This window comes from Micromonospora sp. NPDC051300 (assembly GCF_044455315.1).
Lineage (GTDB): Bacteria > Actinomycetota > Actinomycetes > Mycobacteriales > Micromonosporaceae > Micromonospora > Micromonospora robiginosa.
Window position 1 is genome coordinate 56446 of the sequence record NZ_JBITEP010000001.1, and the last position, 54212, is coordinate 110657.

The window sequence follows — 54212 nt, forward strand, 5'->3', positions numbered from 1 at the left end:
CCCTTTCTGCCCTCGAACGCGGCGCAGGTTTTAACGTTGCCGAAACCGTGACCTCCGCCGGACCGCCCGGGTCTGGCACGATCGGGGCGTGTTTCCCTCCACCTCGCGCGACGGCGGTCGTGACCCGTGGGCCGACGGCCCGTCCACCGGGCCGTCCGGCCCCGCCCCTGGCTACCCGCCCGCCCCGCGCACCGGGCCGGCCGAGGAGGAGCGGCGGGAGCGCAAGGGCCCCCGCCGGCTCCGCAAGGGCGGCCCCGGCCGGCGCTCCGACGACGCCTCCGAGGAGGCGCCCGACGAGGAGGCCCCGCCGGTGGAGTTCCGCCGGCCGCTGGCGTTGACCGTGGCCGGCTTCGCCGCGCTGCTCGCCACCGGCCTGGTGCTCGGGGCGCAGACGGCGGGCCCGGGGCACCGACTGCCGTTCGCCGTCGTCATCTTCGGTGTCCAGATGCTCTACGTGCTCGCCTGGACGATGGCCATGCGGCCGCCCGCGCTGCTCGTCGTCGCGCTGGTCAGCGCCGGCACCGCGGCGATCGCGGACATCGCCGCCGTGCAGTCGGACATCGCCGGCCTGGCCCCGCTCGGCTACGCCGCGCTCGCCGGCCTCGTGCTCGGCGTGCTCGGGCAGCTCGTCCGCCGGGTGGACCGGGTCCGGGTCACCGACTCGCTGGGCGGCACCCTGCTCATCGTGGTGGGGGTGGTCGCGTTCGCCTCGCTGATCGTGCTCAGCCGGATCCCCAAAGGCACCCAGGCGATCACCGTCTGCCTCACCGCCGCCGGGGTGGCCCTGCTGGTGGCGCGGCTGACCGACGCGGTGGCGCCGTGGCCCCGGCTCGCCCCGCAGGTGCCCCGCGGCGCGGCCGGTGTGGTGGTGGGCGCCATGCTCGGCACGCTGACCAGCGCCGTGCTCGGCAGCTATCTGGTCGGCTTCACCCCGACCAGCGCCGCGCTGGTCGGCGTGGTCACCGCGGCCACCGCCGTGCTGGCCGACCTCGCCGTCGGCTACGCCGAGGCGGGCCGGCTGATGGCCGGCGAGCCGCCGACCATGTGGGTGGCCCGGCACATGCAGGGACCGCTGGGCGGCTTCGCGCTCGCCGCGCCCGCCGCGTACGCCATGTGCGTGCTCTTCCTCTGAGCGCCCGATTGGAGAAGTCTCGCCCCGGGTAAGTACGGTGGCGCCGCGAGACGCGGTGTCGGTGGCGAGGACTGGAGGCGGCGTGGCAGAGGCGTACCCGGCGGAGGGCCGGCCCCGTCGCCGGGGTCGGAAGGTGCTGATCGGTTTCGTCGTCCTGCTGCTGGTGCTGGCCGGGCTGCTCGTCGTCGCCGACCGGGTGGCGGCCGGGGTCGCCGAGCGGGCCATCGCCGACCAGGTTCGGCAGGAGCTGGCGAAGCAGGACGCGCAGTCCGCCGCGCCCAAGGTCGAGGTGGGTGGCTTTCCGTTCCTCAACCAGGTGCTGGCCGGGAAGTACGAGCACATCTCGATCCAGTTGACCGACGTGAAGGGCAACGTGCAGGGCGGCGCGGTCGACGTGCCGAAGCTGGACGTGGATGCCCGCAACGTGACCGCCTCGCTGGACACGCTCCGCTCCGGCCGGGGCGACGTGGTGGCCCAGACCGTCGACGGGCGGGGCACCGTCACCTACGACAGCCTGGCCGAGCTGATCAAGCGGCCCGGCCTCAAGCTCGGCGAGCGCGACGGCAAGCTGACGGTCACCGCCCCGGCCGACATCCTCGGCATCAAGCTGACCGTGAACGGCACCGCCGACGTGACCGTGGCCGGCGGCAAGGTGGCGCTGCGCTTCAACGACCTCACCGCCGAGGGCCTGCCGAACGTGGCGCTGGCGCGCACGTTGCTGTCCAACTACGCCAAGAGCATCTCGATCGACGTGCCGCTGCCGGAGCTGCCGTTCCAGCTCAACCTGCGCAAGGTGGAGCCGCGTCCGGAGGGCCTGGTGGTCACCGCGGACGCCAAGGACGTCCCCATCAATTCCGCCGGCTGAAAGCCGGCCTGCCGGATCAACTCCGCCGGCTGATCTCGCATCTCGCATGCTGGTCGGGCCGGTGCCCACATGCCGGTCCGGCTGGTAGTGTCCCACCCCATGGGGACCCACCTCACCAAACGGCGCGCGGTCGACCTGTGCCGCGTGGCCACCTGCCTGTGTCGCCCCGTCATCTGACGGCGGGGCTGTCTCCGGCCGCCTGAGCGGCCACGGCACCAAGGGTCCAACCCCCCTCAACGCCCGGCAGCGGCGCCGTCGCACGTACCCGTGATCCGTTCCTAGCTCTGGGTCCCGCGCGTGGTGCGACAGCCACCGACTTCGATCTCCGCGCGCAGGCTCACCACCCATCCTCACCAGGGAGTGATCTGATGAGTCGCGACACCGCACTCGTCTCGGCCGAGTGGGCCGAGAAGAACCTCGACGCCCCGGGCGTCGTCTTCGTCGAGGTCGACGAGGACACCTCGGCCTACGACACCGGCCACCTGGCCGGCGCGATCAAGCTCGACTGGAAGACCGACCTCCAGGACCAGGTCCGGCGGGACTTCGTCAACCAGGAGCAGTTCGCCGCGCTGCTCTCCGAGCGGGGCATCGCCAACGACGACACCGTCGTCCTCTACGGCGGCAACAACAACTGGTTCGCCGCGTACGCGTACTGGTACTTCAAGCTCTACGGCCACCGCGACGTGAAGCTGCTCGACGGCGGCCGCAAGAAGTGGGAGCTGGACGCCCGCCCGCTGGTGAAGGACGCGGTGACCCGCCCGGCCACGCAGTACGTCGCGCAGGCGCCGGACACCTCGATCCGCGCGTTCCGCGACGAGGTGGTCGACGCCATCGGCACCAAGAACCTGGTCGACGTGCGCAGCCCCGACGAGTACGCCGGCCGGCTGCTCGCCCCCGCCCACCTGCCGCAGGAGCAGGCGCAGCGGGCCGGGCACGTGCCGACCGCGATCAGCGTGCCGTGGTCCAAGGCGGCCAACGAGGACGGCACGTTCAAGTCCGACGACGAGCTGCGCAAGATCTACGCCGCCGCCGGGCTGGACGACGACAAGGAGACCATCGCCTACTGCCGGATCGGCGAGCGCTCCTCGCACACCTGGTTCGTGCTCCAGGAGCTGCTCGGGCACCGCAACGTGAAGAACTACGACGGATCCTGGACCGAGTACGGCTCGCTGGTCGGTGTGCCGGTGGCGCTCGGCGACGAGCCCGGGGAGGCGTGACCATGACCGCTCCGACCGCTTCGACCGCTGCCGGCTGCGCCGCGCCGGACCAGTCCGCCCCGCTCCCGGCCAGCCTGGACCTGGAGAACGAGACAGTCATCACCGGCCAGGTGCTCGCCGAGTCCGGCGAGGCCGTGCCCGGCGCGTACGTCCGGCTGCTCGACTCGACGGGCGAGTTCACCGCCGAGGTGGTGACGTCCCCGACCGGTCAGTTCCGGTTCTTCGCCGCGCCGGGCTCGTGGACCCTGCGGGCGCTCTCCCGCCACGGCAACGGCGACACCACGGTCGCCGCCGCCCGCGGCATCAACGAGGTCACCGTCACCGTGAAGGTGTAAGGAAGGGCCCCTTGTTAACGCTCTCGGCATAGGCGGGGCCCCCGCTTAACAACGTGCATCGGCTCGGGCCGGTCATCCCAGTCCACGGGTGGCCGGCCCGAGCCGTTGCCGGCTCAGAACGTGCAGCCGTACGCAGCGGGCCCGCGCGCCGGGTCGTGCCGGGCGGGTCGCCGGAGCGTGACACCATGGCCCGGTGAGCGCCGTCCCGCCGGGGTACGCCCCGCCGTCCCGTCCCGACCAGCAGCCGACCGGCAGCCGCCGGCAGCGCTGGCTGGTGGTCGCCACGGTGGTGTGGGCCGTGCTGCTCGCCGGGCTGACCTGGTGGTCGGTCCGCAACGACCCGCCCACCGTCAAGGAGCAGCGCTCGCTGGACCAGGCCGGTCCGGTGGTGGACCGGGCGATCGGCGAGCTGAGCGCCGCGATCGGGACGGCCGGGGTGCCGGCGCTGCTGCCCGACCGGTTGACGCGGGACTGCCGGGTGACCCCGCTGGAACGGGGCGCGGACCTGGAACGCGGCATCGAGGTGGCGACCGCCGGCGACGACGCCCGCGCCGCGCTGCGCCAGGTGGCCGACCGGCTGCCGGCCCGGTGGCGGGCGGGCGTCTCGACGTACGACGGGGAGCCGCTGCTGCGCGCGGACGCCGGCGACTTCGTGGCGGTCGAGGGCCGGCCCGGCGGGCCGGGGCGGGTGCTGTTGACCGCCGCCACCGGCTGCCGCCCGGTCGGTGCGGGTTACCGGCCGCCGGCCGCCGACGCCGCCGGGGAGTCCGCCGCGCTGGCCCGCGTGTTGGGCCGCTGGGGTGGCGCGACCGGGTCGGTGCAGGTGCTGACCGCGCCCTGCCCCGGTGGCGGGACCACCCGGACCGCCCGGGCCGAGGCGGCCGCGCCGGCTGACCAGCGGCTGGCCCCCGCGTTCGGCGCGGGCGCCGCGCCGGTGGTGGACTCCCTCGACAGGTACGCCCGGGAGGGCGACCCGGCGGTGCTGGCGGAGCGGGCCGGCGAGCGGGTCCGGGTGGCCGTCACCACGTCCTGTCCGGCCTGAGCCGGCGCGGGCCTCAGGGCCGGCGGCCCTCGTCGGCCGTGCGGCTGCGGCCCAGCGCGTCCACCCGACCCCACCGGCCCGGGATGTCGAGCAGCTCCACCCGACCCATCCCGGGCGGCACCGCCGGGTCGATGATCAGGTGCTCGCCCTGCGGCTCCAGCCCCAGCATCACCCGCAGCAGAAGCAGTGGCGTGCCGGCGGACCAGGCCTGCGGGCTGCACGCGGTCGGATACTCCACCGGATAGTCGGTGAGGCCGCGCTCGTAGCCGGCGAACGCCTCCGGGAGCCGCCCGTCGAAGTAGCGGGACGCGCTGAGCATCGCGTCGCAGATCCGGCCGGCCTCCTCCCGGAAGCCGTACCTCCACAGGCCCCAGGCGATGATCGAGTTGTCGAACGGCCACACCGTGCCGACGTGGTAGCCGATCGGGTTGTAGCGGCCCTGGTCGTCGGCGAGCGTCCGGACCCCCCAGCCGGAGAAGAGGCGCGGTCCGAGCAGGTGCGCGGCGACCGCCGGGGCGCGGGACTCGTCGACGATGCCGCTCCACAGCAGGTGGCCGATGTTGGAGGCGAGCGCGTCCACGTGCCGCCCCTGCGGGTCCAGGGCCAGCGCGTAGTACTCCCGCTCGGGAATCCAGAAGTCGCGGTTGAACCGCTCCTTCAGCGCCGCGGCCTCGCGTTCCAGCCGGTCCGCGTACGCCGGGTCGCCCCACAGCTCGCGGGCCATCCGGGCGCCGCGGCGCTTGGCGTCGTACGCGTACCCCTGTAGCTCGCAGGTGGCCCGGGGGAACGGCGGCAGCCGGCCGTCGGAGTAGGAGATGCCGTCGGGGGAGTCCTTCCAGCACTGGTTCGGCAGCCCGCTCTCCGGGTTGCGGGTCATGTACCAGACGTAGCCGGTGCCGAGCAGGTCCCCGTACGTGTCGAGCCAGGCCAGCGCCGCCCGGGTCTCCTGTTCGAGCTGGCGGACCAGCGTCGTGTCCCCGGTCCACCGCTCGTACTCGTCGAGCAGGATCACGAAGAGCGCGGTGGTGTCGGCCGCGCCGTAGTAGGGCGAGTGCGGTTGTTCCTCGAAGCCGGCGGTCTCGCCGTACCGCAGCTCGTGCAGGATCTTGCCGGGTTCCTCGTCCCGGAAGTCGTCGATCCGGCCGCCCTGCAACCCGGCGAGCATGAGGATGGTCGGCTGGATCATCTCGGGCAGGAACGGCAGGATCTGGAGCGAGGTGAAGATGCTGTCCCGGCCGAACAACGTCATGAACCAGGGCAGGCCGGCGGCGACCAGCCGGACGCCGAGCGTGATCGACTCGTACCGGAGGGCGGCCAGGTCGTTGAGGCTGCGCCGGTAGGCCCCGGCGAGCGGCTCGCAGTCGCAGCCCAGCTTGGGCGCGTGCTCGACGAGCGCGGTCTGCTCGGCCTCGATGGCCGCCACCGAGCGGTGCCCACCGAGCGGCAGGGTGGCGCGGATGTCCTCGCCCCGCGCCCCGTAGATCACGGTGGCGACGTGCAGCCGGGTGGTCCACTCGCCGTGCGCCGGGATGCGGATCCGGAACGTCATCCCGTTCTGGTCGACCTCGGCCGGGGCGGTGCTGCTGATCCGCGCCTCTCGGTGGAAGCCCTGCCGGCGGTAGGTGAGCCGGAGGCTGTTCTCCGCCACGGTCGGCGTGGTGCGACCCTTCTTCTCCCGCTTGTGCTTGATCTCGAAGAGGTCGGCGAAGTCGGAGCCGATGTCGAGCCGGAGGCGGAACTCTTTCTCCTGCTCGGCGTGGTTGAGCAGGGTCAGTTCCTCGTCGAAGCTGCCGCCGATCGAGCGGCTGCGGATCACCGAGACCTCCGCGTCCAGGTAGTGCGTCGGTTCGCCGGGGACCATGAAGAACCGGGTCTTGTAGGACAGCGCGTCGTCGATGGAGAGGGCGTGCAGCAGTTGCCCGTCGAGGGAGAGGACCCAGGTGGAGAGGAACCGGGTGTCGAAGGAGAACAGCCCGGTGGGGAAGTCGTACGACGGTTCGATGTTGCCACGCCGGTCGCTGACCAGGAAGGTGTTGCCGTCGAGGATGCTCACCCGTTCCTTCACGCCGACCGCCGGACGTGCTCGCGGGCGGTCTCTCGCGGGTCACGGGCCCCGGGCGGGTCGGGCAGGAAGCGGCGGAGTGCCAGGAACAGCACCACGTGCCCGCCGAACGTGGCCTCGTTGCGCAGCACCACCGCCAGCGCGGCCTCGCGGCCGGTGACCAGTGCCTCGAAGAGTTGGGTGCCGACGGTCAGGATGGCATCCGCCGCACCCTCCTCCTGCCGGCTCACCCGGGCCGACCCGGGCGCCAGCGTCACGTACCAGTGTTCGGTGTGGTTGCCGTCGGCGAGGTCGATCCGGAGGGTGCCGCCGACCGGGCTGCGCAACAGGGCGGGCGCGCGCGCCGGCAACGACGCGAAGAACCGTTCGATCGCCTCACTCACATCCGAATGGTAGGCGGGGTCCCGGCATATCGGGTCAGGATCGGCGCACCGGGCAGAATGGACAACCCGGTGGGTGGTTCAGTAGACCAGGGCCTGCGCGCCCTCGGCCATCGCCTCCTCGACGAAGACCGCCGCCCCGGCGATCCGGACACCCGGAAGCACGTCGTCCGGGCCGATGTCCCGTCGAACCGCGCACTGGGTGCAGGCGGTCACCCGCCCGGTGGTCAGGATCACGTGCAGCAACTCGCCCAGCGGCGCCGAGTGCGGCAGCTCGAACGACTCCGCCCGGCCGGGCAGCGCGAACCAGGTGGACTCGCCGGTCAGCCAGAGCGACACGTCCACCCCGGCGGCGGCCGCGGTGGCGGCGACGGTGAACGCCTGGGCGCATCGTTCCGGGGCGTCCGCCCCGGCGGTGGCCTTGACGACGAGAGTGCGCGTCATGCCGCCCAGCATAGGATGGCCCGGATGGTTACCGAGATCGGGTTCGTCAGCCTGCTGGTCGCCGGCCTGGGCGCGCTCGCCGGTGGCCTGGTCTACGTCGCCGTGCGAATCGCAAGAGGTAAATGGTGAGTGAGAACCCGCTCCAGCCGCCGTGGCTGAACGCGCCCCCGGTCGAGGAGTACCCGTACGAGGAGAGTCACGACCTGCGCGTCGGCCCGAAGCTGCACCCCAGCCTGGACGGGCTGCTGCCGTACATCGGGGTGTGGCGGGGCCGGGGCCGGGGCGGCTTCCCGACGATCGACGACTTCGACTTCGCGCAGGAGATCCGGATCAGCCACGACGGCCGGCCGTTCCTGCACTACGAGTCGCGGGCCTGGATCCTGGACGAGCAGAGCCGCCCGGTCCGCCCGGCCGGCCGCGAGATCGGCTGGTGGCGCCCGGTGCTGGACGGCGAGCGGGTCACCGACGAGATCGAGGCGCTGATGAGCGTGCCGACCGGCGTGATGGAGCTGCACATCGGCAAGCGCAAGGGCACCCAGATCGAGTTCTCCACCGACGCGGTCGTCCGCACCGCCACGGCCAAGGAGGTCACCGCCGGCGCCCGGCTGTTCGGCATCGTCGAGGGCGCCCTGCTCTACGCGCAGGAGATGGCCGCCATGGGCCACCCGCTCAGCCCGCACCTCTCCGCCCGCCTCGTCCGGGTGGCCGGCTGACCGGAGCGGTGCGACGGCCGAACTATGATCGGAGGGTGTCCGAATCCTCCCTCGCGGAACTGCTCCGCTCGCGCGGGCTGCGGCTGACGGCGCAGCGGCAACTCGTCCTGCGGGCCGTCCTGGAGCTGGGGCACGCCACCCCGGAACAGGTGCACACGGCGGTCCGTGAGGTCGCGGCCGGGGTCAACATCACCACCATCTACCGCACGCTGGAACTGCTGGAACGGCTCGGCCTGGTCACCCACACCCACCTCTCGCACGGCTCGCCGACCTACCACGCGGCCGGTGAGCACCAGCACGTGCACCTGGTGTGCCGGGAGTGCGGGGCGATCGACGAGATCTCCCCGGAGATGCTCCGGCCGCTCGCCGACCAGTTGGCCGGGCAGCGCGGCTTCCAGGTCGACATCGGGCACGTGGCGCTCTTCGGGGTCTGCGGCCGGTGCGCACAGGACGGGGAAACCACATGATCGACATCGCCGGCGCGGTGACCACCGACGCCATCGACGAGCAGACCCGGGACCAGCCCGAGCCGGCCCACCGGGCGGCCGGGGTGGCCCCGGTGGCCGCGCACTACGGCGACCCGATGCGCGAACAGCGCGTCCTGGCCACCGGCGTGGGCCTGGTCGACAGGTCGCACCGGGGCGTGGTCGCGGTGCCCGGCGAGGAGCGGATCGGCTGGCTGCACACGCTGACCAGCCAGCACCTGGCCGCGCTGGCCCCGTGGCAGGGCACCGAGCTGTTGGTGCTCTCGCCGAACGGGCACGTGGAGCAGCACGCGCTCGTCGCCGAGGACGGCGAGACCACCTGGCTGGACACCGAGCCGGGGATGACCGCCGGCCTCCTGTCGTACCTGGAGAAGATGCGGTTCTTCAGCAAGGTCGACCCGCGCGACGCCACCGCCGGGCACGCGCTGCTGTCGCTGGTCGGGCCGGAGGCCGCCGGCGCGGTCGCCACGCTGGGCGTCGGCGAGCTGGCCGCGCCCGAACTGCTCGGGGTGCCGGGCCCCAAGTTCCGCACCGGCGAGCTGCCCGCGCGGCCCTCCGTGGTGTACGACGTCGCGCCGCTGCCGTCCGGGGGCTGGGCCCGGCGGGTGGCGCTCGGCGTCGACCTGCTGGTGCCCCGTCCCGCGATGGCCGAGGTGGTGGCGCGGCTGCGCGACGCGGGCGTGCCGGTGGCCGGGCTGTGGGCGTACGAGGCGATGCGGGTGGCCGCCCGCCGGGCCCGGGTCGGGGTGGACACCGACCACCGGACCATCCCCGCCGAGGTGGACCTGATCGCCCCGGCCGTGCACCTGGACAAGGGCTGCTACCGGGGGCAGGAGACGGTGGCCCGGGTGCACAACCTGGGCCGGCCGCCGCGCAAGCTGGCGCTGCTGCACCTGGACGGCATCGCCAGCGACCAGCCGCCGGCCGCCGGTACGCCGGTGACGGTGGACGGCCGGACGATCGGGTTCGTCGGCACCGCCGTGCACCACTACGAGCTGGGCCAGATCGCGCTCGCCGTGCTGAAGCGCAACACCCCCGACGACGCCCGCCTGATGGTGGGCGACAGCGCCGCCGCCGTCGACAGTTAAGGAAGGGCCCCTTCTTAACGCCTCCGGCAGAGGAAGGGCCCCCGCTTGGCACCCCTCACGCGGGAAGACTTGCGGTCGGGGAGCGGTCTAGGATCCGGGGCATGACGACAGGGACGTTGATCACGGTTGCCCCCACCGGCGCGGAGTCGGCCAAGGCGGAGGTGCCGGCGCTGCCGGTGACGCTCGACGAGCTGCTGCTGACCGCCAAGGAGTGCGAGGCGCTCGGCGCCGCCGTGATCCACGTCCACATCCGCGACGACGAGGCGCGGCCCACGCTCGACCAGGGGCGGCTGCGGGACACCGTGACGGCGCTGCGGGAGAGCACCGACCTGATCGTCCAGCTCTCCTCCGGCGGCGCGGTGACCGACCCGGAGGCGCACCGGCTCGCCGTGCTCGACGCCGCGCCGGACATGGCCTCCTGCACCATGGGCACGGTCAACTTCGGCGACGACGTGTTCCTCAACCGGTGGGAGTTCATCGTCGACCTGCACACCCGGATGCAAGAGCGCGGCGTCGTCCCCGAGTACGAGATCTTCGAGCTGGGCCACCTCACCGCGTTGCAGCGGCTGCTCGGCAAGTACGGCCTGCCGCACGGCGGGCACGTCCACGTCGACTTCGTGATGGGCGTGCCGGGCGGCATGCCGGGCACCACCGCCACCCTGGTGGCCGCCCAGCAGATGCTGCGCGACCTGCCGGAGGGCACCACGTTCTCGGCCACCGGCATCGGCCGCAGCACCATCCCGGTGATGCTGGCCTCGCTCTCCACCGGTGGCCACCTGCGGGTCGGCATGGAGGACACGGTCACCTACGCCAAGGGCCGCCGGGTGGAGTCCAACATGCAGCTCGTCGCGCGGGCGGTCGGCTTCGCCCAGCTCGCCCAGCGTCCGCCGCTGACCACCGCCCAGGCCCGCACGCTGCTCGGCGTGTAAGCGGCACACGAGCGCCCGCCCCTGTACGGCCGGGGCCGACGTCGCAGGTCACCCCGCTGCGGGCCGGCCGCGTCCCGTCGGTACCGTCCATCTTGTGGGAAAGACGTACGAGGGCGGCGTGCCGCTCGCCGAGGTGGTCCGGTCCGGGTTCGTGGAGGGCGTCCACCGTGGTTCCGTGGTGGTGCTCGACGCCGCCGGCTCGCCGGTCTCCGGGGCCGGTGACGTCGCCTCGCCGATCTTTCCCCGCTCGTCGAACAAGCCGATGCAGGCGATCGGCATGCTCCGGGCCGGGCTGCCGCTGACCGACCCGGCCGACGTGGCGCTCGTCGCCGCGAGCCACGCCGGCGAGGAGTTCCACGTCGAGCGGGTCGGCGCGTTGCTGCGGGACGCCGGGCTGGGCGAGGACGCGTTGCACTGCCCGCCGGACCTGCCGTTCGGCGAGGCCGCCCGGGAGGCGGTGCTGCGGGCCGGCGGGGGACCGTCGCGGGTGCTGATGAACTGCTCGGGCAAGCACGCCGGCATGCTGCGCACCTGTCTGGCCGCCGGCTGGTCGCTTGACGGTTACTGGCGGCCGGAGCATCCCCTCCAGCAGCGGCTGACCGCCACCGTGGAGGAGTTCGCCGGTGAGCGGGCGGCAGCGATCGGTGTGGACGGCTGCGGCGCGCCGGTGCACGCCCTCTCGCTGACCGGGTTGGCGCGCGCCTTCCTCCGGTTGGTCAGCGCCGAGCCGGGGACCGCGGAGCGGACCGTGGCGGACGCGATGCGGGCGTACCCGGAGATGGTCGGCGGCACCCAGGCCGACGACACCCGGCTGATGCGCGGCGTACCCGGGCTGCTGGCCAAGATCGGCGCGGAGGGTGTGATGGCGGCGGCGGTCCCGGGCGTCGGCGCGGTCGCCCTGAAGATCGACGACGGCGCGGCCCGCGCGCGGATGCCGGTGCTGACCTCGGCCCTGGCCCGCCTGGACGTCCGTGCCCCCATCCTCACCGAGTACGCCGAACTGCCTCTCCTGGGCGGCGGCCTCCCCGTGGGAGCCCTCCGCCCCCTCTGGTGACACCCCCCGCCGATCTTGCGTTTCCGGCCCTCGATTTCGCCCGCCGTGTCCGGTTCGCCGGGGCAGTAACTGCAAGATCGCCGGGTTGGGGCGGGGACGTCAGGGGAGGAAGTCGAGGAGGGCGGCGTTGGTCGGGGTCGGGCGCTCCAGGGGGAGCAGGTGGGCGGCGTCGGGGATGTCGGGGAGGCGTCGGCCCTGCGGGGCCTCGGCGGCGATGCGATCGGCCAGGCGGCGGATGTCGGGGAGGTCGTCGGCACCGGCGGCGGCGAGCACCGGCATGCGCAGCTCGGGCAGCCGGTCGACGGCCGGTGGGTCCAACTCGCCCACCTCGATCGCGCTGAGCGCCTGCTCGGCGGCGAGCGCCCGGCGGTCCATCTCCTCGGTGAACCGGACCAGTTCCGGGTCGACGTCCGCCGGCTGCCGGTTCGGGCCGACCACCCAGAACCGCACCTCGCCGGCGGCCGTGGCCGCGAAGTCCTCCGGATCCACGTCGCCGACCAGGTCCTCCCAGAGCTGCTCGGTCTCCTCGGACCACTCGTGGCCGGAGACCGGCGCGCCGAACAGCGCCAGCGCGCTGACCCGCTCCGGGTGGGCCAGCGCGGTGTCCACCGCGACCCGTCCGCCGAACGAGCAGCCGACAAGCGCGGCCCGCTCGACGCCGAGCGCGTCCAGCAGGCCGATCACGTCGTCGTGGTGGGCGAACGGGGTGGTCGGCAGCTCCGATTCGCCGTAACCGCGCAGGTCCGGGATGATCACCCGGTGCCGCTCGGCGAGCGCCGGCACCTGGGCGCGCCACATCCGCCGGTCCGCGATGCCGGCGTGCAGCAGCACCACGACGTTGCCGGCGCCGGCCTCGTCGTACGCGAGGCGGGCGCCGTTGATCTCGATCTTGGTCACGGATGGGACGGTACGGACCGGATTTCCGGCCCGCAACCGGCTTGTCGTGACGTCGCTAACTCTGGCTAGCACTTTGCTTGCAGCAGCTAGCAGGCCGCGTTACGGTGGAGTCATGGCCACCAGCAAGGACCTTCCCGATGTCGGCGGGTTCATTCGCGACCTGCGGCGCAACGCGAAGATCTCGCTGCGTCAGCTCGCCGAGCAGGCGGGCGTCAGCAATCCCTACCTGAGCCAGATCGAGCGCGGGTTGCGCAAGCCGAGCGCCGAGGTGCTCCAGCAACTCGCCAGCGCGCTTCGTGTCTCCACCCCGGCCATGTACCTGCGGGCCGGGCTGCTCGACGACAAGGAGGGCCAGGGCGTGCTCGCGGCCATCGCGGTCGACAGCGAGCTGACCATGGCCCAGAAGCAGTCGCTCACCCAGATCTACGAGACGTTCCGCCGCGAGAACGCGCGCCTCGCCGAGGCGACCGGCGCCACCGCCCCGGCGGAGCAGACCGAGCCGGCCCTGGCGGAGCCCACCGGCCCGACCGCAGCGCCCGAGGCCCCGGCCACCGTCGCGCCGGCCGCGACCGGCCCCGTGACGCCCGACGGCACCCCGACCGAGGCGGTCCTCGAATCGGTCGCCGTCACCGAGGCGGGCACCGCGCCCGCACCGACCACCGCCGCCGAAGAACGCACGACCGCCCGCCGGGCGGCCCGGAAGGCCGCCGGTGCGGCCGAGGAGGAACAGTCATGACCCAGCCGAAGACCAACCGCATCCCCGCCCCCCTCTACGCCGCCGCCGGCGCCGGCGAACTGGCCCTGGAGCAGCTCCGCAAGCTGCCCACCGTGGTCAGCGGCCTCAGCACCCGGGTCGTCACCGACCTCGGCGGCAAGGCCGTCGGCACCGGCTACGAGCTGCGCCAGAAGGCCACCGACACGCTGCGGACGACCGACCTCGACCAGCTCCGCCAGGCGGCCAACCTGGACAAGCTCCGCGAGACCGCCACCCGCAACGCCGCCGCCGTGGTGTCCGGCGCCTACGCCGCGCAGGAGCGCGCCCTGGCCGCGTACGCCGAGCTGGTCGCCCGCGGTGAGCGGGTCGTCGGCGCCGGCGTGCTGGAGGCCGCCGACACGGTGAACGCCGACATCGAGGCGACCGAGGAGACCACCCCGGTGGCCGCCCCGAAGACGGTGGCCGCGAAGACCGAGGCGCCCAGCCCGGCCGAGGTGGCCGAGGCGGTGGCCGCCAAGCCGGCCGCCGTGAAGCGGACCCGGGCCACCAAGGCGACCGCCGCCCGGGCCACCGCCGACACGCCGTCGGCGAAGCTGCCGAAGACCACGAAGCGGACCCGCCCGGCCGCCGAGTGACCCGACGCTCCACCGAGACCCCGGACACCGTCCTGTCGGACGTTTCCGGGGTCTCGGCATAAGCTTGCCGACATGGCCTACGCCGCGCCGATCTTCGCGTTCGAAGTCAAAGCCGTGATTCAGCTGATCCTGCTCGTCTTCGCCCTGGTCATCCAGGGTGTGGCACTGGTGCACGCGATCACCCAGCGCGGCGACGGCTTCGCCGCGATCGGCACGCTGCCCAAGGGTGGCTGGGTTGCCATCTTGGCGGTCTGCATGCTGCTGACCCTGCTCGGCTTCGGCCCGATCAGCCTGTTCGGACTGGTCGGCATCGCCGCCGGCCTCATCTACCTGCTCGACGTGCGGCCCGGCCTGCGGGACCTGCACGACGGTCGAGGGTCCTGGTGAGAGGTTTCCGCTGGCCCCCGCCGCCGGACGGCGGTCCCCGCACCTGGGGGCCCGGTCCCGGCGGGCCACGGACCGGCCGGCCGGCGCTGCCCGAGCCGGAGACCGAACTGGTCGCCACCCCGCACGGCGTGAGCCTGGAACGCCTGGTCACCGGCGTCGGTGACCCGGTCACCGTGTTCGCGCACGGGCTCGGCAACGGCATCGCCACCACCCGCCCGTTCGGCAGCGGCGTCACCGGCCGGCGCATCTTCTTCCAGTTCCGCGGGCACGGCCGGTCCGACTCCCCGACCGGGCCGTGGACCTACCTGGACCTCGCCCGGGACCTGCGCGCGGTAGCCGACCTGGGCGGCGCCACCCGCGCGTTCGGCGCCAGCCTCGGCGCGGGCGCGCTGTGCCGGCTTCTCGCCGAGAGCCCGGAACGCTTCGAGAAACTCGTCTTCTTCCTGCCCGCCGTGCTGGACACGCCGCGCGGCGAGGTGGCCCACGCCCGCCTCACCGGCCTGCTCGACGCGGTGGCCGACGGCGACGCGCACGCGCTCGCCGAGGCGGTGTCGCTGGAACTGCCGCCGTCGGTCCGCAACACCCCGGCCGGCTGGGCCTACCTGCGGCAACGGCTCGACCAACTGCTGCGCGACGGGCTCGCGCCCGGCCTGGCCGGGCTGCCCGAGCAGGCCGCGCTGGACGACGCCGCCGCGCTCGCCGCGGTCACCGCGCCGGCCCTGGTGATCGCCTGCGCCGACGACGACCTGCATCCGGTCGCCGTCGCCGAGCAGCTCGCGGCCGCGCTGCCGGCGGCCACCCTGCACGTGTACGACAGGCCCGGCGTCCTCTGGACCGAACGCGCCGACCTGCGGGGGCGCATCTCGACGTTCCTGAACGGGTAACGTCGCCCGACATGGGCGTCACACACCACGGCCGTACGCACCGCCTCGACCTCGCCGACCCCACGCTGCGTGAGTGGACGTGCCGGGTGCTGGCGGCCGATCCCGAGCAGGGCATCGTGCTGGACCGGTCCGCGTTCTACCCGGGCGGCGGCGGGCAGCCGCCGGATCACGGCGTGCTGCTCTGGCAGGGCGTACAGACCCGGATCGCGGGCACCCGCAAGGCCGACGACCTCTGGTTGATCCCGGTAGACGGCGATCCGCTGCCGCCGGTCGGCACCGAGGTGACAGGCGCGGTGGAGGACGCCCGCCGGACCATGCTGATGCGCACCCACTCCGGGCTGCACGTGCTCTGCGGCGTGGTGTTCCGGGACTTCGGCGCGCTGGTCACCGGCGGCAACATGGAACCGGGCGAGGCCCGGATGGACTTCAACCTCCCCGAGGTGCCGCCCGACTTCAAGGCCCGCATCGAGGAGCTGGTCAACGCCGAGGTGGCCGCCGACCGATCGGTCGCCGTCCGGGTGCTGCCGCGCGCCGAGGCGCTGGCCCTGCCGGACATCATCCGCACCCAGTCCAACCTGATCCCGCCGACCGAGCAGGAGGTGCGGATCGTCGACATCGTCGGGCTGGACGTGCAGGCCGACGGCGGCACCCACGTCGCGTCCACCGCCCAGATCGGCAAGGTCCAGGTGGTCAAGGTGGAGAGCAAGGGGCGGGCCAACCGCCGGGTCCGGGTCCGGCTCGCGGACTGAGTCAACGCGGCAGATGCGCCGCCCGGACGTCGAGCAGCCACCGTTCCACCGTCGCCTCGTCCGGGCGCTCCGGCAGCGGCGAGCGGGTCCGGTCGAACTCCGCCTCGGCGTCCGCCACCAGCGCCTGCGCCTCGTCCAGCGCGCCGGCGGCCACCCGCTCGCCGAACGCGCGGAACCACTCCGGGTCGGCCAGCCGGATCTCCAGCACCCCTGTCGCGTGGAGCACCCGGCCCTGGTGCAGCAGCCGGGCCAGGTGCCGGGCGTGCTTCGCCGAGCGCCGCCGGCCGCCGGTGTCCGCCGGGGCGGCGGCGAGCCTGCGGAACTGCTGCGACGCGTACCCGAGGTAGGCGTCGCGGACCCGGGGCGCGCTGAGGAACGCCGACCGGATGTCGATCAGCCGCTCGCCGAACGCGGTGCGTGTCTCGTAGCAGTCGTCCGGCAGCCACATCAGCTCGGTGGCGGTCGGGTTGCCGCTCAGCGCCAGGAGCGCGTACTTCCGCGCCTCGTGCAGCGTGACGTCGGGGTCGGTGGTGACCACCGACTCCCGGGGCGGGCGCAGGCCGTGGAACGCGACGGTCGGCGCGGCGAAGACGCCGAGCCGGTCGGTGTCCGAGCCGGGGCCGGCCAGCCCGTACGCGACCGAGCCGACGACGCCGGAGAGCAGCAGGTGCATGCCGTCATGATCGCGGATCCGACTCGGTCAGGAAACCGGACTTCGGTTGTCAGGTATCGGTGACACGGTGGAGGCATGAACTCACCACTCACCGGAAAGGTCGCGCTGGTCGCGGGCGCGACCCGCGGCGCCGGCCGGCAGATCGCCGTCCAGCTCGGCGCCGCCGGCGCCACCGTCTACGCCACCGGCCGGACCACCCGGGACCGCCGCTCCGAGATGGACCGGCCGGAGACCATCGAGGAGACCGCCGACCTGGTCACCGCCGCCGGCGGCACCGGCGTCGCGGTCGCCGTCGACCACCTCGACCCCGAGCAGGTACGCAAACTCGTCGCACGGATCGACGCCGAGCAGGGCCGCCTCGACGTGCTGGTCAACGACATCTGGGGCGCCGACCCGCTGATCACCTGGGAGAAGCCGGTCTGGGAGCAGCCGCTCGACGCAGGCTTCCGGACGCTGCGGCTGGCCGTCGACACCCACATCATCACCAGCCACTTCGCGCTGCCGCTGCTGATCCGCCGGCCGGGCGGGCTGGTCGTCGAGGTCGGCGACGGCACGAAGGCGTACAACGACGCCACCTACCGGCTGTCCGTCTTCTACGACCTGGCGAAGGTCTCGGTGAACCGGCTCGGCTTCACCCAGGCGCACGAGCTGGCCCCGCACGGCGGCACCGCCGTCGCGCTCACCCCCGGCTGGCTGCGCTCCGAGGCGATGCTGGAGCACTTCGGCGTCACCGAGGCGAACTGGCGCGACGGCGCGAGGACCGACCCGCACTTCGTCATGTCGGAGACGCCGGCGTTCGTCGGGCGGGCAGTGGCCGCGCTTGCCGCCGACCCGGACCGGCACCGCTGGAACGGGCAGTCCCTGGACAGCGGCGGGCTGGCCCAGGAGTACGGCTTCACCGACCTCGACGGCACCCGGCCGCACTGGGCCCGCTACCACGACGAGGTGGTGGCGCCGGGCAAGCCGGCCGACGACAGCGGCTACCGCTGACCGGTGTCGTCGGCGTAGAGCGCCGCCGCGCGGCGGGCCGCCTCGGCGAACCGCGCCCGCAGCTCCGGCGGTTCCAGCACCTCCACCTCGGGGCCGAGCGCCAGCAGTTGGGCGTACGCCACGTCGACCGACTCGACGGGCAGCCGGAGCACCAGCCGGCCCTGCCCGTCGGGCCGGCCGGCGGCGGCGACCGCCTCGGAGTAGACGAACGCCGCGTCCACCGCGTACCGCAGCAGCCGCAGGCCGACCGGGCCGAGCCGCACGGTGACCCGCTCCCGCAGCAGCTCCCGCAGGAAAGCGCCGGCCTGCTCCCGCCAGTACGCCCCGAGGTCGAAGCGCTCGTCCCGGTCGAAGCCCGCCGCGCCGTCCTCGACGCCGACCACCCGGTCCACCCGGTACGTCCGCCACGCCTCGCCGACCCGGCCGACGATATACCAGACCCCGTTCTTCAGCACCAGGCCGTACGGCGCGACGGTGCGCATCACCTCCCGGTCGCCGCGCCGGTAGCGCAGCTCCACCATCCGGTCCCGCCACACCGCCCGGGCCAGCTCGGTGAGCAGGGGCGGCGGCGCGGACTCCCGGAACCAGCCGGGCACGTCCAGGTGGAACCGCTGGCCGGTACGCGCCGGCGCGTCCCGCAGGCTGGGCGGCAGCGCGGCAAGCACCTTCAGCTCGGCGGCGGCCACCGCGTCGGCAAGTCCCATGGCGCCGGCCGGCCCCGGCAACCCGGCCAGGAACAGCGCCTCCGCCTCGTCGCGGCTCAACCCGGTCAGTCGGGTCCGGTAGCCGCCGAGCAGCCGGTATCCGCCGGCCCGGCCCCGGTCGGCGTAGACCGGCACCCCGGCGGCGGAGAGCGCCAGCACGTCCCGGTAGACGGTGCGCTCGGAGACCTCCAGCTCGCGGGCCAGCTCGGCCGCCGTCATCGTCTCCCGGGACTGGAGCAGCAGCACCAACGAGATCAGCCGAGACGCACGCACCCCCCCATTGTGGTGTAAGGAAGGGCCCCCTCTTAATGCATAAGGATTGCAGGGGGCCCCTCCTAACGACGGGCCGGCGTGCGCGGGCCCACTAGGCTGTGCCGTCGTGAACGCCTCCCGTACCGTCGCGCCCGTGGCCGGCGCGGTCAGCCGCTTCCTCGGCGGCGCCGGCCTGCTGCTGCGCGGCTTCGGCATGTACGTCCGCAGCCCCAAACTGATGCTGCTCGGCGTCGTGCCGGCGCTGATCTCCGGCGTGCTCTACCTGGCGCTCTTCGCCACGCTCATCTACTTCGTGGACGACCTGGCCACCTGGCTGACCCCGTTCGCCGACGACTGGTCGTCGACCCCGCGCGGGCTGCTGCGGGTCGCCGCCGGGCTGGCCGTCGTCGGGGTGGCCGCGCTGGTCGGGGTGCTCACCTTCACCGCGGTCACGCTTGCTGTCGGCGACCCGTTCTACGAGGCCATCTCCGAGCGGGTGGAGGACCGTCTCGGCGGCACCCCGGGCATGGTGGAGGTGCCGTTCTGGGCCTCGATGCGGCGCAGCATCGCCGACTCGTTGCGCCTGGTGGCCGTCTCCGCGCTGGTCGGCGTACCCCTCTTCGCGGCCGGTTTCATCCCGCTGGTCGGCCAGACGGTGGTGCCGGTGGTCGGTGCCCTGGTGGGTGGCTGGTTCCTCGCCCTGGAGCTGGTCGGCGCGCCGTTCCAGCGGCGCGGGATGCGGCTGCCGGACCGGCGGTCGCGGCTGCGCGCCGACCGGCCGACCGCGCTCGGCTTCGGGGTGGCGGTCTTCCTGTGCTTCCTGATCCCGCTCGGCGCGGTGCTGGTCATGCCGGCCGCCGTCGCCGGGGCCGCCCTGCTGGCCCGCCGGTCGCTGGGCCAGCACGTCGAGGAGCGTTGAGATGGACACCGTGCTGATCGAGGGCGACATCACCGCCCAGCAGGTCGACGCGATCGTCAACGCGGCGAACTCGTCGTTGCTCGGCGGCGGGGGAGTGGACGGCGCGATCCACCGGCGCGGCGGGCCGGCGATCCTGGCGGAGTGCCGGGCGCTGCGCGCCTCCCGCTACGGGCGTGGCCTGCCGACCGGGCAGGCGGTCGCCACGACGGCGGGCGACCTGCCGGCGCGCTGGGTGGTGCACACCGTCGGGCCGGTCTTCTCGCCGCGCGAGGACCGGTCCGCGCTGCTGCGCGACTGCTACGTGAACAGCCTCCGGGTCGCCGACGAGCTAGGCGCTCTCCGGGTCGCGTTTCCGCTGATCTCGGCGGGGATCTACGGCTGGCCGGTCGAGGACGCGGTGGCGCAGGCGTTGGCCGTGCTGCACGCGGCCACGCCGACGCACGTGGTCGAAGCCCGGCTGGTGCTGTTCGGCGCCGACACGTACGCGACGGCGGTGCGGGTCGCCGCCGGCCGGCTCAGCTGAGCGTGCGTCGGCACGACCACTGGCTGTCCACCGGGCGGTAGCCGAGGGCCTCGTTGATCGCCAGCATCGGCGCGTTCGCCTCGTCGTTCGAGGTGTACGCGGTGCGTACCCCGCGCGCCGCCGCGACGTGCAGGGCGGCCTGCTTGGTCAGCCGGCCCAGTCCCCGCCCCCGGTGGGCGGACAGCGTGCCGGTGAAGTCCGACCACATCCGGTCGCCGTCCCGCTTGACCAGGCTCAGCGCGACCAGCTCGCCGTCCACCTCGGCGACCGTGCTGGCGTCCCGGTCCAGCCCCAGGTTCTCCCAGCACTCGTGGAGCCAGAGGTCGTAGTCGAGCGCGTCGGTCGGCACGTCACCGGGCTCGTCCCGGGCCGACTCGGAGTCCACCCGGTGGACCCGACGCGGGTCGAGCCCGGCGATCGGCAGCAGCCGTACGCCGGCCGGCGGCTCCGGCATCGGCGGGGCCGGGTCCAGGTCGAGCGCCGAGTAGCGCAGTTCCCGGCTGGGCGTGAAGCCGTGGCGCTTCGCGAACGGCAGCGACTCGGTGCGGGCGTGGGTGAGCACCCGCGTCGATCCGAGTGTCCGCAGGTGGTCGAGGGCGTGGTCGAACAGCGCGGTGCCGGCGCCCCGGCCGCGGTGGTCCGGGTGGACGTGCAGGGTGGAGATCTCGCCCACCCCGGGCGTCGAGGTCTGCGTGTTGCGGTACGCCGACGTCCAGCCGACCACCTGCCCGTCCGCCTCGGCGACCCAGGCGGCCCAGTCCTCGCCGGGCGGCGGTTCGGCGATCATCCGGCGGGTCGACTCGACGCCCCGGACCAGGTAGGGAAAGACCACCGCGCGCAGCGCCACCACGGCGGGCGCGTCGTCGGGACGGGCGCGACGGATCAGGGGATCACTCATCCGCGCGACGCTAGCCACCCCGCCCGCGCGCCGCGACCGGTTTGTTAAGCGGGGCCCCCTGTTATGCGGAATGCGTTAACAGGGGGCCCCTCCTTACGCCGAATCGCGGAGGATGAGCTCCGTGGGGAGCATCAGGGCCTGCTCCACCTCCTCGCCGGCGGCGATGCGCAGGAGTTGGCGGGTCATCGCCCGACCCAGCTCCACTATCGGCTGTCGCACCGTGGTCAGCGGCGGCTCGGTGTAGGCGGCCGTCTCGATGTCGTCGAACCCGATCACCGCGACGTCCTCGGGCACCCGCCGCCCGGCCTCGCGCAGCGTCCGCAGGGCCGCGTGCGCCATCAGGTCGGAGGCGGCGAACACCGCGTCCAGCTCCGGGTCGGCGGCGAGCAGCTCGCGCATCGCGGCGGTGCCGGACTCCCGGGTGAAGTCGCCGTACGCGACCAGTTCCGGCAGCCCGGCGGCGGTGAGCGCGGCCCGGTAGCCGATCAGCCGTTCGATGCCGGCGACCATGTCCTGCGGCCCGGCGATGGTGGCGATCCGCCGCCGGCCGGTGGCGATCAGGTGCTCCACCGCCCGGGTGACGCCGCCCTCGTGGTCCACGTCGACGTACGGCACGTCGGCGCCGTCGAGCGGCCGGCCGCTGCACACCACCGGGATGCCGAGCCGGGCGAGCCGGCCGGGCAGCGGGTCCTCGCCGTGCAGCGAGGCGAAGAGCACGCCGTCGACGTGCCGCCCGGTGGTGTACCGCTCGACGCGTTCGTGTCCGGCCGGCGAGCCGGCCAGCATCAGCACGAGCTGCTTGTCCGCCGCCTCCAGTTCCTGGGCGGCCCCGCGGATGATGCCGGGGAACACCTGGTCGTCGGAGAAGACCCGGGTGGCCGCCTCGGGCATGACCAGCGCGACCGAGTCGGTGCGCTGGGTGACCAGGCTGCGGGCGGCGAGGTTCGGGACGTACCCGAGTTCCTCGACCGCCCGGCGGACCGCCTGTTGGATCGACTCGGCGACCGTGGTCGAGCCGTTGACCACCCGGGAGACCGTGGCCCGGGAGACGCCGGCCCGCCGGGCCACCGCCTCCAGGGTCGGCCGCTGTGCCGTCGTCATCCCCGTTACCACCACCTCGTCACAGCCCGTTCCGGGCGATCACCTCCTGGTACCAGCGGGCGCTCTGCTTGGGTGTGCGCCGCTGGGTCAGGTAGTCGACGTGGACGATCCCGAACCGCTTCCGGTATCCCTCGGCCCATTCGAAGTTGTCCAGCAACGACCATACGAGATAGCCGCGCAGGTCGACCCCGCGGGCGATGGCCTCGTGTGCGGCGCGCAGGTGGCCGTCGAGGTAGGCGGTCCGGTCGGCGTCGGCCACCCGGCCGGTGGCGTCCCGGGTGGCGTCCGGGAACGCGCCGCCGTTCTCGGTGATCATCAGCGGCAGGCCGGGGTGGTCGGCGGCCACCCGCTCCAGCAGCCGGGTCAGCCCGGCCGGCTCGATCGACCAGCCCATGTCGGTGACCGGGTCGGTCGCCGGCACGAACTCGACCACGCCGGCGGTGCCCGGGTAGGCGCTGCCGCCCTCGCCGTCCGCCCGCCCGGCCACGTAGGTGGGCGAGTAGTAGTTCAGGCCGAGCAGGTCCAGCGGCGCGGCGATGATCTTCTCGTCGCCGTCCCGGACGAAGTCCGTCGCCACCATCCGTTCGACGTGCGCCAACACGTCCGCCGGGTAGCCGCCGCCGGTGAGCGGGTCGAGGAAGATCCGGTTGTGCAGGCCGTCGACCAGCCGGACCGCCTCGGCGTCCGCCGCGCTGGCGGCGTCCGCCGGCTGCACGTCGGCCAGGTTGAGCGTGATCCCCAGCGTCCGCGCGCCGGCCGCGCGCAGCGCCCGCGCCGCCAGGCCGTGCCCGAGCAACAGATGGTGTACGGCCCGGAACGCGTCCCCGGCGTCGCGCCGGCCGGGGGCGTGCACCCCGTTGCCGTAGCCGAGGTAGGCCGAGCACCACGGCTCGTTCAGCGTGGTCCAGGTGCCGACCCGGTCGCCGAGGCGGCCGTGTACCGCGACCGCGTAGTCGGCGAACTGCTCGGCGGTCTCCCGGACCGTCCAGCCGCCCCGGTCCTCGAGCGCCTGCGGCAGGTCCCAGTGGTAGAGCGTGACGATCGGGTCGATGCCCCGCTCCAGCAGCGCGTCCGTCAACCGGTCGTAGAAGTCCAGCCCGCGCGGCTCGACCGGGCCGGTGCCGTCCGGCCGGATCCGGGGCCAGGCCACCGAGAACCGGTACGCCCGCAGCCCCAGCTCGGCCATCAGGGCGACGTCCTCGCTGTGCCGGTGGTAGTGGTCGCAGGCGACGTCGCCGCTCTGGCCCTGGAACACCGCCCCCGGCGTACGGCTGAAGGTGTCCCAGATCGACGGGCCGCGGCCGTCCTCGCGGGCGGCGCCCTCGATCTGGTACGCGGCGGTGGCCGCCCCCCAGACGAAGCCCTCGGGGAAACGGAGCTCGCTCATGCCTTCACCGCACCTTCCATGATCCCGCCGATGATCTGGCGGCCGAACACGACGAACACCAGCAGCAGCGGCAGCGTGGCGATGGCCGTGCCGGTGAACACCTGGGACATGTCCTGGTAGTACCCGTCCGACAGGGCCCGCAGCGAGAGCTGCACGGTCGGGTTCTCCGGGTCGTTGAGCACCGCGTACGGCCAGAGGAAGTCGTTCCAGGTGGTCATGAACGTGAGCAGGCCGAGCACGGCGGCGGCCGGGCGCAGCGCGGGCAGCACCACGTTCCAGTAGATCCGGGCGGTGTTGCAGCCGTCCATCCGGGCCGCCTCGATCAGCTCGGTGCTGACCGCCTGGCCGGCGTACTGGCGCATCATGAACACGCCGAAGCCGGTGACGAGCGCCGGCACGATCACGGCGGGCAGCCGGTCGTTCCAGTTGAGCTTGGTCATCAGCAGGTAGAGCGGGATGACGCCGAGCTGGGTGGGGACCATCATGGTGGCGACGATCGCCAGCAGCAGCGCGTTGCGGCCACGGAAGCGCATCTTGGCGAACGCGAACCCGGCCAGGGTGGAGAAGAAGACCACCGACACGGTCACCGTGACGGCCACGATCGTCGAGTTGATCAGGCCGGTGAGGAAGTAGGCGTCGGTGTTGTCGAACAGCCGGGCGATGTTGGCGCCGAGGTTGCCGCCGGGGGTCAGCGGCGGTGGGACCTGCCCCATCGCGTCGCTGGTGCGGCTGGCGACCACGAACATCCAGTAGATCGGGAAGATCGACAGCGCGGCCGAGAGGATCAGCGCCAGGTAGGTGAGCCGGCTGGCCGACCAGAGGCGGGTCATCGGGAGACCTCCTTGCGGGCGCCGCCGCCGAGCCGGCGCAGGAGCAGGACGTTTATCGCCGCGACCACCGCGATCAGCGCGAAGAGCAGCCAGGCGATGGCCGAGCCGTAGCCGAAGTTGTAGTGCGGCGCGAACGCGTTCTCGAACATGTACATGGTCACGGTCTGCGACTCGCGCAGCGGTCCGCCCCGGATCGCGTTGGTGCCCGAGTTGAACATCCGCGGCTCGGTGAAGAGCTGGAGGCCGCCGATGGTGGAGATGATGACCGCGAAGACGATCGTCGGCTTGAGCAGCGGCACGGTGATGGACCAGAACTGCCGGGCCCGGCCGGCGCCGTCGATCGACGCCGACTCGTACAGGTCGCGGGGGATGGCCTGCATGGCGGCCAGGAAGATCAGCGCGTTGTAGCCGGTCCACCGCCAGTCGACCATCGTGGAGATGGCGACCCAGGCGGCGAACCTGTTCGACTTCCAGTCGATCGCGCTCACCCCGACGTGGTCGAGCAGCCAGTTGATCATGCCGAACTCGCGGCCGAACAGCACCGCGAACACGATCGCCACCGCGGCGGTCGAGGTGACGTTCGGGACCAGCACGGCCATCCGCCAGGTGGTGCGGGCGCGGAGCTGGCGGTTGAGCAGGTTGGCCAGCCAGAGCGCGGCCAGGAGCTGCGGGACCGTGGAGATGACGAAGATGCCCAGCGTGTTGACCACGGAGTGCCAGAAGTCCGGGTCGGCGAGCAGTTGGCTGTAGTTGTCGAAGCCGATGAACGGGTGCTCGGCGCCGAGCAGGTCCCAGTCGTGCAGCGAGACCCAGAAGGTGTACGCCAGCGGGTAGGCCCCGAAGACGCCGAAGAGCAGGAAGAACGGGGCGATGTAGAGGTAGGGCGAGTACTTCGTGTCGAACCGGCTGAGCCGGACGCCCCGCAGGGGGCGGGAGTGACGGGGGGCCGGTGCGACAGGCGGGCGGGCGTCGAGCTGGACGGCCATGACCTGAGAACTCCTCTCCGCCGTGCGGGCGGCACCCGTCGCCGGGACCGCCCGCACGCGCTGCTCGGGTTACTTGGCGGCGGCCTTCTCGGCGTTGGAGACGGCATCGGTCCAGCCCTGCTGCGGGGAGCGCTTGCCCAGTTCCACGGTGCGCACGGCGTTCTCCACCTCGGTCCGGACGGCCTGGTTCTTCGGACCCATGTAGACCGGCTTCAGGCTCTTGGCGCCCTCGGCGAAGATCTTGCCGACCGGGGCCTCGGAGAAGTAGGCGTTCTTCGAGTCGACGACCGCCGGGTCGGCAAGCGCCTGCGGGGACGAGGGCAGCGGGCCCTTGAGCTTGAACGCGCCGATCTGGCCCTTGGCGCTGGTCAGGAACTTGGCCAGCTCGATCGCCTCGGCCTGGTGCTTGCCCTGCTTGGGCACGGCGAGGAAGGAGCCACCCCAGTTGCCGCCGTTGCCGGGGATCTGGGCGATGTCCCACTTGCCCTTGGCGCCGGGGCCGGCGTTGCCCTCGATCACACCGGTCATCCAGGCCGGGCAGGCGATGGTGGCGAACTTCGACTGCTTGAACGCGGAGACCCACTCCTCCGACCAGGAGCCGTACTTGCCGGAGAGGCCCGAGTCGATGATGTCCATCGTGGTGTCGTACGCCTGGCGTACCGCCGGGTTGCTGCCCACGACCAGGTTGTTGCTGGTGTCGTAGTAGCTGTAGCCGCTGCTGTTGCCGGCGGTCTGGAGCAGGATGGTGTTGAACGTGTTGGTCGCGGCGTCCAGGAACGAGGCGCCGGTCTTCTTCGCGGTGAACTGCTCGCCGACCTTGACGTAGTCGGTCCAGGTGGGCCAGAGCTTGGACACGGCCTCCCGGTCGGTGGGCAGGCCGGCCTTGGCGAACAGGTCCTTGCGGTAGCACATGGCCATGCCGCCGACGTCGGTGCCGAGGCCGATGAGCTGCTTGCCGTCGGCGGTGAGCCCCTGGTTCCACTTCCAGTCCAGGAAGTTGCCCTTCAGGTCGGCCGCGCCGTGGTCGAGCAGGTTGACGAAGTTCTGCGGGTTGGCCTTGTACTCGACCAGCAGCCCCTCCTCGATGGCGACCACGTCGCCGGCGCCCTTGCCGGCGGCGAGCCACTGGGTGAGCTTCGGCGAGTACTCGTCGAGGTTGCTGCCGGTGCCCCGCTCGACGATCTTCACGTTGGGGTGGCTGGCCATGTACTCCTGGTAGAGATCCGCGTAGCCGAACTGGCCGAAGACGTCGACGGTGAGCGTGACCGGCCCGTCGGCGGCGGCCTCGTCGTCGCCGCCGCCGCAGCCGGTGGTGCCGAGCAGTGCGGTGGCGGCGACCAGGGCCACCGCCGCGAGTCGACGGCGCGTGAAGGTGAGCATGCTGTCCTGACCTCTCGGGGTCGTAACGGGTGGTGGAAGGCGGTTCCGGTACTAAGAGAGCGCTCTCTCGACAGCCTGGTGGGTGGTCGGGGACGCTGTCAAGAGAGCGCTCTCAGAGTGCCCGAAAAAAGCGGAGAGGGGCGATCACCGCCCCTCTCCGCCCGATATCGGGTGCTGTGTCAGCCCACCCGTAGCCCGTCCAGCAGGCGCCGGTCACCGGCCACCCCCAGCGCGTCAAAGCTCATCCGGCCCATCAACGCCAGCAACAGGTCGCTGGCCGTGCCGGTCACCTGCGCCCGGGCCCGGTGGTCGTCGTGGTCCAGGATCGTGGCGGTGTCCAGCAACGCCACCCCCTCGCCGCGCAGCCGCAGATACCACTCCTGGGCCGCGTCGGTCGCGGTCAACTGGACCACCCCGTGCCACGGGCCGGAGTTCACCCGCCGGCCCGCCGGCAGCCAGGTGTCCAACACCTCGCTCACCCCGTCGGCCGCGAGCTTGGACTCGATCGGGTCGCCCGCGCCGATGGCGAGCTGGGCGTCCCAGCGGTGCACGGCGGTCTCGTGCGCCACCCGGCGCGGCCAGAACCCGGCCTTCTTCGGCTGCGGGGCGAAGTTCCACGCCGGGGCCTCCGGGTCCAGGCCCTCCAGCAGCGCGGTGAGGCGCTCGTACTCCTGTGCGTACCACTGGGCCGGGGTCAGACCCGCGGGCGGCTCCGGGTCGTGCCGCTCCGGCCGGGCGGTGACGCCGGCGGTCAGCACGGTGCCCACCCAGACGTAGGTCCGGGTCAGGTGGTGGGCGAGGTCGGTGACCGTCCAGCCGGGACAGGACAGCACCGGTGTCTCGGCGGGCGCCTCGGTCACGGCCGCGGCGAACGCCGGCCCCTCGGTCCGCAACGCGCCGATCCAGAAGTCCTTCGTGTGGTGCAGTCTGCTCATCGCCATCCTCCCGGGGGTGACCGGGCCACCAGTGGGTGCCGCGGCTGGCCCTCAGCCTAGGGTGAAAGGCGTGTCAGACGTCTACGCCGAACCGACGACCGCCACCGGACCGACCGACCCGGGCACCCTGGCGCGCTACACCACCCTACGCCTGGGTGGCCCGGCCGGCCGGCTGGAGATCGCCGAGGACGCCGCCGCGATCGTCCGCCTCGTCCGGGCGGCGGAGGCCCGCGAGGAGGCCGTGCTGGTGCTGGCCGGCGGCAGCAACGTGGTGATCGGCGACCAGGGCTTCCCCGGCACCGTCGTGCTCGTCCGCTCCCGGGGCTTCGTGGTCGTCGACTCCGACGACCACACCGTGACGGTACGGGTGGCCGCCGGCGAGCCGTGGGACGACCTCGTCGCCGCCACCGTCGACCGCGGCTGGGCGGGACTGGAGTGCCTCTCCGGCATCCCCGGCTCGGCCGGCGCGACGCCCATCCAGAACGTCGGCGCGTACGGCCAGGAGGTCGCCGAGACGATCGTCGCGGTCGAGGCGTACGACCGCACCCACCGCGAGGTGGTCCGGATCTCGGCCGCGGACTGCGGGTTCGCCTACCGGGGCAGCATCTTCAAGTACAGCGACCGCTGGGTGGTGCTCTCGGTCGACTTCCGGCTCACCCGCTCGCCGCTCTCCGGCCCGGTCCGCTACGCCGAACTGGCCCGCGCGCTCGGCGTCGAGGTCGGCGACCGGGTGCCGCTGGCCGATGCCCGGGCCACCGTGCGCGGACTGCGCGCCGGCAAGGGCATGGTGCTCGACGCGGCCGACCCGGACACCTGGTCGGTGGGCTCCTTCTTCACCAACCCGGTGCTCGACCGCGAGGCGTACGAGCTGCTCCGGGAGCGCGCCGCCGACCTGGGCGAGCCGCCGCACTGGCCGGGCGCGGGCGACGTGGTGAAGGTCAGCGCCGCCTGGCTGATCGACAAGGCCGGCTTCGGCAAGGGCTACGCCGGCCCGGAGGGCGTGGCCATCTCCACCAAGCACACGCTGGCGCTCACCAACCAGTCCGGCACGGCCAGCACCGCCGCCCTGGTGGCCCTGGCCCGGGAGATCCGCGACGGCGTGCACGCCCGCTTCGGCGTCCCCCTGCACCCCGAGCCGGTCCTGGTCAACTGCACCATCTGATCCCCGGGTGGGGTCAGGTGGGGGAGACGGCGGGCCAGGGGAGGGTCAGGTAGCCGTGCCGCCAGGCGGTCGGGCGGTCCTGGACGGGCCAGCCCGACTCCCTCAGCGCCGTCACCGCGTGCACCCAGCGCTGCCGGGGCCCGAACGGGGCGTAGCCGGCGGCGGAGTGCCAGGCGTGCTCCAGCGCGTCGAGCAGGTCGTGTACGCGCTCACCGGGGACGTTGCGGTGGATCAGCGCCTTCGGCAGCCGCTCGGCGAGCGTGGTCGGGCTCTCCAGGGTGGTCAGCTTCGCGGCCAGGGTGAGCGTGCGCGGGCCGGTGGCGTCGAGCAGCACCCAGGCGCCCAGCCGACCCAGCTCGTCGCAGGTGCCCTCGACCAGCAGCCCACCGGGCGCGAGCCGGCCGGTGATCGTGCGCCAGGCGTCGGCGACCTCGCTCTCGTCGTACTGGCGCAGCACGTTGAACGCCCGGACCAGGGCGGGACGCAGGCCGGCCAGTTCGAAGCCGCCCCGGGCGAACGTCAACCCGGGCGGGTCAGCGGCCGGCTGGGCGGCGGCCACGCGTACCGGATCGATCTCCAGCCCGACCACCCGCACGTCGGCGCGGACCCGGGTCGCGAGCCGGCCGCGCAGTTCGACCGGGGTGACCGGGGTGGCGCCGTAGCCCAGGTCGACCACGAGCGGGTCGGCGGCGGCGCGCAGCGCGTCGCCGCAGGCCCCGACGATCCAGTTGTCCACCCGCCGGAGCCGGTTGGGGTTGGTGGTGCCCCTGGTGACGACGCCCAGGGGCTTCATCAGCTCTGCCGGTGGACCTTGTGCTGGGCGGCCTGGGCCAGCGGCCGGACCACGAGCTGGTCGACGTTGACGTGGTGCGGGCGGGTGGCGCACCAGGCCACGCAGTCGGCCACATCGTCGGCGACGAGCGGTTCCGCGACCCCGGCGTAGACCGCGGCGGCCCGGTCCGCGTCGCCGCCGAAGCGGACCAGCCCGAACTCGTCGGTCTTCACCATGCCGGGGTCGATCTCGATCACCCGGATCGGCCGTCCGGACAGCTCCAGCCGGAGCGTGCCGGCGATCGCGGTCTGCGCGTGCTTGGCCGCCGTGTAGCCGCCGCCGCCCTCGTAGACGACGTGCCCGGCGGTCGAGCTGACGATCACGACGGTGCCGGCGCCGGAGCGTTCCAGCGCGGGCAGCAGCGCCTTGGTGACCCGCAGCGTGCCGAGCACGTTGACGTCGTACATCCACTGCCAGTCGCCGACGTCGGCGGTCTCGACCGGGTCCAGGCCGCGGGCGCCGCCGGCGTTGTTGACCAGCAGGGTGACCGGGCCGGGCGCGGCGTCCGCCGCGGCGGCCAGGCCGGCGACCGACTCGTCCGAGGTCACGTCGCAGGCGACCGCGGTGGCCGCGCCGCCGGCGGCCTCGATCTCGGCGACCAGCGCGGCCAGCCGGTCGGTACGCCGGGCCGCGGCGAGCACGTGGAAACCCTCCGCGGCCAGCCGGCGGGCGGTGGCCGCGCCGATCCCGCTGGACGCTCCGGTGACGATGGCGACTGAGGTCATCCGGACATTCTGCCCCGCCGCCCCGCTCGCCGCCGTGATGAGGTCCGTCACGCCGGGGAACCCGCCGCAGGCATTTCCGAACCCCGATGGGGAAGATGACATCCGGCGTACGGGTTGACCCGAGAGGCGCCGGTCGTGCGGGACGGCATCAACCGTGACAGAGGGAGCGGACGTGGCGGAATTGCACACCGGTGTCGGTCGTCAGCGAGGTGCCCTGCCATGGCCTCGGCCCCGCCGCATCGCCACCCTCTCGGTGCACACCTCGCCGCTGCACCAGCCCGGCACCGGCGACGCGGGCGGCATGAACGTCTACATCCTGGAGGTCGCCCGACGGCTGGCCGAGGCCGACGTCGAGGTGGAGATCTTCACCCGGGCCACCTCCGGTGACCTGCCCCCGGTGGTCGAGATGGCGCCCGGCGTCACCGTCCGGCACGTCACCGCCGGGCCGTTGGAGGGGCTGACGAAGGAGGAGCTGCCCGGTCAGCTCTGCGCCTTCACCGCCGGGGTGCTGCGTGCCGAGGCGGCCCGCCCGCCCGGCCACTACGACCTGATCCACTCGCACTACTGGCTCTCCGGCCAGGTCGGCTGGCTGGCCAAGGAGCGCTGGGGCGTGCCGCTGGTGCACACCGCGCACACCCTGGCCAAGGTGAAGAACGCCCGGCTCGCCGCCGGGGACCGGCCCGAGCCGAAGGCCCGGGTGATCGGTGAGGAGCAGGTGGTCGCCGAGGCCGACCGGCTGGTCGCGAACACCCGGGTGGAGGCCCGCGACCTGCTCGACAGGTACGCCGCCGACCCCGGCCGGGTGGCCGTGGTGGAGCCCGGCGTGGACCTGGACCGGTTCCGCCCCGCTCCCGGTGACCGGGAGTCCGCGACCCGCGCCGCCCGCCGCCGCCTCGGCCTGCCGGCGCACGGCTACGTGGTCGCGTTCGTCGGCCGGATCCAGCCGCTCAAGGCGCCGGACGTGCTGGTCCGGGCGGTCGCCGCGCTGCGCGAACGGGATCCGGCGCTGGCCGACGAGCTGACCGTGGTGATCTGCGGCGGCCCGAGCGGCAGCGGGCTGGACCGGCCCAGCGCGCTGATCGAGCTGGCCCGCTCGCTCGGCGTGGCCGACCGGGTCCGGTTCCTGCCCCCGCAGACCGGGGATGACCTGCCCGCCCTCTACCGCGCCGCCGACCTGGTGGCGGTGCCCTCGCACAACGAGTCGTTCGGGTTGGTCGCGCTGGAGGCGCAGGCCTGCGGCACGCCGGTGCTCGCCGCCGCCGTGGGCGGGCTGGTCACCGCCGTACGCGACGGGATCAGCGGCATGCTCATCGACGGGCACGACCCGGTCGACTGGGCGCGGGCGCTGGCGGGCCTGCTGCCCGAGCGGATGCGCCGGGCGGCGCTCGCGGTCGGGGCCGAGCGGCACGCCCGCGACTTCTCCTGGCACCGCACGGTCTCCGGGCTGCTCGCCGTCTACGGCGACGCGATCACCGAGCACCGGGCGAAGCTGGCCGGCCGGCTCGGCGACCCGGCGCTCGCCTGTTCCTGGTGACGCGCCGCCGCCCGGCGGTCGGCGGCGGGCGACCGTAGAGTGGGTGCGATGAGCCGCACGAGTGAGGTCACCGCGCTGATCGAGGCCGTCTGCGCGGAGCGCGAGCTGGAGTGGGAGTCCACCGGCGAGGCGTCGTACGCGGTGACCCTGCCGGGCACGCACAAGCTCAAGACGATCTGCAACCTGATCGTCGGCGAGCACGCGTTGCGAATCGAGGCGTTCGTGATGCGCCAGCCCGACGAGCGTCGCGAGGAGCTGTGGGCCTGGCTGTTGCAGCGCAACGCCAGGATGTACGGCGTCTCGTTCTCCATCGACGCGGCCGGCGACGTCTACCTGACCGGCCGGGTCAACCTGGCCGGGCTCGACGCCGACGAGCTGGACCGGCTGTTCGGCTCGGTGCTGACCTACGCCGACGAGTCGTTCGACAGCATGTTGGAGATCGGCTTCGGCACCGCCATCCGCCGGGAGTGGGAGTGGCGGGTGAAGCGGGGCGAGTCGACGGCCAACCTGGCCGCGTTCGCGCACCTCTTCGAGCCCTCGGCGCCGGCCGGCTCGACCGCCGGAGGTTCGGAGCCCGCCTGACGGGTATGCCGCACCGCGCGGTGCGGAGCACTGGGACCCACCGCGGGCCGAGGACGGACTGTCGAGGAGCGTGTCCCATGGCTCAGCGCAACAGCTCAGGTCGCGGCACGACTGCGACCCGGACGAAGCGGCAAACCGGTAACCGGACCCCGAACACCCCGACGGTGTCGGAGTCCCAGATCTCCCGGATGACTGTCGACGACATCCGGGGCCAACTGCGCCGGCGCGGGGTCTCCGGGATCTCCGCGCTGCGCAAGCCGGAACTGGTGAGGACGCTCGCGCGCACGATGCGCGCGGAGGGCCGTGGCGGCGCCGCGCGGCGCAGCACCGGCCCGGCCGGCCGGCCGTCGGCCAGCCGCGGGTCCGCCGCGAAGAAGACCACGGCGGCGCGGCGGAGCCCGGCCAAGTCCGCGCCGGCCGCGCGCGCCACCGGCGCCAGGGCCAAGGCGACGGGTACGCGCAAGGCGGCGCCCGCCCGCGCGAAGGCGGCTCCGGCTCGCGCCAAGGCCACGTCGACCAGGGCGAAGGCCGCGCCGTCCCGGGCGAAGGCCGCCCCGGCTCGCGCGACGGCCGCGCCCTCGCGGGCGAAGGTCACGTCGTCCCGGGCGACGGCGGCGCGGAAGTCGGCGTCGGCGCGCGCGAAGGCCACGCCGACCCGGGGGCGGGCGTCCAGCCGGTCGATCGGGTCCTCGCAGCTCATCACGTCGCTCGCGGACCGCCCGGAGCGGCCCGGCCGCAGCCTGGTGACCCGCAACCACGAGGTGATCCAGCGCTGGGCCCGGGCCCGGGGCGCGAAGCCGGCCACCATCGCCGGCACCGAGCGGGGCGACCGGCCCGGGGTGCTGACCTTCAACATGCCGGGTTACCGGGAGAGCAGCCGGATCCGGGAGGTCACCTGGGACGACTGGTTCCGCACGTTCGACTCGCGGCGGCTCAACCTGATCTACCAGGAGCAGTTGCGCGACGGCCGGCAGAGCAACTTCTTCCGGACCGAGAACCCGAATCGCGAGGACGGCTGAGGTTTACGGGAATGGTCGACGGGAACCCGACGTTGGCCACGGCGGAGACCACAGCAGGGGCAGCCGGATTCCCGACACGACGGCTGTGACGGGCAAGACAGCGATCTGGGTTGAATCCGGAATCCGGGCGAACTAACTTTATTGCACCGCGTCACGCTTGTTTACGTTCGGGGGAGCGGCGGATCGATCAGATCCGCGCAAGCGAGATGCGAGGATCGGGTGGAGCACACCGTTGGGGGACGGTGCCGCCCGTGGAACCGGCGGCGCGAGCGGGCGACGCTTACGGGGGTGAGTGTCGCCCGCCGCCGCCGGGCGTACGGTACGAGCGCCCATCTCGACGGGGGTCGAGGTGGGCGCTCTGCCGTTCTCACCGCCGGATCTCGGCCGGCTGCCGGTCGTCGGCCCGCAGCGCGGCGATCCGGCGTTCCCGAGGGCCGCCGGCGAGCAGGTGCCCGGCCGCGGCGCACAGGCCCAGCGCGCCGACCACCAGCCAGTGCCGCTCGCCGAGGCGCTCCAGGCTGAGCCCGCCCAGCGCCGGCGCCACGAACGACGCCGCCGGGAACGTCAGGTAGAACACCGACTGGTAGCGGGCCCGCAGTTCGGGCGGGGCGAGATCCGCGTTGATCTGCGCGTTCGGTGGCGCGGCGAGCATCTGCCCGACCGTCCAGACCACCGCCGCGCCGAGGTAGAGCGGCAACCCGTCGGCGACGGTGAGCGTGCCGAAGCCCAGCGCCATCAGCCCGGTGGACACGGCCAGCACGGTCGAGCGCCGGTACGGCTCGATCAGCCGGGGCACGAAGAGTTGCCCGGCCACGATCAGCGCCCCGCCGAGCGCCACCACCAGCCCGTACGCGGTCGGACGCAGGCCGTCCTCGCGCATCGCCAGCGGCATGATCGTGGACGTCTGCATGGTCAGCACCGCGAGCAGGAAGGTCAGCCCGACGAAGGCGAGGAAGGTGCGGTCGGTCAGCGCGGTGTGCAGCCCGGGCCGCCGGCCCAGCACCGCGCGTGGCGTCACCGCCCGGCGGTCGAGCGTCTCCGGCACCTTGAGCGCGATGACCAGCGCCGCGGCCAGGGTGGCCCCGGCGTCGACCAGGAACAGCGCCAGGAAGCTCGCCTCGGCGAGCACCCCGGCCAGCAGCGAGGCGACCGCCATGCCGAGGTTGAACGCCCAGAACTGGAGGTTGAACGCGCGGGAACGGCGGGTCTCCGGCACCACGTCCACGATGGCCGCCACGAACGCCGGGCCGGGCATCGAGTGCGCCACCCCGACCAGCGCGGCCAGCACGGCGATCGCCGCGAGGTGCCGGCTGAACGCCAGCGCCGCCATCAGCCCGGCGGCGGCGAGGTGGGCGGCGAGCAGGGTCGAACGCCGGCCCCACCGGTCGGCCAGCACCCCGCCGAGCAGCGTGCCGCCGGCGCCGCCGATCCCGTACGCGCCGACGACGAGTCCGGCCAGCGACGGTGAGGCGCCCCGGGCGGAGGTCAGGTAGAGCGACAGGAACAGCAGCGCGAACGCGCCGGCCCGGTTGATCAGCAGACCGGACCAGAGGTACCAGAAGGTGCGCGGCATGCCGCCGGCCGTGTCGTCCCACCAGCGCCGCAGGCCGCGCACCCGTCCTCCAGGAAGGTTTCCTTACCGATCCGCCCCCGGTACCGTACCCAGCCGGTCGGCGTACTCAGGAACCGGTCCGGGCCGGCTCGGCGGGTGCGGTGGCCGCGGCCTCGGCCGCCTCGGGCGCCGGGGTTCGGGCCAGGGTGACCGGCGCGGCCGGGACGCCAGCGGCGCGGAGCTGGGTGGCGCGCCGCTCCCGGGCCGGGCCGGAGACCAGGTGCGCCACCGCCGTCACGGCGCCGATGCCGGCGCACGCCAGCCACAGCTCGGTGTTGCCGCCGTGCTCCCGGAGCAGGCCGCCGAGGATCGGTGCGGAGGCCCCGGCGAGCTGCCAGGACAGCGAGAACACGCCCTGGTAGCGGCCGCGCAGCGCGGCCGGCGACAACTCGGCGATCAGGGTGGCGTTGGAGGGCGAGTTGAGCATCTCGCCGAGCGTCCAGATCAGCACGGTGAGGCCGTAGAGCCAGATCGTGTCCGCGAACGCGGTGAGTCCGAAACCGACGCCCATGATCAGCGCGGCGAGCGCCAGCACGTGCGACCGGCTCCGGCCGCGGATGAGCCGGGGCACGAAGAGCTGGCCGATCACGATGAGCACGCCGTTGAGCGCGATCACCGAGCCGTAGGTGGCCGGGCTGAGCCCGGAGTCGACCATGGCGATCGGCAGCATCGAGATGTGCTGGAGGAAGACCAGCGCGGCGAACAGGTTGAGCGCCACGAAGCCGAGGAAGACCCGGTCGCGCAGGATGGTGCGCAGCGCGCCGGCCGGCGCCGCCGCGCCCTTGGCGACCGGCGCGGCCGGCCGGGTCAGGGTCTCCCGGACCCGGGTGAAGATGATCAGCGCGGTGACCACGGTGGTGGCCGCGTCCACCAGGAAGAGCAGCAGGTAGCCGGCCTCGGCGGCGAGCCCGGCCAGCACGGCGGCGCAGGCGAAACCGAGGTTGATCGCCCAGTAGTTCAGCGAGAACGCGCGGAGCCGGTCCTTCTCCGGCACCACGTCGATCATCATGGCGCCGAAGGCCGGGCGGGCCGCCTCGGCGAACGTGCCGAGCAGCAGCGCGCCCACGGCCACCGCCCAGAGCGGCCGGGCGAGGCCGAGCGCGACCATCATGGTGGCCGCGCCGAGGTGCGCGGTGAGCAGCGTGGGCCGCCGGCCCCAGCGGTCGGTGAGGATGCCGCCGACCGTGGTGCCGACCGCGCCGCCCACGCCCCAGAGCCCGATGACCAGGCCGGCCTGCGCGGCCGAGAAGCCGCGTTCCCGGGTCAGGTAGATGGCGAGGAAGATCAGGACGAACGAGCCGAGCCGGTTGATCAGCGTGCCGGTCCACAGGTACCAGAAGGAGCGCGGCAACCCGCCGGCCGTGTCCCGGAACCAACCTCGCACCGTCCGCATCCCGACGCCCCCCGCTCGGTAATGACCGATCAATCTCAGACGCCTTACAACCTAGTGCCGGGCCGGACGCATGGTCATCCGCATTTCCACGTGGTGGTCGTCACCACAGGTCCCCGCGTGTCCACCCGGCCGGTACGGCAGGATGATCCGCATGACTGCGAGCGAAGGACCCACCGTCGGGACGCTGGTCCTGCTGCGGCACGGCGAGAGCGACTGGAACGCCAAGAACCTCTTCACCGGCTGGGTCGACGTCGACCTGACCGCCAAGGGCGAGACCGAGGCGCGGCGCGGCGGTGAGCTGCTCCGCGAGCACGACCTGCTCCCGGACGTGGTGCACACCAGCGTGATGCGCCGGGCGATCCGCACCGCCGAGCTGGCGCTCAACGCCGCCGACCGGCACTGGATCGCGGTGCGCCGGTCCTGGCGGCTCAACGAGCGCCACTACGGCGCCCTCCAGGGCAAGAACAAGAAGCAGACCCTCGACGAGTACGGCGAGGAGCAGTTCATGCTCTGGCGCCGGTCGTACGACACGCCGCCGCCGCCGATCGACGACAACGACGAGTGGTCGCAGGTGGGCGACCCCCGGTACGCGCTGCTGCCGACCGAGCTGATGCCCCGCACCGAGTGCCTCAAGGACGTCGTCGAGCGGATGCTGCCCTACTGGTACGACTCGATCGTGCCGGACATCCTGGCCGGCCGGACCGTGCTGGTGGCGGCGCACGGCAACTCGCTTCGCGCGCTGGTCAAGCACCTCGACCAGATCTCCGACGAGGCGATCGCCAAGCTGAACATCCCGACCGGCATCCCGCTGCGCTACGACCTGGACGCCGACCTGCGCCCGCAGGTGCTGGGCGGCACCTACCTCGACCCCGAGGCCGCCAAGGCGGCTGCCGCCGCCGTCGCCAACCAGGGCCGCTGAGATGTAAGGCGGGGCCCCCTTTTAACGCCTCTGGTAGAGGCGGGGCCCCTTCTTAACACTCCCCTGTTAAGAAGGGGCCCCGCCTTACCCACCCCGGTGGGTCAGGCGGACGAGGAACCGGTGATCAGGTAGACCACGTGCTCGCCGGCGTTCACCGCGTGGTCGGCGAAGCGCTCGTAGAAGCGGCCCAGCAGGGTGGCGTCGATCGCGGTCTCCACCCCGTACGGCCAGTCGTCGCCGAGCAGCACGCCGAAGAGGCTCTTGTGCAGGTCGTCCATCGCGTCGTCGTCCCGGTCCAGCTCGGCGGCGACGTCCGCGTCGGGCTTGGCCAGCACCGCGCCGATCTTCTCGGCCATCCGATCGGCGATGCCGGCCATGTCGGTGAAGACCGGCCGCAACTCGGCCGGCACCGCCGGGGAGGGGTGCCGGCGCAGCGCCGTCTTCGCCACGTGGTCGGCCAGGTCGCCCATCCGCTCCAGGTCGGCGGCCACGTGCAGGGCGGTGATCATGGCCCGCAGGTCGGAGGCGACCGGGGCCTGTCGGGCCAGCAGGTCGCAGACCCGCTCCTCCACGTGCCGGTACAGGTCGTCGATCTCGGCGTCGCGCGCGATCACCGTCTCGGCCGCCGCGCGGTCGGCGGTGAGCAGCCCGCGGGTGGCCTGCCGCATGGCCGCGCGCACCGCCTCGGCCATGTCCACCAGCAACTGGCTGACAATCTGCAGGTCGGCCCGGAACTCGTCGCGCATCGTCACTTCCTGGGGTCGGTGGCCGCGGCCCGAGAGGGGTACGGCGTGAGCAGGTGCGCGCCCTACGGTAGGCCGGGCGGCCGGCACCAGGGTGAACGCGGATGAACGACGCGGGACCCGCGGGTGAACATTCCCGGAATCGAGGGTGGTTCGTCCCTTTGTGACCGATCCCTGGGTTAACAATGACCCTACGATCGCCGAGTGGAATGGGCGGTGGCCATCGCGGTGGCCGTGGCGCTGGTGACCGGACTGGTCGCCGGGTCGATGCTGTCCGGGCCGATGGGGCAGTGGCGGCGCCGGTGGGCGTCACGGGGCGACGGGACCCCCCGTCGTGACGCAGGGAGGCCGACGATTCCGGACGACCAACAGGGGGGCCTCTCCGGGCTCGGCCGCAAGACGATCGACTCGTTGCGCGCCGGCGTGGTGGTGCTCGACCCGGACGACGTGCCGGTGCTGGTGAACCCGGCGGCGCGGGCGATGGGCCTGCTCCGTGCCGGGGCGACACCGGGCGCCATCGCGGCGCACCCGCTCATCCGTACCCTCGCCGGGCAGGTCCGTCGCACGGGCGTGCGGCGCGAGATCGAGCTCGACCTGCCCCGGGGCCGCGACAGCGCCGGCGACAACCCGCTCGGCGTGCACCTGCGCGCCATGGGGTTGGGTGCCGGCTACATCTCGATCGAGGCGGTCGACGTCACCGAGTCGCACCGCCTGGCCCGGGTACGCCGGGACTTCGTGGCCAACGTGAGCCACGAGTTGAAGACCCCGATCGGCGCGCTCCAACTGCTCGCCGAGGCGCTGGTGGACGCGACCGAGCCGGCCGGCGACGGCGCGCCCGACCTGTCCGAGGACCTGGTCGCCGCGCGGCGGTTCGCCGAGCGGATCCAGCACGAGTCCACCCGACTCGGGCGGCTGGTGCAGGAACTGCTGGAACTCACCCGGCTCCAGGGCGCCGAGCCGCAGCCCGCGCCCGAACCCGTCTCGGTGGACTGGGTGCTCGCCGAGGTGGTCGACCGGACCCGCACCGCGGCCACCGCCCGCCGGGTGGAGATCGTCGTGGGCGGGCAGCGGGGCCTGACCGCGTACGGGAGCGACAGCCAGCTCGCCACCGCGGTGGCCAACCTGGTGGAGAACGCGGTCAACTACTCGGCCGAGGACACCACGGTCCGGGTGACCGTGCGGGGCACCGAGGAGCACGTCGAGATCGCGGTGGCCGACCAGGGGATCGGCATCGCGCCGAACGAGGTCGACCGGATCTTCGAACGCTTCTACCGCGCCGACCAGGCCCGCTCCCGGGCGACCGGGGGCACCGGCCTTGGCCTGGCCATCGTCAAACACATCGCCAGCAACCATGGCGGCCGGGTGGACGTGTCGAGCACCCTTGGGGGTGGGTCGACGTTCACCCTCAGGCTGCCTGCCAGCCCCCCGGACGACCTGGAGGCGACACTCGCCTCCGCTGGGATCGAGGCCGGCCCGGCCGAGCTCCGGCAGGTCTGACCACAGGAAAGGAAACACCCGTTGAGCCGCGTACTGGTGGTCGAGGACGAGGAGTCGTTCTCCGACGCCCTGTCCTACATGCTCCGCAAGGAGGGCTTCGAGGTCTCCGTCGCCGCGACGGGCACCTCCGCCCTCACCGAGTTCGACCGCACCGGCGCCGACATCGTGCTGCTCGACCTGATGCTGCCGGAGATGTCGGGCACCGAGGTGTGCCGCCAGCTCCGCCAGCGGTCGCACGTCCCGATCATCATGGTCACCGCCCGGGACAGCGAGATCGACAAGGTGGTCGGCCTGGAGATCGGGGCCGACGACTACGTGACGAAGCCGTACTCGCCCCGTGAGCTGGTCGCCCGGATCCGGGCGGTGCTGCGCCGGCAGACCAGCGAGGCGAACGAGACGGGCGCGCCGACCCTGGCCGCCGGCCCGGTACGGATGGACATCGAGCGGCACGTGGTGACCGTCGACGGCGCCGGGGTCCAGCTTCCGCTCAAGGAGTTCGAGCTGCTGGAGCTGTTGCTGCGCAACGCCGGCCGGGTGCTCACCCGGGGCCAGCTCATCGACCGCGTCTGGGGCGCCGACTACGTGGGCGACACCAAGACGCTCGACGTGCACGTGAAGCGGCTGCGCTCCAAGATCGAGCCGGAGCCGTCCGCGCCGCGCTACATCGTCACGGTGCGAGGTCTGGGCTACAAGTTCGAGCCGTGACCGCCCGCCCACGTCGATCATGAGGTCGGCGGACGGGTTACCCCGCCCCCGCCCTCCCTCACCGACACCGCCTGGTGGAACGCCATGGGTGTGTCCTGCGAGGGCGCGAGACACCCATGGCGTTCCACTGACGCCTGCGTGCGCTGGTGGGTGGAACGCGGTGGGTGTCTGTGAGGGCCTAAGACACACGTGGTGTTCCGGTGACGCTTCTTTGGGCCGGTCGGTGGAACACGGTGGGTGCCTGCGAGGGCCTGAGACACCCATGGCGTTCCACTAACGCCTGTGTGGGTCGGTCGGTGGAACGCGGTGGGTGTCTGGGAGGGCATGAGGCACCCATCGTGTTCCAGTCGCGCCTCGATGGGTCGGTGGGTGGAACGTCATGGGTGTCTCGGACGGCTTGAGGCACCCATGGTGTTCCAGTGACGCTTCAAGAGGCTGCCGGGTGGAACGCGGTGGGTGTCTGGGAGGGCGTGATAGACCCGTGGTGTTCCGGTGACGCCTCGGTGCGCTGGTGGGTGGAGCGTTATGGGTGTCTCCGGGGGCGGGATGCGCCCGTAGGCGTTCCAACGGGTGGCCGCAACCGGCGCCCGGGGGCGAACCGGTGGGCGGCCGGTCAGAGCACGACCGGCACTCGACCTGGACCGGCGTGACGCAGCCCGTGGTATCTGCCCGGGGTGGGCGCGGTGTCTGGTTTGGCGGTGGTGGGTGGCACCCTGGTGGCGGAATCGTTGGTGGGGGCGGGGCGTTGTAACCCGGTGAACGACCGAGGAAGACGAACCTCCACGGCCCCGCCCCGCGAGGGAATGACGGTGGCCGCCCGGTCGTTGCACACACTTCCGGCGCCGCACCGCGAGCAGCCGGAACCCCCCTGATCTTTGAGCGCCTGACGGTGCCCACACCCCGCCCCCGCGGGTGTGTTGACCCCCGAATGGAGCCCCCACCATGAACACGATCCTGCGTAAGAGCATCCTGGGCATTGCTGGTCTGGCCTTCACCGGTGGTGTGTTCGCCGGTCCGATCGCCGCCCACGCCGACACCCCCGCCCACGCCGCTGCCAAGCCGGCCACGGCCACGGCGAGCGTGCAGGGTGAGCAGTCGACCATCGCGCTGAACGGCGAGCAGACCGCTAACGTCAAGGCGATCATCGCCGCGACGAAGAAGGCCGGCCTGCCCGAGCGGGCCGCGGTCATCTCGATCGCCACCGCCCTGCAGGAGTCGAAGCTGGAGAACCTCGGCCACCTCGGCGACCGCAACGACCACGACTCGCTGGGCCTGTTCCAGCAGCGCCCCTCCTCCGGCTGGGGCACCCCGGAGCAGATCACCGACCCCGAGCACTCCACCCTCGCCTTCCTCAAGGGCCTCAAGCAGGTCGACGGCTGGCAGGACATGCCCCTCACCGACGCCGCGCAGACCGTGCAGGTGAGCGCGTACCCGGACGCGTACGCCCAGTGGGAGAAGCAGGCCACCGACCTCGTCAACCAGCACTGGACCAAGTAAGACTCGCGAAGGCCGGCACCCGAGAACGGGTGCCGGCCTTCAGCGCACCACCTTGACGTTGAACAGTGGCGTGCCCAGCCGGCCGTAGAGGCGCAGCCAGATCGGCAGCAGCATCTCGGTGCCCCGGGCCGTGGTGATGTCGCCCAGGTCGATCACGTCGGTGTGGCCGAAGCTGGTGAGCAGCTCGGTGACCACCTTCTTCGCGTCGGCGTCGTCGCCGGAGACGAAGACGCTGTGGTCCCCGTCGGCGAGTTGCCGGGGGTGGGCCATCAGGTCGGCGGTGAGCGTGTTGAGCGCCTTCACCACCCGGGTACGCGGGAACGCCCGCTGGATCCGCTCGCCGAGCGAGTCGTCGTTGAGCACCGACAGGGTGGGCGGGAAGCCCTGGCCGAAGTCGAGCGGGTTGGCGATGTCGAGCAGGACCTTGCCGGCGAGGTTGTCCGCGCCTGTCGCGTCGAGGGCGGGGAGCGAACCGTCGCCGCTTGTCGCGTTCACCACCAGGTCCGCCCCGGCGGCGACGTCCGCGTACCCGGTCAGGGTGACGCCCGGATGGGCGGCGACCCACTCGCCCCACTCGCCGGCGCGGGTGGTGGCGACGTCGCGGGTGCCGACGACCACGTCGTGACCCAGTTCGGCCGCGCGGGCGGCGATGGTGCGGCCGACCATGCCGGTGCCAACTACTGCGATGCGCATGTCGTGTCCGTCCTGAGGAAATCGCGTGACGCCGATGCGTCCCGCTCCGTGCGGCCGAGGCTAACAGACAGGTCTGTCTACTGAACGGGACGGAGACGTACCTGTCTGTAGACTTCGGCGAACCACGAGGGAGGAACCCATGGCCCGCACCCCCGCCGGCACCGCCCGGGACCGCATCCTGGAGACCGCGTTCCGGCTGTTCTACGCGTACGGGCCGCGCGGCGTCGGGGTGGACACGGTGATCGCCGAGTCGGGCGTCGCGAAGGCCACGCTCTACAAGCACTTCCCGCGCAAGGACGATCTGGTCCTGGCGTACCTGGACAAGGTCGACCTGGCCTGGTCCGGCGCGCTGCGTGCGGCCGCCCGGGCGGCCGGCGACGATCCGCGCGATCAGCTCGTCGGCATGTTCGACGCGCTCACCGGCGCGTGCCGCCGCGAGGGTTACCACGGCTGCGCGTTCATCAACACCGCCGCCGAGTCGTCCGCCGGCAGCGCGGTGCACGCCCGGACGGTCGCGCACAAGAACGCGGTGCGGGCCTGGGTGACCGAGCTGGCCCGACAGGCCGGGGCCGCCGAGCCGGAGCTGCTGGCCCGTCAGCTCACCCTGCTGCTCGACGGGGGACTGGCCGGCGGCGTGCTCGACGGTGACCCGGCGATCGCCGAGGCAGCCCGCAGCACCGCCCGTGCCCTCGTCGACGCGGCGCTGCCGACGCGTTAAGCGGGGCCCCCGCCTCTACCGCAGGCGTTAACAAGGGGCCCTTCCTTACTCGCTGGCGGGGTGGGGGGCGATCTGGCCCTGGCGCTGGCGGGCGGCGCACAGCTCGGCCAGCTTCGCGTACGCGGGCGCGCCGATCAGCGCGGTCAGCTCCGGCCCGTACGAGACGTACATCGGGTCGGCGCCGACGTGCGCGTCGGTGGAGGACGTGCACCACCAGTCCAGGTCGTGACCGCCGGTGCCCCAGCCGCGCCTGTCGAACTCGGCGAGCGTGGAGATGAGCACCTTGGTGTTGTCCGGCCGCGTGTGCCACTCCTGGTCCCGGCGGACCGGCAACTGCCAGCAGACGTCGGGCTTGTATTCCAGTGGGTGCACCCCGTCGCGCAGCGCCTGGGCGTGCAGCGCGCAGCCGCCCCCGGCCGGGAAGTCGGCGTCGTTGAGGAACACGCACGGCGCGTCCACGTCGCGGGTGGCGGTGCGCCGGGCCGGCGTCTTGCCGTCGACAGTGTCGTTCTCGGTCCAGTTCTTGAAGCCGCGTCGGAAGTGCTGCCAGGTCTCCGGCGTGAGGCGCTTGACCGCCGCCCGGACCCGCTTCTCGTCGTCGGCGTCGGTGAAGAACGCGCCGTGCGAGCAGCACCCGTCGGCCGCCCGGCCCTTCACGATGCCGTGGCAGCCCGAGCCGAAGATGCACGTCCAGCGGGAGAGCAGCCAGGTCAGGTCGGCCCGGACGACGTGCTTCGGGTCGGCCGGGTCGGCGAACTCGATCCACTCCCGCGGAAAGTCCAGCCCGACCTCGCGGCTGCGCGGGTCGGCCGGGTCGTCAACCAGCACGTGAAGCTCGATCTGCCCTGTCACCCGGACCAGCGTACGCGCGGTCCCCCCGGCCGGCCGGCGAGCCGACGAAACGTGTTGCGCCTAGGGTTCTTGCCATGCGACTGGGTGTCCTCGACGTCGGTTCCAACACGGTGCACCTGCTGGTGGTCGACGCCCACCACGGTGCCCATCCCTGGCCGGCGCACTCGGAGAAGGTGGTGCTGCGGCTGGCCGAGCAGATCGGCCCGGACGGGGCGTTGACCGACCCCGGCGCGGACGGCCTGGTCAAGGCGGTCGGCATGGCTCGGGCGGCGGCCGACGGGCTGGGCGCCGAGGACCTGCTGGCGTTCGCCACCAGCGCGGTCCGCGACGCCACCAACGCGGGCGAGGTGCTGGCCCGGGTCCGCGACGAGACAGGCGTACGCCTGGAGGTGCTCTCCGGCGCGGACGAGGCGCGGATGACGTTCCTCGCGGTGCGGCGGTGGTTCGGCTGGTCGGCGGGCCGGCTGCTGGCGCTGGACATCGGCGGCGGTTCGCTGGAGTTGGCCGCCGGCATAGACGAGCACCCGGACGTCGCGGTCTCGCTGCCGCTCGGCGCGGGCCGGCTCAGCCGGGAGCGGCTGGCGGTCGACCCGGCCGGCCTGATGCCGCCGTCGGCCGAGGCCGTGGAGGCGCTCCGGGAGTACGTGGACGCGCAGCTCGACCCGGTGGTCAAACAGTTGACCGAGGTGGGCTGGGAGCGGCCGGTGGCCACCTCGAAGACGTTCCGCACGCTGGCCCGGCTGGCCGGCGCCGCGCCCTCAGGCGCGGGTCTGTGGGCCCGGCGCAGCCTGACCCGCACCGGGCTGCGGCAGGTGCTCGGGTTCGTCAGGCACATCCCGCCGACCCACCTGCCCGAGTTGGAGGGGGTCAGCGCGCAGCGGGCGCACCAGCTCCTCGCGGGCGCGGTGGTGGCCGAGGCGGTGATGCGCCGGCTGGACGTGGAGTGCCTGGACATCTGCCCCTGGGCGCTGCGGGAGGGCGTCATCCTGCGCCGGTTGGATCAGCTCGCGCCGATGTGATTCGCGCGGCCGCTCTGGGCGCTTTGCGGCTGCTCGTCCCGATGCTTACCGGCGGGTGCGGCTACCCTGAGGGGCGTGACTTCCCGCGTCCCGGTGCTCCTGTCCACGTCCTCGGTCTTCCCCGAACGGACCGCGGCGGCGTTCCAGCTCGCCTCGGCACTCGGGTACGACGGCGTCGAGGTGATGGTCTGGACCGACCCGGTGAGCCAGGACGCGGGCGCGCTGCGCGGGCTCTCCGAGCACTACGGCGTGCCGGTGCTGTCGGTGCACGCGCCCTGCCTGCTGGTCACCCAGCGGGTGTGGAGCCCCGACCCGTGGGAGCGGCTGCGCCGGGCCGCCGAGCTGGCCGAGACGCTGGAGGCGCCCACCGTGGTGGTGCACCCGCCGTTCACCTGGCAGCGGGACTACGCGCGCACGTTCGCCGACGGGCTGGACGCCACCGCCGGGCAGTTCGGCGGCCTGCGGTTCGCGGTGGAGAACATGTTCCCGGTGCGGATGGCCGGCCGGCAGTTCGTGCCGTACGTGCCGGGCTTCGACCCGACCGACACCGGCTACGCCGCCTACACGCTGGACCTGTCGCACTGCGCGGCCTCGCACACCGACGCGCTGGCGATGGCCGACCGGATGGGCGCCGGGCTGGCGCACGTGCACCTGGGCGACGGCACCGGCGAGGGGCGCGACGAGCACCTGGTGCCCGGCCGGGGCGGCCAGCCCTGCGCGGAGCTGCTCCGGTCGCTGGCCGGGCGCGGCTTCACCGGCTCGGTCGCGGTGGAGGTGACCACCCGGGGCGCGAAGAGCCGCGCGGTCCGCGAGGCGGACCTGCGCGAGTCGCTGGAGTTCGCCAGGGCGAACCTGACCGCGCCCTCCCCGGTCGACGCCTGACCGGCCGAAACAGCTCCGGCGCTCGCCCCGGCCGCGCCGGGTGGCTCGGCCGGGCCGGAGCCCGGCCGGCAGCCGAAGGTCAGCTCACCGGGGCCAGCGGCTGGGCCGGGACGGCCTGCTCGCCGACCGCCGCGCGCTTGCGGGCCCGGTGCGCGGCCACGTGCGAGCGGGTGGCGCAGCGTTCCGAGCAGAACCGCCGGCAGCAGTTCGACGAGGTGTCCAGGTAGACGTTGCCGCAGCGCTCGTCCGCGCAGACGCCGAAGCGGGCGCTGCCGTACTCGCAGAGCCAGACGGAGAGGCCCCAGACGGCGCCGGCCAGGTATTCGGCGGAGACCGAGGCGCCCCGGCTGGTCACGTGCATGTGCCAGTCCGAGGAGTCGTGCCCGGAGATGCGCGGCTGCACCGGGAACGCCTCCAGCAGCGCGTTCAGCTCGGTCACCGCGTCGGCGTCGCGCCCGGAGGTGCCGTACTCGAAGACGTCCCGCAGGCGCTTCTGCGCCCGACGGAAGATCGCCAGGTCCCGTTCCGCGACCTCGTCGCGCATCCAGGCGTTCTCGTCCGGGAAGAGGGCCCGCAGGCCGTCGAGGTCGTCCAGCCGGGCGTTGACGAGCTCGACCCCGGTCCGGGCGTACGCGTCGAAGTTCACGACACCAACGGTAGACGACTCAGACCGGGCGTGCCGCGTCGATGTAGTGGGGCAGGAACCGCGCGTAACCGTCTGTGATGAGGCTCTCGCTTTCGCGCACCCCGGCGCCGGCCGACGCGCCGTCCACGATCCAACTGCCCAGCACCGTGTGGTTGCCCTCGAACTGCGGCAACGCGCGGAACTCCTGGAAGCAGAAGCCTTCGTCGCCATAGATGCCCGGGTTGGTGATCTCGGTGTCCGCGGTCACGATGCGTACCGAGCCGCCCTCGCGGCCGAGCAGCGGCTTGGCCACGTACTCGGTCATCCCGCGCGGCGAGTCGAGGTAGGCCGGCAGCAGGTAGTCGTGCCCGGGGTACAGCTCCCAGAGCACGGCCAACAGCGCCTTGTTCGACAGCAGGAGCTTCCAGGCCGGCTCGATCCAGGTGGTCGGGGTGCCCGGGTCGAGCGCCGGCGGCCCGTACGGCTCGGCGAGCATCCACTCCCAGGGGTAGAGCTTGAAGCAGGTGGTGATCGGCCGGTCGTCGGCGTCGACGAAGCGCCGCCCGTCCCAGCCGATCCGCTGGATCGGCATGAGCGTCACGTCCAGCCCGGCCTGGCGGGCCGTCTCGGCGAGGTAGCCGGCGGTGATCTGGTCCTCGCCCGACTCCTCCTCGTTCGACCAGACCACGTGCGCGCGCGGCTCGTGCAGCCCGGCGCCGATCTTGGCCCACGCGCCGACCAGCCGCTCGTGCAGGCTGTTCCACTGGTCCGCGTCCGGGCGGGTGTGCTCCAGCCAGTACCACTGCACGATGCTCGCCTCGACCAGCGCGGTCGGGGTGTCCGCGTTGTATTCCAGCATCTTCGGCGGCCAGGTGCCGTCGTAGGCGAGGTCGAAGCGGCCGTACAGCGTCGGCGGGGCCTCCCGCAGCGAGCGGGCGACCGCCTCGGCGGCCCACTCCGGGATGCCGAACTCGGCGTGGCGGCGGCGGGCCACCACGTGCTCGGCGGCGGCCACCGACATCCGGTGCAGCTCCTCGGTCGCCTCCTCCAGCTTGAGCACCTCGTCGAGCGTGAAGGAGTACGCCGCCGTCTCGTCCCAGTACGACATGATCTCGCCGTCGGGCAGCTCGGTGTCGACGTACACCAGGCCCTGGGCCCGGATGGTCTCGTCCCAGTCGGGGCGCGGAGTGCTCGCCTCGCGGCGCACGTCAGCCGCCGCAGGAGGCGAGGTGGGTGCCGAAGCCGCCGCGCTCGGGCAGCGCGGCAGTGGTCGGGGCGACGTCGCCGCGCGCGGCGGTGGCCGGCGCGGGGATCCGCAGGGCCACCGCGACCGTGTCGCCGCCCCCGCCGGCCGGGCCGAGCGCGCAGTCGTCATCGTCGTCGTCGTAGCCGTTGTTGCAGCCGGAGAGCGCGAGCGCCAGCGCGGTGAGCGCGCCGAGCTGGACGGTGGCCGAGCGGAGCCGGCGGCGGGGGTGTCGTTCCACGTGAACGTTGTAGCCGATCGTCGCCAGTTCGGGTACCCGGCGCGGGTGCGGGGCCGGGCGTTACGCTCGGCTCATGCTCCGTTCCGTCATCCTCGCCGCCTCCCGGTCATCCCAGGTGGAGCGGCTCGTCGCGACGGCCCCGTTCACCCGGGACGTCGTCCGCCGGTTCGTCGCCGGCGCCGGCACCGACGACGCGCTGCGCGCGACCCGCGCACTCGTCGGCGACGGCCAAGCGGTCACCCTCGACTATCTGGGCGAGGACACCACCACCGGTGAGCAGGCGAACGCCACCCGGGACGAATACCTCAGACTGCTGCGCCTGCTCGGCGCCGCCGGCCTCACCCCGCCCGCCGAGGTCAGCGTCAAGCTGTCCGCGCTCGGCCAGGCGTTCGACGAGCAGTTCGCGTACGACAACGCACGGCAGATCTGCGCGGCGGCCGACGCGGTCGGCACCACTGTCACCCTGGACATGGAGGACCACACCACCACCGACTCGACGCTGGACATCCTGGCCAAGCTGCGCAAGGACCACCCGGCGACCGGGGCGGTGCTCCAGGCGTACCTGCGGCGGACCGAGTCGGACTGCCGCGAGCTGTCCGCCGCCGGGTCCCGGGTGCGCCTGTGCAAGGGCGCCTACAAGGAGCCCGAGTCGGTGGCCTACCAGTCCGCCCGCGAGGTGGACAAGTCGTACGTGCGCTGCATGAACGTGCTGATGGCGGGCGACGGCTACCCGATGCTGGCCACCCACGACCCGCGCCTGATCGCGATCGGCGAGGACCGGGCTCGCTGGTTCGACCGCGACCCGGGCCGGCTCGAGTTCCAGATGCTCTACGGCATCCGCCCGGAGGAGCAGGCGCGCCTGGTCGGCGAGGGCTACACCGTGCGCACCTACGTCCCCTACGGCGACCAGTGGTACGGCTACCTGATGCGCCGGCTGGCCGAGCGCCCGGCCAACCTGGCGTTCTTCGGGCGCGCGGTGCTGTCGAAGAAGTGAGTCAGTCGTTCGACCAGGCCCGGGTGGAGAGCACGAGGCGGTAGCCGTCCGGGTCGGCGAACGCGATCCCCCACCTGTCCCAGTACGGGCCGGCGGAGACCCTGGTCCCGCCGGCCCGTTCGAGTCTCGTCACCTGGTCGTCCTCGACCGGCCCGTCCAGGTAGAGCACGAACAGGTCCTCCCCGCCGGGGCGCGGGTCGACGGTCAGGTTCGCGCCGCCGAACAGTTCCAGGTGCCAGCCCGCCCCGGGTACGCCGAGCATCACCAGGTCGTACTCGCCCGGGCCGTCGGCGGCGCCCCGGTAGAGCACGTCCAGGCCGAGGCCGTCGGCCCAGAACCGTTCGGCTGCGGCCATGTCGCGGCTGGGCCGGGCGAGGCGTACGTGGGTGTCCGGGGAGATCGGCATGCCGAGATCGTGCGACCTCAGGTCGGGTTGAGGTCAAGCCTTGACGAGCCTGGCTAATGACATTAGCTTTATGGCTATGACAGTTAGCCAGGTGGTGCGGGACGGCGGGACCATCGCGTACGAGGTGCACGGCTCGGGGCCCCTCGTGGTGCTCGCGCACGGCATGGGGGAGAACCGGGCGGCCTTCCGGCACCTGACTCCCCTGCTGGTGGCGGCCGGCTACCGGGTCGCCTCGACCGACGTCCGCGGGCACGGCGACTCCAGCCCGCACTGGCCCACGTACGCCCCGGCCGAGGTCGGCGGCGACCTGCTCGCCGTGGTGCGGGACCTCGGCGGCGGCCCGGCCACGCTGGTGGGCAGCTCGTCCAGTGGGGCGGCCGTGGTGTTCGCCGCCGCCGAGGCGCCGGAGCTGGTCAGTGGCATCGTGCAGATCAGCCCGTTCACCACTCAGCCCAAGCCCAACCCGGTGATGCGGGCGCTCCAGGCCGTCGTGCTGCGTAGCCCCCGACTGTTCGGGCAGTTCCACCGCACGCTGTTCCCGTGCGGGCGGCCGGCCGACGACGCCGCGTACCGCAGGGAACTGGTCGCCAGGCTGCGCGGCCGGATGGACGCGGTGCGCGGCGTGGTCGCGCCGGTCGACCCGCACTGGACCGCACGGGCCGCCCAGGTGCGGCAGCCCGTGCTGGTGCTGATGGGCACGAAGGACCCGGACTTCTCCGACCCCGGCGCCGAGGCCCGGGCCGCCCGCCGGCAGTTCGCCGTCGCCGAGGCGCGCATGATCGCCGACTCCGGCCACTACCCGCACGCCGACCAGCCCGACGCCACCGCCGCCGACCTGGTCGAGTTCCTGACGGTGACCGCGCGTGCCTAGGGCCGGCCTGACCCCGACGACAGTGGTCCGGGAGGCCGCCGTGCTCGCCGACGAGGTCGGCCACGACCGGCTGACCCTGGCCGCGCTCGCCGGCCGGCTCGGCGTCGCGCTGCCCAGCCTCTACAAGCACGTGCGCGGCGTCGACGCCCTGCACCAGAAGCTCGCCGTGCTGGCCACCGCCGAGATCGCCGACGTGCTGACCAGCGCCGCCGCGGGCCGGGCCGGCGGCGACGCGTTGCGCGCCGTCGCCACCGCCTACCGGGCGTACGCCCGCCGGCACCCCGGCCGCTACCCGGCCACCCAGCGGGCGCCCGACCCCGCCGACCCCGAGCACCTGGCCGCCGCCGAACGCGCGGTCGACGCGATCTTCGCCATCCTGCGCGGGTACGGCGTCCAGGGCGACGCCGCCGTCGACGCCACCCGGATGTTCCGGGCCACCGTGCACGGCTTCGTCACCCTGGAGGCGGCCGGCGGATTCGGGCTGCCCCGCGACGTCGACCGCTCGTTCGACCGCATGATCGACGGGCTCGACGTCGCGTACCGCGGCTGGGGTTCCCGATGAGGGGCACGCTGCGGGGACTCATCTTCCTGCTGGAGTTGGCGCTGCTGACCGCCGCCGGCTTCTGGGGCTTCACGCTCGACGCCGGCTGGCCGGTGCGGCTGCTCGCCGGGCTGGGCGCGCCGTTGGCAATCGCCGTGGTCTGGGGCGCGTTCTGCTCGCCCCGGGCCGCCGTGACGCTGCCCGCCCCGGCCAAGCTCGGCGTCCAGGCCGCGTGCTTCCTGGTCGGCGGCGTCCTGCTGGCCCTGGCCGGCCACCCCCTGCCCGGCGTGGTCCTGGTGCTGCTCTGGGCCCTGGACAAGGCCCTCCTCGTCCGCGCCGGCGACCCGATCTGACCCGCCTCTTCGGCCAGGTGCGCGGTCCGTGGCTGGATCTTGGAAGCTTGAAGCCCCTATGGGGGCCACTTCCTTCCAAGATCTGGCTCGCCGTCCCTCGCCCCGCGTTTCGTCTCAAGATTGCGGGGTTGTGCCACAGGGATTACGGGAAGGGCTCTTTCCCGGAACGCCCGATTGGTCGTACCCTTCGCCGGTGACCGACGGCGACGAGGAGCCTCCCGGCCGGGCAGCCGACGGCGACGAGCCACCAGCCGGGAGTAACGGCGACGGGCAGCAGCCCCGTGCCGACGTGGTGACATCGCCTCGCGCCTCGACGGACGACCGGTCTCCGAAGCTCGGAGCGGTCACCCCCCTACCGGCCGCCTCCGACGGGCCGCCGATCGCGCCCCCGCCAGGCCCGGCCGAGCCGAGCCGCGACGCACCCGAGCCGGGGATCCTCGCGCCCGAGCCGGATCCGGCCCAACCCGAGCCGCGCCCGGCCGCCCCCGAGCCTGCCGCGGCATCACCCGAGTCGGATTCGGTCGTGACCGGGGCGGGTGCGCCTCCGAATGAGCCGCGTGCGGCAGCGCCCGCGCCAGGCCCTGTCGATCCTCCCGAGGTGCCTCCGTCCGGCGACCCCGGAACAAACGAGCCCTCCCTACGCCGGGACGCGCCGACCGCCGGGACGAGCACCGCCGCCGGCGGAGGCGACGCCGACGGTCCCGCCCCGGCCCCGGCGGCAACCACGTCGACCGAGGCGACCCCCACCCGGTCCCCGTCCGGCGGCGAGGGAACCGAGACGGTCCCCGCCGCGACGGCCCACCCGGAGCCGAGCGCGACCGCTTCCGCCCCGGCACCACCGAGCACGCCGCCGGCTCCCGCCGTGGCTCGGGCGTCCGTTCCGGGTACGCCGGCTCCCACCGCGTGGCCGGCACCCGTTCCGCCGGCTCCGAGTGGGCTGCCGGCTGCCGGCGTGCCGCAGGTGCCCGTACCCGTCGTGCCGTCGCGGAAGCGGCGGTGGCCGATGTGGACCGCGCTCGGCCTCGCGCTCGGCCTGGTGGCGGGCGCGGTGCCCGGCGTACTCCTGCGGGAGCTGGCGCCGGACGCGGCGGGACGGCCGGCGGCGAGCCTGGCCCAGCGCGGCACGGCGGCCGAGCGGCAGCTCGCCGAGCGGATGGTCGGGCAGCTCGACCGGCAGGGCGTGGCGCTGCTCGGCGGCGACCGGACCGGCTTCCTGGCCGTCGCGGAGCCGGCCGCCCGGCCGGCGCTGACCAAGCGGTACGCGGCGTTGCGGGCGCTCCGGGTCACGGTGTGGCGGCCCGCCGCCGACGGGGTGCCGGTGGCGGTCGACGGGCGGCCGGGGGAGTGGCGGTTGCCGGTGACGGTGGGCTACTGCTTCGTGGCGCCGGGCTGCGCGCCGAGCACGACGGGGCTGGGCACCCGGTGGCGGCTGGTGGGGGAGCAGCCGCGGCTGCTGGCGGTGGAGCCGTCCCGCACCGACCCGACCGGGGTACGCCCGTGGGCGGTGGACGACCTGGCCGTGGCGGTCGGGAAGCGGGCGCTGGTGGCCACCACGCCCGCCCAGCGGGGCAAGCTGCCCGGCCTGCTCGCCCAGGCCGAGGCCGCCGCCCGGGTCGCCGACCGGTACGCGGTCGGCCCGCCGCCGGACCGCTACCTGGTCTACTACGCCGGCCGGGCCGAGTGGCAGCGCTGGTACGGCGGCGGCCGCCCGAAGTGGACCGCCGGGTACGCGGTGGGCGTCGGCGGCGACCGCCACGACGTGGTGCTCAACGCGCAGAGCCTTGCCCCGGGCGGCGTCGACGACCTGCTGCGGCACGAGCTGACGCACGCCTCCTCGCTGCCCGACCAGGGCTACGCGGACCACGCCTACTGGTGGCTGGTGGAGGGGCTGGCCGAGTACGCCGGCACGGACGGGCAGCCGGTGGACCGCTACGAAGGGCTGGCCGAGGTGCGCAAGCTGGTCCGTGGCGACTGGGCCGGCCGGCTGGACGCCCTGGCGCCGGCCGACGACGCCTCCGACGATCGGGTCGGCGGCGCGTACGGGGTCGGTTACCTGGCCGTGCGGCACCTCGTGGACCGCTACGGCGAGCCGCGGGTGCTGGACTTCTTCCGGGCCGTGGTGCACCAGCGCCGGTCCCCGGACGAGGCCGCGGACGAGGTGTTCGGCGACCCGTGGTCCATGCTGCACGACGACTGCGTCGCCTACGTCCGGGCGGCCGCCGGCTGAGCGTCGGCCACGACGCGTCGAGGGGTCGACGCCTGTCGACGGGTCGTAGCATGGGCCGGGTGGTCCGCCCTCCCTCGCCGCGGCTGCGCGCAGCCACGCGGCCCCGCCTGCTCACCGCCCTCTTCGCCACCGTCGCGCTGACCGGCACCACGGCCGCCAGTTGCGGCGACGACACCCCGGCGGTCACCGTCGCCCCGGTCGGCCGCGCGCCGGTCTCCGAGGTCATCGACGCGCCGGCCACGGTGACCGCGCGGGCCGCGGCCACGCTCACCGCCCCCGCCGACGGCACCCTGGCCGCGCTGCGTGTCCAACCCGGTCAGCGGGTCGCCAAGGGGCAGGTGCTCGCGGTGGTCGACTCGCCGTCCGCGCGGGACCGGCTGGCCCAGGCGCGGGACGCGTTGCGCGCGGCGAAGCGGGCCGGGCGCGGCGTCGGCGTCGGCGACCTGGGCGGCAACCGTCGGGGCACCGACCGGGCCGCCGACGAGGCGTTCGCCGCGGCCCGCGCCGCCGCCGGCAAGGTCGGCGACCCGCAGGCGCGCGCCGCGCTGCTGCTCCAGGTCGAGTCGGCGCAGAAGCAGTACGCGTCCGCCGCCCGCGCCGCCGACCGCGCGGTCACCGCCGTGCAGCGCGGCGTCGCCGGCCTGAACAGCGCCGTCGGCGCGTTGTCGGCCGCGCAGCGCCTCCAGGCCCAGCAGGCGTACGACCTGGCGAAGGCGACGGTCGACGCGTTGACGCT

At 73.5% G+C, this 54212-nt stretch carries 61 protein-coding genes (1 of these 61 running past the window's edge); 37 read left to right on the forward strand and 24 right to left on the reverse strand.

What is annotated here, in order from left to right; all coding sequences use genetic code 11:
* Positions 1-88 precede the first annotated feature (88 nt).
* The 6 genes from ACIA5A_RS00265 to ACIA5A_RS00290 all read left to right on the forward strand — a co-directional run bounded on the left by ACIA5A_RS00265 (position 89) and on the right by ACIA5A_RS00290 (position 4591).
* Positions 89-1132 (forward strand): hypothetical protein, encoded by a 1044-nt coding sequence (locus ACIA5A_RS00265; protein WP_396754924.1) that lies wholly within the window; start codon positions 89-91, stop codon positions 1130-1132.
* An 82-nt stretch (positions 1133-1214) separates the two neighbouring features.
* Complete coding sequence (locus ACIA5A_RS00270) at positions 1215-1997, forward strand: DUF2993 domain-containing protein (RefSeq protein ID WP_396754926.1); 783 nt, start codon at positions 1215-1217, stop codon at positions 1995-1997.
* Between the two features lie 99 nt (positions 1998-2096).
* Positions 2097-2174, forward strand: coding sequence for an Ms5788A family Cys-rich leader peptide (locus ACIA5A_RS00275; RefSeq protein ID WP_310503780.1), 78 nt, complete (start codon positions 2097-2099; stop codon positions 2172-2174).
* A gap of 191 nt (positions 2175-2365) precedes the next feature.
* On the forward strand, positions 2366-3214 hold the full coding sequence (locus ACIA5A_RS00280) for a sulfurtransferase (protein WP_396754927.1): 849 nt from the start codon (positions 2366-2368) through the stop codon (positions 3212-3214).
* 2 nt (positions 3215-3216) lie between these two features.
* Entirely contained in the window at positions 3217-3549 is a 333-nt protein-coding gene (locus ACIA5A_RS00285; RefSeq protein ID WP_396754929.1) for a DUF1416 domain-containing protein, read from the forward strand.
* A gap of 193 nt (positions 3550-3742) precedes the next feature.
* Complete coding sequence (locus tag ACIA5A_RS00290) at positions 3743-4591, forward strand: hypothetical protein (protein ID WP_396754931.1); 849 nt, start codon at positions 3743-3745, stop codon at positions 4589-4591.
* A 13-nt stretch (positions 4592-4604) separates the two neighbouring features.
* On the opposite strand, the gene ACIA5A_RS00295 is transcribed toward ACIA5A_RS00290, so the two are convergent.
* From ACIA5A_RS00295 to ACIA5A_RS00305, 3 genes are all read right to left on the reverse strand, one after another.
* Positions 4605-6656, reverse strand: a complete 2052-nt coding sequence (locus ACIA5A_RS00295; protein WP_396754933.1) for a glycogen debranching N-terminal domain-containing protein — start codon at positions 6654-6656, stop codon at positions 4605-4607.
* Positions 6653-7036, reverse strand: coding sequence for an SCP2 sterol-binding domain-containing protein (locus ACIA5A_RS00300; protein ID WP_396754935.1), 384 nt, complete (start codon positions 7034-7036; stop codon positions 6653-6655). The genes ACIA5A_RS00295 and ACIA5A_RS00300 overlap by 4 nt, the downstream gene beginning before the upstream one ends.
* Before the next feature lie 78 nt (positions 7037-7114).
* Positions 7115-7489 carry a DsrE family protein gene (locus ACIA5A_RS00305; protein ID WP_396754937.1) on the reverse strand — a complete coding sequence of 125 codons (375 nt, stop codon included), beginning with the start codon at positions 7487-7489 and terminating at the stop codon, positions 7115-7117.
* Positions 7490-7501: 12 nt separating this feature from the next.
* On the opposite strand from ACIA5A_RS00305, the gene mtfM reads away from it, so the two are divergent.
* The 6 genes from mtfM (at position 7502) to ACIA5A_RS00335 (ending at position 11746) form a co-directional block, all read left to right on the forward strand.
* Positions 7502-7606, forward strand: coding sequence for a small membrane protein MtfM (gene mtfM, locus ACIA5A_RS00310; protein WP_013288813.1), 105 nt, complete (start codon positions 7502-7504; stop codon positions 7604-7606).
* Positions 7600-8190 carry an FABP family protein gene (locus ACIA5A_RS00315; protein WP_396754940.1) on the forward strand — a complete coding sequence of 197 codons (591 nt, stop codon included), beginning with the start codon at positions 7600-7602 and terminating at the stop codon, positions 8188-8190. The genes mtfM and ACIA5A_RS00315 overlap by 7 nt, the downstream gene beginning before the upstream one ends.
* A gap of 35 nt (positions 8191-8225) precedes the next feature.
* Entirely contained in the window at positions 8226-8657 is a 432-nt protein-coding gene (locus ACIA5A_RS00320; RefSeq protein WP_396754942.1) for a Fur family transcriptional regulator, read from the forward strand.
* Entirely contained in the window at positions 8654-9763 is a 1110-nt protein-coding gene (locus tag ACIA5A_RS00325; protein ID WP_396754943.1) for a YgfZ/GcvT domain-containing protein, read from the forward strand. Before ACIA5A_RS00320 ends, ACIA5A_RS00325 begins: the two co-directional genes overlap by 4 nt.
* Before the next feature lie 101 nt (positions 9764-9864).
* Complete coding sequence (locus ACIA5A_RS00330) at positions 9865-10692, forward strand: 3-keto-5-aminohexanoate cleavage protein (protein ID WP_396754945.1); 828 nt, start codon at positions 9865-9867, stop codon at positions 10690-10692.
* 94 nt (positions 10693-10786) lie between these two features.
* On the forward strand, positions 10787-11746 hold the full coding sequence (locus ACIA5A_RS00335) for an asparaginase (RefSeq protein WP_396754946.1): 960 nt from the start codon (positions 10787-10789) through the stop codon (positions 11744-11746).
* 99 nt (positions 11747-11845) lie between these two features.
* On the opposite strand, the gene ACIA5A_RS00340 is transcribed toward ACIA5A_RS00335, so the two are convergent.
* Complete coding sequence (locus ACIA5A_RS00340; RefSeq protein ID WP_396754948.1) at positions 11846-12643, reverse strand: alpha/beta fold hydrolase; 798 nt, start codon at positions 12641-12643, stop codon at positions 11846-11848.
* Between the two features lie 112 nt (positions 12644-12755).
* On the opposite strand from ACIA5A_RS00340, the gene ACIA5A_RS00345 reads away from it, so the two are divergent.
* From ACIA5A_RS00345 to ACIA5A_RS00365, 5 genes are all read left to right on the forward strand, one after another.
* Positions 12756-13379 carry a helix-turn-helix domain-containing protein gene (locus ACIA5A_RS00345; protein WP_396754950.1) on the forward strand — a complete coding sequence of 208 codons (624 nt, stop codon included), beginning with the start codon at positions 12756-12758 and terminating at the stop codon, positions 13377-13379.
* Positions 13376-13993, forward strand: a complete 618-nt coding sequence (locus tag ACIA5A_RS00350) for a hypothetical protein (RefSeq protein WP_396754952.1) — start codon at positions 13376-13378, stop codon at positions 13991-13993. Before ACIA5A_RS00345 ends, ACIA5A_RS00350 begins: the two co-directional genes overlap by 4 nt.
* Before the next feature lie 72 nt (positions 13994-14065).
* The gene (locus ACIA5A_RS00355) at positions 14066-14380 is read left to right on the forward strand and encodes a DUF2516 family protein (RefSeq protein ID WP_396754954.1); all 315 of its coding nucleotides are present in this window, start codon (positions 14066-14068) and stop codon (positions 14378-14380) included.
* Positions 14377-15264, forward strand: a complete 888-nt coding sequence (locus ACIA5A_RS00360; protein ID WP_396754956.1) for an alpha/beta fold hydrolase — start codon at positions 14377-14379, stop codon at positions 15262-15264. Before ACIA5A_RS00355 ends, ACIA5A_RS00360 begins: the two co-directional genes overlap by 4 nt.
* An 11-nt stretch (positions 15265-15275) precedes the next feature.
* Positions 15276-16013 (forward strand): alanyl-tRNA editing protein, encoded by a 738-nt coding sequence (locus tag ACIA5A_RS00365; RefSeq protein ID WP_396754958.1) that lies wholly within the window; start codon positions 15276-15278, stop codon positions 16011-16013.
* 1 nt (position 16014) lies between these two features.
* On the opposite strand, the gene ACIA5A_RS00370 is transcribed toward ACIA5A_RS00365, so the two are convergent.
* Positions 16015-16704: a DNA polymerase beta superfamily protein gene (locus ACIA5A_RS00370; RefSeq protein ID WP_396755814.1), complete on the reverse strand. Its 690-nt coding sequence runs from the start codon at positions 16702-16704 to the stop codon at positions 16015-16017.
* A gap of 57 nt (positions 16705-16761) precedes the next feature.
* Between ACIA5A_RS00370 and ACIA5A_RS00375 the strand changes: the two genes are divergently transcribed.
* Positions 16762-17676, forward strand: a complete 915-nt coding sequence (locus ACIA5A_RS00375) for an SDR family oxidoreductase (protein ID WP_396754960.1) — start codon at positions 16762-16764, stop codon at positions 17674-17676.
* Here the strand turns inward: ACIA5A_RS00375 and ACIA5A_RS00380 are convergent.
* Positions 17667-18653, reverse strand: a complete 987-nt coding sequence (locus ACIA5A_RS00380) for a helix-turn-helix transcriptional regulator (RefSeq protein WP_396754962.1) — start codon at positions 18651-18653, stop codon at positions 17667-17669. The two genes, ACIA5A_RS00375 and ACIA5A_RS00380, sit on opposite strands and share 10 nt — an antisense overlap.
* A 106-nt stretch (positions 18654-18759) precedes the next feature.
* On the opposite strand from ACIA5A_RS00380, the gene ACIA5A_RS00385 reads away from it, so the two are divergent.
* Complete coding sequence (locus tag ACIA5A_RS00385) at positions 18760-19551, forward strand: EI24 domain-containing protein (protein WP_396754964.1); 792 nt, start codon at positions 18760-18762, stop codon at positions 19549-19551.
* Between the two features lies 1 nt (position 19552).
* The gene (locus ACIA5A_RS00390) at positions 19553-20074 is read left to right on the forward strand and encodes an O-acetyl-ADP-ribose deacetylase (protein WP_396754966.1); all 522 of its coding nucleotides are present in this window, start codon (positions 19553-19555) and stop codon (positions 20072-20074) included.
* Here ACIA5A_RS00390 and ACIA5A_RS00395 read toward each other — a convergent pair.
* The 7 genes from ACIA5A_RS00395 to ACIA5A_RS00425 form a co-directional block, all read right to left on the reverse strand.
* Positions 20067-20972 (reverse strand): GNAT family N-acetyltransferase, encoded by a 906-nt coding sequence (locus ACIA5A_RS00395; RefSeq protein ID WP_396754968.1) that lies wholly within the window; start codon positions 20970-20972, stop codon positions 20067-20069. The two genes, ACIA5A_RS00390 and ACIA5A_RS00395, sit on opposite strands and share 8 nt — an antisense overlap.
* Positions 20973-21065: 93 nt before the next feature.
* Entirely contained in the window at positions 21066-22073 is a 1008-nt protein-coding gene (locus ACIA5A_RS00400) for a LacI family DNA-binding transcriptional regulator (protein ID WP_396754970.1), read from the reverse strand.
* A 19-nt stretch (positions 22074-22092) separates the two neighbouring features.
* Complete coding sequence (locus ACIA5A_RS00405; protein ID WP_396754972.1) at positions 22093-23460, reverse strand: GH1 family beta-glucosidase; 1368 nt, start codon at positions 23458-23460, stop codon at positions 22093-22095.
* Positions 23457-24290 carry a carbohydrate ABC transporter permease gene (locus tag ACIA5A_RS00410; RefSeq protein ID WP_396754974.1) on the reverse strand — a complete coding sequence of 278 codons (834 nt, stop codon included), beginning with the start codon at positions 24288-24290 and terminating at the stop codon, positions 23457-23459. The genes ACIA5A_RS00405 and ACIA5A_RS00410 overlap by 4 nt, the downstream gene beginning before the upstream one ends.
* Positions 24287-25276, reverse strand: coding sequence for a carbohydrate ABC transporter permease (locus tag ACIA5A_RS00415; RefSeq protein WP_396754976.1), 990 nt, complete (start codon positions 25274-25276; stop codon positions 24287-24289). The genes ACIA5A_RS00410 and ACIA5A_RS00415 overlap by 4 nt, the downstream gene beginning before the upstream one ends.
* 69 nt (positions 25277-25345) lie before the next feature.
* Complete coding sequence (locus ACIA5A_RS00420; RefSeq protein ID WP_396754978.1) at positions 25346-26656, reverse strand: ABC transporter substrate-binding protein; 1311 nt, start codon at positions 26654-26656, stop codon at positions 25346-25348.
* A 179-nt stretch (positions 26657-26835) separates the two neighbouring features.
* Positions 26836-27591 (reverse strand): maleylpyruvate isomerase family mycothiol-dependent enzyme, encoded by a 756-nt coding sequence (locus ACIA5A_RS00425; RefSeq protein ID WP_396754980.1) that lies wholly within the window; start codon positions 27589-27591, stop codon positions 26836-26838.
* A 70-nt stretch (positions 27592-27661) separates the two neighbouring features.
* Here ACIA5A_RS00425 and ACIA5A_RS00430 point away from each other — a divergent pair, with 70 nt between their 5' ends.
* Positions 27662-28753 (forward strand): UDP-N-acetylmuramate dehydrogenase, encoded by a 1092-nt coding sequence (locus ACIA5A_RS00430; protein WP_396754982.1) that lies wholly within the window; start codon positions 27662-27664, stop codon positions 28751-28753.
* A gap of 13 nt (positions 28754-28766) precedes the next feature.
* Here ACIA5A_RS00430 and ACIA5A_RS00435 read toward each other — a convergent pair whose 3' ends face one another.
* The gene (locus tag ACIA5A_RS00435; RefSeq protein WP_396754984.1) at positions 28767-29546 is read right to left on the reverse strand and encodes a class I SAM-dependent methyltransferase; all 780 of its coding nucleotides are present in this window, start codon (positions 29544-29546) and stop codon (positions 28767-28769) included.
* Positions 29546-30310: an SDR family NAD(P)-dependent oxidoreductase gene (locus tag ACIA5A_RS00440; protein ID WP_396754986.1), complete on the reverse strand. Its 765-nt coding sequence runs from the start codon at positions 30308-30310 to the stop codon at positions 29546-29548. Before ACIA5A_RS00440 ends, ACIA5A_RS00435 begins: the two co-directional genes overlap by 1 nt.
* Before the next feature lie 172 nt (positions 30311-30482).
* On the opposite strand from ACIA5A_RS00440, the gene mshA reads away from it, so the two are divergent.
* From mshA to ACIA5A_RS00455, 3 genes are all read left to right on the forward strand, one after another.
* Positions 30483-31844: a D-inositol-3-phosphate glycosyltransferase gene (gene mshA, locus ACIA5A_RS00445; RefSeq protein WP_396754988.1), complete on the forward strand. Its 1362-nt coding sequence runs from the start codon at positions 30483-30485 to the stop codon at positions 31842-31844.
* Positions 31845-31892: 48 nt separating this feature from the next.
* Positions 31893-32426, forward strand: coding sequence for a YbjN domain-containing protein (locus ACIA5A_RS00450; protein ID WP_396754990.1), 534 nt, complete (start codon positions 31893-31895; stop codon positions 32424-32426).
* A 164-nt stretch (positions 32427-32590) separates the two neighbouring features.
* A complete protein-coding gene (locus ACIA5A_RS00455; RefSeq protein WP_396754992.1) occupies positions 32591-33445 on the forward strand; it encodes a hypothetical protein in 855 nt (284 codons plus the stop codon).
* Between the two features lie 367 nt (positions 33446-33812).
* Here ACIA5A_RS00455 and ACIA5A_RS00460 read toward each other — a convergent pair whose 3' ends face one another.
* Complete coding sequence (locus tag ACIA5A_RS00460; RefSeq protein WP_396754994.1) at positions 33813-35060, reverse strand: MFS transporter; 1248 nt, start codon at positions 35058-35060, stop codon at positions 33813-33815.
* Positions 35061-35124: 64 nt separating this feature from the next.
* Complete coding sequence (locus ACIA5A_RS00465) at positions 35125-36450, reverse strand: MDR family MFS transporter (RefSeq protein ID WP_396754996.1); 1326 nt, start codon at positions 36448-36450, stop codon at positions 35125-35127.
* A 151-nt stretch (positions 36451-36601) separates the two neighbouring features.
* On the opposite strand from ACIA5A_RS00465, the gene ACIA5A_RS00470 reads away from it, so the two are divergent.
* Entirely contained in the window at positions 36602-37369 is a 768-nt protein-coding gene (locus ACIA5A_RS00470; protein ID WP_181570547.1) for a phosphoglyceromutase, read from the forward strand.
* 101 nt (positions 37370-37470) lie between these two features.
* Here the strand turns inward: ACIA5A_RS00470 and phoU are convergent, their stop codons facing one another.
* Positions 37471-38115: a phosphate signaling complex protein PhoU gene (gene phoU, locus ACIA5A_RS00475; RefSeq protein ID WP_278109264.1), complete on the reverse strand. Its 645-nt coding sequence runs from the start codon at positions 38113-38115 to the stop codon at positions 37471-37473.
* A gap of 279 nt (positions 38116-38394) precedes the next feature.
* Between phoU and ACIA5A_RS00480 the strand changes: the two genes are divergently transcribed.
* From ACIA5A_RS00480 to ACIA5A_RS00490, 3 genes are all read left to right on the forward strand, one after another.
* Positions 38395-39609: a sensor histidine kinase gene (locus tag ACIA5A_RS00480; RefSeq protein WP_396755815.1), complete on the forward strand. Its 1215-nt coding sequence runs from the start codon at positions 38395-38397 to the stop codon at positions 39607-39609.
* A 21-nt stretch (positions 39610-39630) separates the two neighbouring features.
* Positions 39631-40314: a response regulator transcription factor gene (locus tag ACIA5A_RS00485; protein ID WP_091069660.1), complete on the forward strand. Its 684-nt coding sequence runs from the start codon at positions 39631-39633 to the stop codon at positions 40312-40314.
* A 942-nt stretch (positions 40315-41256) separates the two neighbouring features.
* Positions 41257-41811: a hypothetical protein gene (locus ACIA5A_RS00490; protein WP_396754999.1), complete on the forward strand. Its 555-nt coding sequence runs from the start codon at positions 41257-41259 to the stop codon at positions 41809-41811.
* Positions 41812-41850: 39 nt separating this feature from the next.
* Here the strand turns inward: ACIA5A_RS00490 and ACIA5A_RS00495 are convergent, their stop codons facing one another.
* Positions 41851-42504, reverse strand: coding sequence for an NADPH-dependent F420 reductase (locus tag ACIA5A_RS00495; protein WP_396755001.1), 654 nt, complete (start codon positions 42502-42504; stop codon positions 41851-41853).
* Between the two features lie 139 nt (positions 42505-42643).
* On the opposite strand from ACIA5A_RS00495, the gene ACIA5A_RS00500 reads away from it, so the two are divergent.
* Positions 42644-43222 carry a TetR/AcrR family transcriptional regulator gene (locus tag ACIA5A_RS00500; protein ID WP_396755003.1) on the forward strand — a complete coding sequence of 193 codons (579 nt, stop codon included), beginning with the start codon at positions 42644-42646 and terminating at the stop codon, positions 43220-43222.
* A gap of 45 nt (positions 43223-43267) precedes the next feature.
* Here ACIA5A_RS00500 and ACIA5A_RS00505 read toward each other — a convergent pair whose 3' ends face one another.
* On the reverse strand, positions 43268-44074 hold the full coding sequence (locus ACIA5A_RS00505) for a hypothetical protein (protein ID WP_396755005.1): 807 nt from the start codon (positions 44072-44074) through the stop codon (positions 43268-43270).
* 74 nt (positions 44075-44148) lie between these two features.
* Between ACIA5A_RS00505 and ACIA5A_RS00510 the strand changes: the two genes are divergently transcribed.
* Both ACIA5A_RS00510 and ACIA5A_RS00515 read left to right on the forward strand, forming a co-directional pair.
* Positions 44149-45093 (forward strand): Ppx/GppA phosphatase family protein, encoded by a 945-nt coding sequence (locus tag ACIA5A_RS00510; protein WP_396755007.1) that lies wholly within the window; start codon positions 44149-44151, stop codon positions 45091-45093.
* 75 nt (positions 45094-45168) lie between these two features.
* Positions 45169-45975 carry a sugar phosphate isomerase/epimerase family protein gene (locus ACIA5A_RS00515; protein ID WP_396755009.1) on the forward strand — a complete coding sequence of 269 codons (807 nt, stop codon included), beginning with the start codon at positions 45169-45171 and terminating at the stop codon, positions 45973-45975.
* Between the two features lie 79 nt (positions 45976-46054).
* Here the strand turns inward: ACIA5A_RS00515 and ACIA5A_RS00520 are convergent, their stop codons facing one another.
* The 3 genes from ACIA5A_RS00520 to ACIA5A_RS00530 are packed head-to-tail and all read right to left on the reverse strand — an operon-like array spanning position 46055 to position 48084.
* Positions 46055-46621, reverse strand: a complete 567-nt coding sequence (locus ACIA5A_RS00520; RefSeq protein WP_181570539.1) for a CGNR zinc finger domain-containing protein — start codon at positions 46619-46621, stop codon at positions 46055-46057.
* A 19-nt stretch (positions 46622-46640) separates the two neighbouring features.
* A complete protein-coding gene (locus tag ACIA5A_RS00525; protein ID WP_396755011.1) occupies positions 46641-47807 on the reverse strand; it encodes a glutathionylspermidine synthase family protein in 1167 nt (388 codons plus the stop codon).
* Between the two features lies 1 nt (position 47808).
* On the reverse strand, positions 47809-48084 hold the full coding sequence (locus ACIA5A_RS00530; protein ID WP_396755013.1) for a hypothetical protein: 276 nt from the start codon (positions 48082-48084) through the stop codon (positions 47809-47811).
* Positions 48085-48157: 73 nt separating this feature from the next.
* Between ACIA5A_RS00530 and ACIA5A_RS00535 the strand changes: the two genes are divergently transcribed.
* Positions 48158-49078 (forward strand): proline dehydrogenase family protein, encoded by a 921-nt coding sequence (locus tag ACIA5A_RS00535; RefSeq protein ID WP_396755015.1) that lies wholly within the window; start codon positions 48158-48160, stop codon positions 49076-49078.
* A gap of 1 nt (position 49079) precedes the next feature.
* Here the strand turns inward: ACIA5A_RS00535 and ACIA5A_RS00540 are convergent, their stop codons facing one another.
* Entirely contained in the window at positions 49080-49484 is a 405-nt protein-coding gene (locus ACIA5A_RS00540; protein ID WP_396755017.1) for a VOC family protein, read from the reverse strand.
* Between the two features lie 76 nt (positions 49485-49560).
* On the opposite strand from ACIA5A_RS00540, the gene ACIA5A_RS00545 reads away from it, so the two are divergent.
* From ACIA5A_RS00545 to ACIA5A_RS00565, 5 genes are all read left to right on the forward strand, one after another.
* Entirely contained in the window at positions 49561-50355 is a 795-nt protein-coding gene (locus tag ACIA5A_RS00545; protein WP_396755019.1) for an alpha/beta fold hydrolase, read from the forward strand.
* Positions 50348-50917: a TetR/AcrR family transcriptional regulator gene (locus ACIA5A_RS00550; protein WP_396755021.1), complete on the forward strand. Its 570-nt coding sequence runs from the start codon at positions 50348-50350 to the stop codon at positions 50915-50917. The genes ACIA5A_RS00545 and ACIA5A_RS00550 overlap by 8 nt, the downstream gene beginning before the upstream one ends.
* The gene (locus ACIA5A_RS00555) at positions 50914-51249 is read left to right on the forward strand and encodes a YrdB family protein (protein ID WP_396755023.1); all 336 of its coding nucleotides are present in this window, start codon (positions 50914-50916) and stop codon (positions 51247-51249) included. The genes ACIA5A_RS00550 and ACIA5A_RS00555 overlap by 4 nt, the downstream gene beginning before the upstream one ends.
* Positions 51250-52210: 961 nt before the next feature.
* Entirely contained in the window at positions 52211-53476 is a 1266-nt protein-coding gene (locus ACIA5A_RS00560) for a hypothetical protein (RefSeq protein ID WP_396755025.1), read from the forward strand.
* Positions 53477-53526: 50 nt separating this feature from the next.
* A protein-coding gene (locus ACIA5A_RS00565; protein ID WP_396755027.1) for an efflux RND transporter periplasmic adaptor subunit crosses the window boundary here: on the forward strand, positions 53527-54212 show its beginning. It continues 712 nt past the right edge of the window; 686 of the gene's 1398 nt are visible here — the first part of the coding sequence; the start codon lies at positions 53527-53529; its stop codon lies off the right edge, out of view.

Excerpts from the sequence above, each read along its gene's own strand:
- ACIA5A_RS00275 (WP_310503780.1), top strand. The coding sequence starts at position 2,097 with ATGGGGACCCACCTCACCAAACGGCGCGCGGTCGACCTGTGCCGCGTG.
- ACIA5A_RS00280 (WP_396754927.1), top strand. The coding sequence starts at position 2,366 with ATGAGTCGCGACACCGCACTCGTCTCGGCCGAGTGGGCCGAGAAGAAC.
- ACIA5A_RS00285 (WP_396754929.1), top strand. The coding sequence starts at position 3,217 with ATGACCGCTCCGACCGCTTCGACCGCTGCCGGCTGCGCCGCGCCGGAC.
- ACIA5A_RS00305 (WP_396754937.1), bottom strand. The coding sequence starts at position 7,489 with ATGCTGGGCGGCATGACGCGCACTCTCGTCGTCAAGGCCACCGCCGGG.
- mtfM (WP_013288813.1), top strand. The coding sequence starts at position 7,502 with ATGGTTACCGAGATCGGGTTCGTCAGCCTGCTGGTCGCCGGCCTGGGC.
- ACIA5A_RS00315 (WP_396754940.1), top strand. The coding sequence starts at position 7,600 with ATGGTGAGTGAGAACCCGCTCCAGCCGCCGTGGCTGAACGCGCCCCCG.
- ACIA5A_RS00325 (WP_396754943.1), top strand. The coding sequence starts at position 8,654 with ATGATCGACATCGCCGGCGCGGTGACCACCGACGCCATCGACGAGCAG.
- ACIA5A_RS00330 (WP_396754945.1), top strand. The coding sequence starts at position 9,865 with ATGACGACAGGGACGTTGATCACGGTTGCCCCCACCGGCGCGGAGTCG.
- ACIA5A_RS00345 (WP_396754950.1), top strand. The coding sequence starts at position 12,756 with ATGGCCACCAGCAAGGACCTTCCCGATGTCGGCGGGTTCATTCGCGAC.
- ACIA5A_RS00350 (WP_396754952.1), top strand. The coding sequence starts at position 13,376 with ATGACCCAGCCGAAGACCAACCGCATCCCCGCCCCCCTCTACGCCGCC.
- ACIA5A_RS00355 (WP_396754954.1), top strand. The coding sequence starts at position 14,066 with ATGGCCTACGCCGCGCCGATCTTCGCGTTCGAAGTCAAAGCCGTGATT.
- ACIA5A_RS00365 (WP_396754958.1), top strand. The coding sequence starts at position 15,276 with ATGGGCGTCACACACCACGGCCGTACGCACCGCCTCGACCTCGCCGAC.
- ACIA5A_RS00375 (WP_396754960.1), top strand. The coding sequence starts at position 16,762 with ATGAACTCACCACTCACCGGAAAGGTCGCGCTGGTCGCGGGCGCGACC.
- ACIA5A_RS00390 (WP_396754966.1), top strand. The coding sequence starts at position 19,553 with ATGGACACCGTGCTGATCGAGGGCGACATCACCGCCCAGCAGGTCGAC.
- ACIA5A_RS00395 (WP_396754968.1), bottom strand. The coding sequence starts at position 20,972 with ATGAGTGATCCCCTGATCCGTCGCGCCCGTCCCGACGACGCGCCCGCC.
- ACIA5A_RS00400 (WP_396754970.1), bottom strand. The coding sequence starts at position 22,073 with ATGACGACGGCACAGCGGCCGACCCTGGAGGCGGTGGCCCGGCGGGCC.
- ACIA5A_RS00405 (WP_396754972.1), bottom strand. The coding sequence starts at position 23,460 with ATGAGCGAGCTCCGTTTCCCCGAGGGCTTCGTCTGGGGGGCGGCCACC.
- ACIA5A_RS00410 (WP_396754974.1), bottom strand. The coding sequence starts at position 24,290 with ATGACCCGCCTCTGGTCGGCCAGCCGGCTCACCTACCTGGCGCTGATC.
- ACIA5A_RS00415 (WP_396754976.1), bottom strand. The coding sequence starts at position 25,276 with ATGGCCGTCCAGCTCGACGCCCGCCCGCCTGTCGCACCGGCCCCCCGT.
- ACIA5A_RS00420 (WP_396754978.1), bottom strand. The coding sequence starts at position 26,656 with ATGCTCACCTTCACGCGCCGTCGACTCGCGGCGGTGGCCCTGGTCGCC.
- ACIA5A_RS00425 (WP_396754980.1), bottom strand. The coding sequence starts at position 27,591 with ATGAGCAGACTGCACCACACGAAGGACTTCTGGATCGGCGCGTTGCGG.
- ACIA5A_RS00435 (WP_396754984.1), bottom strand. The coding sequence starts at position 29,546 with ATGAAGCCCCTGGGCGTCGTCACCAGGGGCACCACCAACCCCAACCGG.
- ACIA5A_RS00440 (WP_396754986.1), bottom strand. The coding sequence starts at position 30,310 with ATGACCTCAGTCGCCATCGTCACCGGAGCGTCCAGCGGGATCGGCGCG.
- ACIA5A_RS00450 (WP_396754990.1), top strand. The coding sequence starts at position 31,893 with ATGAGCCGCACGAGTGAGGTCACCGCGCTGATCGAGGCCGTCTGCGCG.
- ACIA5A_RS00465 (WP_396754996.1), bottom strand. The coding sequence starts at position 36,450 with ATGCGGACGGTGCGAGGTTGGTTCCGGGACACGGCCGGCGGGTTGCCG.
- ACIA5A_RS00470 (WP_181570547.1), top strand. The coding sequence starts at position 36,602 with ATGACTGCGAGCGAAGGACCCACCGTCGGGACGCTGGTCCTGCTGCGG.
- phoU (WP_278109264.1), bottom strand. The coding sequence starts at position 38,115 with ATGCGCGACGAGTTCCGGGCCGACCTGCAGATTGTCAGCCAGTTGCTG.
- ACIA5A_RS00480 (WP_396755815.1), top strand. The coding sequence starts at position 38,395 with ATGGGGCAGTGGCGGCGCCGGTGGGCGTCACGGGGCGACGGGACCCCC.
- ACIA5A_RS00490 (WP_396754999.1), top strand. The coding sequence starts at position 41,257 with ATGAACACGATCCTGCGTAAGAGCATCCTGGGCATTGCTGGTCTGGCC.
- ACIA5A_RS00495 (WP_396755001.1), bottom strand. The coding sequence starts at position 42,504 with ATGCGCATCGCAGTAGTTGGCACCGGCATGGTCGGCCGCACCATCGCC.
- ACIA5A_RS00500 (WP_396755003.1), top strand. The coding sequence starts at position 42,644 with ATGGCCCGCACCCCCGCCGGCACCGCCCGGGACCGCATCCTGGAGACC.
- ACIA5A_RS00510 (WP_396755007.1), top strand. The coding sequence starts at position 44,149 with ATGCGACTGGGTGTCCTCGACGTCGGTTCCAACACGGTGCACCTGCTG.
- ACIA5A_RS00535 (WP_396755015.1), top strand. The coding sequence starts at position 48,158 with ATGCTCCGTTCCGTCATCCTCGCCGCCTCCCGGTCATCCCAGGTGGAG.
- ACIA5A_RS00540 (WP_396755017.1), bottom strand. The coding sequence starts at position 49,484 with ATGCCGATCTCCCCGGACACCCACGTACGCCTCGCCCGGCCCAGCCGC.
- ACIA5A_RS00545 (WP_396755019.1), top strand. The coding sequence starts at position 49,561 with ATGACAGTTAGCCAGGTGGTGCGGGACGGCGGGACCATCGCGTACGAG.
- ACIA5A_RS00555 (WP_396755023.1), top strand. The coding sequence starts at position 50,914 with ATGAGGGGCACGCTGCGGGGACTCATCTTCCTGCTGGAGTTGGCGCTG.